Here is a 49,713-nt window from a genome sequence, read left to right on the forward strand (position 1 = left end):
CTTGCGGCAGTCAGATGAAAGCCACCTGGAGCTATCTATGCCGTGCCGTTCTGAAGAATAGCCCCTTCCTCAGCTTCCTTTACCGTTACATCTGATAAACCGTTTAATCTGCTTGCCAGCGATTTCGTAAATCCGGCAGGCATATGCTGTACAACCAGGACCGGTGCACTAAGATTTCCAGGAAGGTCACTCAGCACTCTTTGAAGAGCACGCGGTCCGCCTGTCGAAGTACCTATGCAAACTAGCTTTCTGAGATTTGAGTTTGAGTTCGGTATGGAAGCAGATCGGCTGATCTGTATAGATTGACATGGTTCTATTTTACTATAATTTTGCTGAAGTACGGCAGATTTTTTTCCAATAGCTGAAAATTTAACCAGCCCTTTCAAATTAGCATTGCTCGCCTGTACTATTTTTTCAGTTAATTCAGTTTTTATTTTATGCAGGTCCAGTGAGATTGGACCTGATGGCTTCGCAATAAAATCTACTGCACCATATTCCATAGCTGTGAGGGTGTTTTCAGCTCCTGCCTTCGTGGTGCTTGAAAGCATTACTACAGGGACCGGCATGGTCTTCATGATAATTTTGAGAGCTTCCAGGCCATTTAAAACCGGCATTTCAACATCCATGGTTACTGCGTCAGGATTTAATTCTTTTATCTTCCTTAGTCCCTCTTCCCCATTTCTGGCTGTACCGACAACTTGAATTCTGACATCTTCAGAAAGGAAATCCGCTATCAGTTTTCTCATAAAGGCTGAATCATCTACTACAAGCACTCTGACTATCTTCATGCTGATTCACCCCCTATTAAAAAGAAATTTTTTCAGTTTTGTAATAAATTGGGCAGAATGGAGTTCACCAGTATGGCCGATAGGCCTTCCGCCAACTTTCTCAGTCATATTCCGAATTGCTTTCGAAGCCGCTGAATTCCCATGATGCAAAATGAAAGGGACTTGCCGTTTAACAGCCTGCTGTAAGCTGCGATCATCCGGAATGATTCCTAAGAGGTCAGCTTTCCTCCCTAAAAATCTTGAGACGACAGCAGAAATCCTCTTATACGTTTCCTGCCCTTCTCTCTCTCCTTCAGATCGATTAATGACCAAATGAAATGGAATATTATCATCCAAAAGATGTATATGCTTCATTACTGAGTATGCATCAGTGATTGACGTTGGTTCGGGTGTAGTAATAACCGCAATTTCCTGGACTGAGAGTATGAACTTCGCCGATTCTTCTGTAATGCCAGCACCCATATCAAAGATGATATAATCATAATTTTGAATGAGATCAGCAAGTTCTCCTGTGAATCTGGAAATTTGCTCATCATCCAGTTTCACAAAATGCGAAAGGCCAGACCCTCCGCCAATATAGTCAAGTCCCTGAGGTCCCTCAGAAATAATATTTTTCAGTGGGATATTTTTTTCTAAAAAGTCAGCAATTGAATATTTAGCCGACCTTCCCATTAGAATCTCAATATTTCCCATACCAATATCCAAATCGAATAACAATACCCTGTGCCCGTTTTTGCATAGGGAAATGGAAAAATTCAATGAAAAATTAGATTTCCCTACTCCCCCTTTTCCGCTTACAACTGCTATTGTTTTAAATTGATGATTTCGGCTGTCTACTTCTTTCAGCCTGGCTCTTAGCCTTTCTGCCTGATCGTTCATTTCTTATTCCCCATTAGTTGAGTAACAATAACCTCTGGCCCTGCCATCAGGATATCATCAGGAACATCCTGTCCATTTGTAATATAAGCAGCACCTTTTTTATATTTGTGAATTATGTTATACATGGAACCATAAGTTGAGGTTTCATCTGCCTTTGTGAAGATAAGCTTATCAATGTCTATAATGGAAAACTGGTTATAGATATCTTCCATATCCTTTTGTTTCGCGGTAAGCGAAAGCACTAAAAAGGTTTCCATATCATTCTCAAAATCAATGACATTCTTTAAATCTTCTACATACTGTTTGTTTCTGAAATTCCGCCCTGCTGTATCAATTAAAACCAAGTCATATTCTTTCAGTTTATCGGCTGCATGTCTGAAATCTTCTATTGTGTAGCAAACTTCCAAAGGTACATTCAGAATACTTGCATAGGTTTTTAATTGATCGATTGCTGCTATCCTGTATGTGTCTGCTGTGATAAATGCAGCCTTTTTTTTATGTTTAATTACACACTCTGCTGCCATTTTTGCCAATGTAGTAGTTTTTCCTACACCTGTTGGACCTGCTACATTAATATATTTTTTGCTGAAAGAAATCCCGCTGAATGGAATATCCTCAATTTGCTTTATTAGTTCATCGTGCAGCCAGGCCATTATTTCAGAATCCTTAGCGTTCCCTTTGCACAGATACCACTTTTCCATTAGCCCTTGAAGCACCAGATCCTGTACGGACTTTTCAATTTCCTGCTCATCAAGAATGAACAGGACTTCTCTTATCGCTTCAGGGTAAACAGTACTTGCCTGCTTTGTACTGGTCAAAGATGACATCATCTTTTTCAGGCTGCTTATCTCCCTAATCAGCTCATCTGAAGTTTTCGAACTGGAAAATTGAGCTTCTCTTTCATTCCACTTGTTATGGTCTAAAGGAGACGGAACCGCAGCAGGCTTTACTGCTGGCTTTTGCTCTAATTCCTGATTCGAGTCTACCGCGGCCATCACTTCAATATTCCTCTTCTTAAAAAAACCTAGGACTCCGCCGGTAAATACTATTCTTGAATTTAGAATTACAGCATCCTTGCCTAGCTCCGCACGGATTTGTTTCATCGCATCAGGCATCGATGCTGCCATAAACTTTTTTACCTTCAATCAATATTCACCACCCCGACACTTTGAACTTCCGCATTTGCTTCCAGTTCGTTATAGGAAAGAATCGGTATTTGCGGAAAATACCTTTCTGTTAATTGCCTTACATACATTCTGACTGCAGGAGAACAAAGGACAATTGGCGTCTGCTCCATCAGTGAGAGCTGTTCTACCTGCGATGCAATGGATTCCAGGATATTCTGCGATACCGTTGGGTCCATGGATAAATAATTGCCATGCTCTGTCTGCTGAACGCCTTCTGCAACCATTTTCTCGACTTTCCCTGATAGGGTTACGACTTTTATGGAGTCACCCTGCTGTGAAAACTGGTTAGTAATTTGTCTGGCCAATGCCTGGCGGGCATACTCGGTAAGAAGGTCAGTATCACTGGTAGCCTTTGCAAAATCAGCAAGTGTTTCAAAAATAACCGGTAAATTCCGGATGGAAACATTTTCTCTTAATAATTTTGCAAGTACCTTTTGAACTTCACCCACTGCCAATGGATTTGGGGTCACCTCGTCAACAAGGATTGGATAGCTTTCCTTGACATGGTCAATCAGCTGTTTTGTTTCCTGGCGGCCTAATAACTCATGGGCATTGCTTTTAATTACTTCTGTAATATGAGTAGACACAACAGATGGCGGGTCAACGACTGTATAGCCAAATATTTCTGCCTGCTCTTTCATTTCTTCTGTTATCCATTTAGCTGGCAGACCAAATGATGGCTCAATCGTATCAATACCTTCGATGCTATCATCTTCTATACCAGGACTCATGGCTAAATAATGATCTAGCAGAAGCTCGCCGCGTGCCATTTCATTTCCTTTTATCTTCAATCTATATTCATTCGGCTGCAGCTGAATATTGTCACGGATCCTTACCACAGGTATGACAAGCCCTAACTCGATTGCCAGCTGCCTTCTGATCATAACAATCCTGTCCAGAAGGTCGCCGCCCTGATTTGTATCAGCAAGTGGAATTAGCCCATAGCCAAACTCGAATTCAATTGGATCTACATTTAAAAGGTTAACCACACTTTCAGGACTTTTCATTTCGTCGGTTTCAATTTCTTCTTCCATCTCCAGCAATTGTTCCTTATCAGGCTGAGGAGTCCTTGCAATCGTGTAACCTCCGAAAATCATTAAACCGCCAATCGGCAAGGTTAGTACGAGCCCGATTGGAGTCAGTAAGCCTAAAAGAATAATAGTACCGCCAGTAACATATAACATTTTCGGATAAGCAAACAGCTGGGATGTAATATCTTTACCAATATTTCCATCAGATGCTGCCCTTGTTACCACAATACCCGTTGCAGTGGATATTAACAGTGCCGGGATTTGGCTGACAATTCCGTCACCAACCGTTAGCGTCGAGTATTTCATGGCTGCCTCTCCAAACGGAAGTCCGAGCTGCATCATCCCAATGACCACACCGAATAGAAGGTTAATTAGAGTTATAATGATCCCGGCAATCGCGTCACCTTTTACAAATTTGCTGGCACCATCCATCGAACCGTAAAAATCAGATTCACGGCTGATTTTTTCGCGGCGTTCCCTGGCTTCATGCTCAGAAATCATACCTGCATTCAAATCTGCGTCGATACTCATTTGTTTACCTGGCATCGCGTCAAGTGTAAAACGCGCTGCTACTTCGGAAACCCTCTCAGATCCCTTAGTAATGACGATAAACTGGATAATGATGAGTATTAAGAATACAACGAGACCGACAATGACGTTTCCCCCTGTTACGAAAGAGCCAAATGTTTCAACAACTTTCCCTGCTTCCCCTTCTGATAGAATGGATCTGGTCGTAGAAACATTTAACCCAAGCCTGAATAAAGTCATTAACAATATTAATGAAGGAAAAATGGAAAATTCGAGCGCTTCCTTCATATTCATGGCTGTCAGCAAAACCATAAGTGCAAGCGCAATATTAATAATGATCAGTACACTTAAAAGCCAAGGCGGAAAAGGAATAATAAGCATGGCTACTATTAGAATTACACTCATCAATACTGATAAGTCTCTTACTTGCATCGAAACTCTCTCCTTACAAGAAAAGCGCAAGTGCCTTGCTCACCTCCGACACCTCGAGGGGGTAGGCGCTGGAGCTAGACAGTTATCACAGTTCAAAGATCAATACTCTTTTTATTTCACAAATAGCGAAAACGCCTTGGCAGCCATTCAACAGCCCCCTAAGACCAGCTATTTCTAATAAATATTTCTCTGGTTAAATTTTGTTTTTGGTTCTATACACATAAGCTAAAATCTCTGCGACAGCTTTGAAAAATTCCTCAGGGATGGCCTGCCCTATTTCCGCCTGGCTGTATAGTGCCCTGGCAAGCGGCCTGTTTTCAACAGCAATCACATCATGTTCCTTGGCAATTAATTTAATTTTCTGGGCAACAAAGTCAACGCCTTTCGCTACCACAATGGGGGCATTACTTTTGGATTCATCATAGCTCAGGGCAATGGCAAAATGAGTTGGATTGGTGATGACCACATCCGCTTTAGGGACTTCCTGCATCATCCTTCTCATCGCCATTTCCCGCTGCCTCTGTTTAATCTTGGATTTAATTAATGGATCCCCTTCAATATTTTTGTGCTCATCTTTAATATCCTGTTTTGACATTCGAATGTTCTTTTCAAAATCATATTTTTGATATAGATAATCCAGCACGGATAAAAACAAGAGTGCCGCTGAAGCAATCAAACCCATTTGAACGGTCAGGCTGGCAAGAGTGGCAATCGCCGTTCCAACCGATTTTTGCGAGAGAATTAATATTTCGTCTATTCTTAGCCATAAAACAGCAAATGCAGCGACACCCACAAAAGCTATTTTGAGCATCGACTTCAACAGCTCCACAATTGCTCTCATGGAAAAAATCCGCTTGAATCCTTTTATTGGATCCAGTTTCTCCATTTTAGGCTGTATAGCTTCTGTTGAAAAAAGAGTGCCCACCTGCATGAAGTTTGCAGCAATACCCGCCAGCATAGCAACCAGCATGATTGGACCTAAAAAAAGAATCAATTCCTTTAAGACATCGAGAAAGATTACCTGTATATTCGCCTCCGTCAGCGGCATCCTCATATAATCATTAAATGAGTGCGTAAAAATATATAGGATGATATTCTTCAAATACGATCCGGCAAACAGCAGAAACAGAAACACCGCAATTAGGACGATGGCTGTATTTACATCCTGGCTTTTTGCTACCTGCCCCTTTTTTCTGGAATCCTGCCTCTTTTTCGGAGTGGCTTTTTCTGTTTTTTCTCCGGAAAAAAGCTGAAGATCTAAAGAGAGCAAAAACTTCATTCTAAGAACCTCCCATAAGCTCCATAAGCCCTCTCATTGTCTGCAGCATCGTTTCAAACGCAAGGGATACAGCATACATTAATATGCTCATTACAATGATTAGAACAATAAAACTTACGCCAATTTTCAAAGGAAGGCCGACGACAAAAACATTTAGCTGCGGAACTGTCCTTGCAACAATCCCTAATGCGACATCTACAAGAAATAGACTGCCGACAACAGGAATGGACATCTGAAAGGCAATAACGAACATCGTATTCAGGGCTTTTATAACATATTCAGCCATATCCTCATCCCCAAAAGAAATCCATGCCTGATCCAAAGGGATAAAATGATAGCTGTAGAATACTCCATCAAGCATTAAATGGTGCCCATTGACAGTTAATAGAAAAAAGAGAGCTATCGTATACAAATACTGGCCCATTAATGGACTTTGTGCACCTGTTTGAGGATCAATCACATTTGCAATGGCAAAACCCATCTGGAAATCAATGAATCCCCCGGCAATTTGAATTGCAGAAAGAATCAAATACGCTATAAATCCGACCATCAGCCCTACTAATGATTCTTTAATTATTAAAAGAAAATAAGTGCCGTCAATTTCAATCACTGGCACGTCCATTCCCAGGAACATTATCCATGCCAGAAAGAAGCCAAGGCCGATTTTATGTGCAGCCGGAATGGATCTGTATGAAAAAAGGGGCATCATTAAAAAGAAAGATGTCACCCTAACAAAAATAAGTAAAAAGGCAGGAAAAGAAGGCAGGAAATCTAACATGTCATCAGCCAACAAACCTGGTCAAATTAGAGAAAATTTCATTTGCATAGGAGAGCATATGGCTAAGCATCCATGGCCCAAAGAAAACAACACCTACTAGGACTGCTACGATCTTAGGAATAAATGCCAGCGTCTGTTCCTGAATTTGAGTTGTTGCCTGAAAGATGCTGACAACCAAGCCGACTACTAGAGCCAGAATTAGCAAGGGACCGCAAATCATAAGTACGGTAATAATTCCTCTTTCTGCAATGGATATAACGGTTTCTGGAGTCATTCTGAATGTTCACCTGCTTAAAAGCTTTGTAAAAGGGATTTAACAACTAAATACCAGCCGTCTACAAGTACAAATAATAATATTTTAAACGGCAAAGAAATCATGACTGGTGGAAGCATCATCATCCCCATGGACATTAATACACTGGCGACAACCATGTCGATAACGAGAAATGGAATAAAAATCATAAAACCAATTTGGAAAGCTGTTTTGATTTCACTGATGGCAAACGCCGGAACAAGACTCGTAAGCGGGATATCTTCAATGGAAGATGGCGTCTCAGCCCCGGAATATTCAAGAAATAAAGCCAAATCTTTCTGTCTTGTGTGGGCACTCATAAACTCTTTAAAAGGAATTGAAGCTTTGTTATAAGCTTCTTCCAGATTTATTTCTTCATTAAATAAAGGTGTTAAAGCCTGTTCGTTCACTTCCTGCATTGTCGGTGCCATTACAAAAAATGTCAGGAACAAGGATAAGCCGATTAAAACTTGATTCGGTGGCATCTGCTGAGTAGCCAGCGCCGTTCTGACAAAGGAAAGAACGATGACAATTCTTGTGAAACACGTCATTAAAATTAGAATACTTGGCGCGAGAGAAAGTACCGTCAGCAATAAAAAAAGCTTCACAGATGCAGATACATTTTCAGGAGAACTGCTATTAAAAAACTCCATGAATTCATTCATCTTTCTTCTGGCCCTTTCTTTCTAACTCATCAAACAGTTTCTTTCTGCCCTTTTTGATCTCATCCAGCTGAATACCGAGCAGCGAGCTGAAGTTCGGGCTGCCTTGCTTGCTTCCTTCTGTTTGCTGTGTTCTTTTCATCACCTTTGTCACAATATCGCTTGGACGGATAAGCTGTTCCAGTTTGTCATTATGTTCTTTGATGATTTGACTGTATTCTTCCGAATCGTCTATTTCTTTTAACAGCTGAATATTTTCTCCTACCCCTACTACAAAAATGCGATTTCCCACTTTTATCAGCTGAACTGACCTGTTCGCACCTAAAGCTGTACCACCGAGGTTTTCAACTAACTGCGACCTGTTATATACCTTACTTTTTTTGTTAATGAACTTTAGAAGAGCATACAAAAGTCCGATAGTGAAACCTGTTGCTAAAATCATCTTTATAAAGTCCCAGAAAGTAAGACCAATTTTGCCGCTTTCATCCTGCTGAGTCTGCCCTTCGTCTGTCTTTGAATCTTTTGATTCCTTTGTTTCCTGCTTTTCGCATTCCTTGGGATTTTCCATACATTCTTTAACACTATTATTCAATTGCTCTGCCTGGGCCAGCGGCTGCACGCCCGGCAGAACAATTGAAAACAACAGCAGCAAAGAAATTACTTTCTTTACATTCAACACCATTTTGCACCCTCTAAAAAGAATTATCACTAGCCCAAAGTTTTGCCGATTGCCTCAAGTACCCTATCAGCCTGGAAAGGTTTTACGATAAAATCCTTGGCACCTGCCTGAATGGCATCAATGACCATTGCCTGCTGGCCCATAGCAGAACACATAATGACTTTTGCACTCGGATTTAATTTTTTGATTTCTTTTAGAGCTGTAATTCCATCCATTTCCGGCATGGTTATATCCATTGTGACAAGATCAGGCTGAGTTTCCTTATATTTTTCAACAGCTTGTGCACCGTCAGCAGCTTCACCCACTACCTCATAGCCATTCTTGGACAAAATATCTTTTATCATCATTCGCATAAAAGCTGCATCATCAACTATTAATATTTTATGTGCCATTTTAATAACCCCCGCTTATCATCTTAGTTTTTTTATTCTGTCGCTCTGGCTGATAATATCTGTAACCCTCACACCAAAGTTTTCATCAATGACAACCACTTCACCCTGTGCGATTAATCGGTTATTAACCAGAATGTCAACAGGTTCCCCTGCCAGTTTATCCAGTTCAATAATCGATCCGGAAGACAGTTCAAGAATTTCTTTAACGGAGCGTTTGGTCCTTCCGAGTTCGACCGTTACCTGAAGCGGTATGTCCAAAAGCATATCTAAATTCTTTGTTTCATTCTCCTGCATGTGGTATGGTTCAAAGCTCGAAAAAGCAGCCGGCTGTACATTCGGCTGCACTCCATTTGAATAAGAGCCTCCGAAATGCTGCGGACCGGATTGCTGAGCCTGGTTTTGAGCCGGTATATAGCTTTGATTGTTTGATGCCTGATTCATAACCGGCGGTGAATATGCCGTCTGCTCTCCGGAATAACCTGTTTGACTGTATGGCTGGTCAAATCTGCCTGAGTGTACTTCATTTTTCTGATCAAACGAAAGCTGGCTTTCCTGATAATCGGGCTGTACTTGAGCCGCTGTCTTCTCATCAGAAACAGCGCTATCTTCTGGAAGATCCTGACCCGGATTTAATAATTCATTAACTAGGCTTTTTCCAAATTCCAGAGGAAGCAGCTGCATAATATTCGAGTCGATCAGACTTCCTATTTTTAATCGGAATGAAATTCTTATTAGCATGTCATCAGCAGGAACTCGATCAGCACCTTCTCCCTGCGGCAAATCGAGAATATCAATTGCCGGCGGTGAAATATCAACCTTTTTTCCAAAGATGGTTGACATCGAAGTTGCTGCAGAACCCATCATCTGGTTCATTGCCTCCTGAACCGCGCTTAACTGAATTTCCCCCATTAGTTCAGCCGGATTGGTTCCATCTCCCCCAAGCATCAAGTCAGCAATGATGGCTGCATCCGACTGCTGAATTACAAGCAAGTTGCTTCCGAAAAAACCTTCTGTATAATTCACCTGAATTGCTACATAAGGATGTGGGAATTCTTCAGCTAATTTCTGACGCAAGACAACTGAAACAGCTGGAGTTGTAATATCAACTTTCTGATTCAATAACGTAGACAATGCTGTTGCAGAGCTTCCAAAAGAGATATTGCCGATTTCCCCTAACGCATCCTGCTCCATATGGGACAGATAATCTTCGGTTTGAAAAAATGCTTCATTATAACTTTCTGTTTCATCGCTGTCGTCAGCTGCTCCCCTTAACAGAGCATCAATTTCATCTTGTGAAAGCATATCATCACTCATCATCCTCATCTCCCCCTTTCACTGTGTCTAAAATTTGCACGGCCATTTTTTTGTTCAATTTTCCAGGCTGACCGATGAATTTTGGAATATTCCCGACTTTAATAGTGAGCGACTGGTCAATTCCCTGATTTAACTCAATGACATCACCAATATCTAGAGATAGGAAATCCTGAATGGCTATGTCGGAACTGCCGAGTTCACATATGACTGGAACTTCCGCTTTATGAATATTTCGTTCAAGCCGGGCAATGACCTCAGGCTCCCTTTCCTTTTTGTCAGTCTGCATCCAATAATGTACAGACAGCTTGGGAATTATGGGCTCAAGAACGACGTGAGGTATACATATATTAATCATCCCGCTCGTTTCCCCAATAGTCGTGTTTAATGAAATAACGACGACTGTTTCATTCGGTGAGACCATTTGCAGAAATTGCGGATTCACCTCAAAATCAGCCAGAAGCGGATCAATATCCGCGATTGTGCTCCAGGCTTCCCTTAGGTTTTCAAATGCCCTTTCAAATGTAGCAGACATGATTTTTGTTTCAATTTCTGTTAAGTTGTCAACTTTATTTATGCTTGTCCCCCTGCCGCCCATCAGCCTGTCCATCATGGCATAGGCTACATTTGGATTCACTTCCATAAGAATTCTTCCATCCAGAGGCGGCACTTCGATTACATTAAGTATTGTCATTTTCGGAATGGACCGGATAAATTCCTCATATGGTATCTGATCTGCAGAAGCAACCGATATCTGCACATAGGTCCTCAGTTGGGCAGAAAAAAAGGTGGTTAAGAGCCTGGCAAAATTCTCATGTATTCTTGTTAAACTGCGAATTTGATCTTTAGAGAATCTTAATGCTCTCTTAAAATCATAAACTTTTACTTTTTTCTCTGTTTGTTCTTTTTTCAGCTCATCTGCATCCATTTCTCCGGTAGAGAGAGCGGAAAGCAGTGCATCAATCTCGCTTTGCGATAAAACCTCACCTGACATGAATCCTCACCTCCATTTATTGCAGTTAGTTATTTGATTATCACTGGAGGAGAGATTCAGTAATGTACACCTGAACGATCTTTCCTTCTTGCATTAAACCGTTAATTTTGGCTTTCAAATCTTCCTGCAGCTTGATTTGACCTTCTTTCCCCTGTATATCCTCAGCTTTCATTTCAGACAATTCCTGAATGATAAGGTTTTTCACCTGAAAATCTCTTTTCTGCAATTCCTCTTTAGCTTTTTTGTTTTCAGTCTGGATTTTAAAAGAAATCCTGATATAATCATCACTCGCTAAATTGGCTGTTATTTGCGGGATATCAACAGAGGCTTCCAGTACATCATCAATGGTCGGCTCTTTTGTTTCATCATCACCCGAAAATTTCATTACAATCACCAGGGCAATAGCTCCTACAAGTGTGATCGCTACAAGCATCATTAACATTATCATTAACAGCTTATTGTTCTTCATTTTCATTTCCCTCCGCCAGCTGCCCCAGAAGATTAACAGATTGATAGAATCCTAAAATCGATTGCATTACTTGATCTTCAGATTCTTTTACAACATACTTCTTTCCATTAGTGAGCGTAATCGTCGTATCTGGAAAAGATTCTACTGTTTCTATGTACAAAGCATTTAATACAAATGATTTGCCGTTCAGGCGAGATACTTTAATCAATGTCATTTCCAGGGCTAAAGAATTCTGTGCCTTCAGCCCTGACCCTCCTTTAGATTATCGTTTTAAATTAACAAGCTCCTGCAGGATTTCATCTGATGTTGTAATGATGCGGGTATTAGCCTGGAAACCGCGCTGAGCTGTAATCATTTCAGTGAATTCTTCTGAAAGGTCTACGTTGGACATTTCCAAAGAGCCCGAAGCAATTGAGCCCCGTCCTTCACCTGCTACGTTGATATTTGCCGTACCTGAGTTAATAGATTCCTGGAAAAGATTGTTTCCAGCTTTTGTAAGACCTGAGGTGTTACTGAATTTCGCTAAGGCTAAGACACCAAGTGTCCTAACTAAACCATTTGAATAAACACCATTTATTTCACCCATTGCTCCAATGTTGAAACTCTCAAGAGAACCCTCAGTATTTCCATTAGGGTTAACTAACGCATTTGATTGATTCCCATTTTGCACAAGTTTGGATATATCCAGAGTTATTGTATCTGGATTTCCAGAACCATCTAAATCTAGTGGCCATGTTATTGGCCCAGTAGGAGGAGTGTTTTGAAAGTTAATATTTCCGGCACTCGTTCCATTAACTGAAACATTCCATTGGTTCGCAACGTTTAATTTCTTAAAAGTAACCTCCACTGTATGGGAAACACCCTTCGAATCGACTACTTTTATTTGTTGCATATACTCGTAGTCTTCAGTAGCAGTCGCACTTAGTGCCCCCTCAATAGGAATATTTGAAGTAGGTGTTGGTGACATAATAGAATTTACATTTACTGCAATATCTCCTAATTGATTTGTTACATCTCCTGTTGCTGGATTAACTCCATAAGCTTGGACTTTAAGGCCATCTGCATTTACGAGATTTCCATTATCATCTAGATAAAAGTTACCGGCCCTAGTATAAAATTGTGCATCACCCTGTCTTACAACAAAGTAACCATCACCATCAATCCCCAGATCCAATGAGCGGCCGGTGGTCTGCAAACTTGATCCAGTATGAATCGTATCAATAGTTGCAAGTGTTGTACCAAGTCCAACCTGCATCGGGTTCTTACCACCGCGATTATCCTGTGCGGCACTTGCTCCAGAAATTGTCTGGTTCATTGTATCTTTAAACGTTACGCGGCCCTTTTTATAGCCGAATGTATTTACATTCGCAATATTATTCCCAATGACATCAAGCTTCGTCTGAAAATTTTTCATTCCGCTTATTCCTGAGTACATCGAACGTAGCATATCTTAAATGGCTCCTCTCTTTATTGGCTGCTTCTGTCAGTCCGCAGCCCAGGCTTCCTTTATGAAGGTCCAGCCTTGTTTATTTAATCAAGAATAATAGTTCCATTAATGTTGGTGAATATTTGAGCACCTGCTTCTTGTCGATCCATAGCAGTAATTACAGTATTGTTTTTTGCGCTGACAACGAGTGCCGCATCCTTTAGTATTACAAGGGATTCATTTACGCCCATCTTTTTTGCTTCATGGATTTTATTTTCAATTTGCTGCCAGCGGTCGCTTGTAATTTCTATGCCTCTTTGGTTCATCCGCTGTTCAGCATGCTTGCTGACAATTAGTGTGCTGTTATTTTCCAGGGCAGTCTGTAAATGTTTTGAAAAACCATTTTGCACCTGGTATGCTGTAGGAACAGCTTTTGCCTGTTTGGTGACTACATGCTGTGTATGGATCGGACGAAACATCAATTTATCCATCCAACCACGCTCCTTTGGTTATTCGACACCTATAATTTGTGACGCTGTTATACTCTTTTCTCCATCATCTAATTGGAAAAGTGTCTTGCCGTCTCTAAAAGAAACTGACTTGATTAGGGAAGTAACCTCTTTATCATTAGCATCCAAAAAAGTAACCTTTTTGCCAATCATCAAACTCGCCTGCAGTATATGACTATCATTTGATGCTTCATTTACTTCTGAAATATTTGCTGGTTCCAGATTTGTGCCGTCTTCTAAGATAAATACAACACTATTATTCTTAAACTGAATAGAAGCTATTTTCCCTCTGCCCTCTTCAATTGTGGGAGGCTGAGTTGGATCATCTGACTCTTTAAGTTTATGCCATGTAACATCCTTCCCCACAAATTGATTGTATGAAATTAATTGATTTTGCTCATTGGCTTGAACAAACTTCTCCATCGTCTTATTCATATTAGTCATCTGCTCCAATGACGAAAAGGTTGCCATCTGTGCAATAAAGTCCTTGTCCTGCATAGGGTTCATAGGATCCTGGTTTTGCAGCTGTGTCATTAGAATCTTAAGAAAATCATCTTTGCCTAATATATCTGAGCCCGTTTTGCGGTTTTGGCTTTGGTAGTTTGATAGCATTAGGGAAGAATCTATTGTGTTTGCCAATTACTATCACTCCTATGCTTCTGTATTAAGAAGGGCTTCTTCAAAAGAGCTGTTAAATTCACTCTCAGGCTGCTGCTGATTATTTTCATTCTTGTTCTGCTGATGCTTCTGTTCCTGCTGCTGGGGGTCCCTGTTAAAGGAGCGATCCTGCTGCGTCATTTGCTGAGAGATTTCAATTCTCTCAATCTGAATGTTTTGTGAACTGAAAGCCTGCTTTAGGCCATTAATATGTGAATCAAGAATTTCTTTTGCTGAGCCAGTTGATGTAAGAATCCTGGCAATCATCGCAGAGTCCTTTTGAATAATCTCTATGCGCAGCGCTCCGAGATGGTCAGGATTCAGCTTGATAAACAACTTTTGTGTTCCTCCTGTTTTGAGAAAGCTGCTCTTGGATAATATGTTTTCAAATTGATGCATAAGCTGATCTGGACTTACTGCCCTTCCCTGCGGATTCAGCAGAGACATCTGTTCCGGTTTTGAAAATGATTGAACCTGAATAATTCCCTGCAAAGCAGTTTCCGGTCTGTTAATGATCTGAATGGCTGCCTGACCCGAATTTTCATTAGCTGAGTTATTTTGTGGCTTTGCAGAATTTAATTCGTTTGCAAGCGGGGCAAAAACTTTTTGTATAATACTGCCTTTATCAACAGAAGTACTGTTTATTAACCCATCAATTTTTACCTGGACATAATTTAGAAATTCCTTCAGATTTATTTTGCTGCTGAAAAAATCCTTCTTTGCAGACAGAATGTCATACAATTTCAAAACTTTTAGTGCTCCGCTAAAATCTTTCCCTTGCAGGATGATACCTTCTTTTTGATCAAAATTTAAAATTGCTGAAATTAATAATTGGATTTTGCTGCCATCACCTATATCTTCATTAGAATATACATCTTCAAGCTTTTCACCTGGCAGAACCTGGTCCATAAAACCCTCCAGCATCTGCACCAATTCTTCCTGTGAAAGATTCAGCTGCTCTGAAATGACCTCTATGATGCCAGATTCTGTTTGAAAGGAAATCTTCTCCAGAAGCTCGCTTCCGTTTTCTAATTCGGTGATCTCACTCACTTTAAGAAACTCCATTAATTCTGTTAACTGTTCGATCTTTTCCTCATCAGCTGATGCAGGTAAGCATTCTGCTTGCGGTTTGGCGGTTCCGGTTAAAGAAAAGAAAAGACTCCCAAAGCCAGTTCTGCTTGTATCTTGCAGAGATCTTTTAGCTTCGGATGAATATTGTGCCTGAATAAATCCTAATCCTCCGATTTGCACTTAAATTCACCTCCTCTCAAGACTTTTTGTTAATTATCCGATCCGCTTTTTTCTTTGGCAGCGGTCAGGAGTGCAGTATAACGTGCGGCATCCTCCGGGTTCATCTTCTCCATAATGGCGGCCAGCGTGTCAGAATTAACATTTGATAATATTTTTACAGCTTCCTCATCCTTCATCTCAGTTAAAATGGGTGCTGCTTTTTTAGCGGAAATATTTTCATAGGTCTTTACGATATCTTTAAATGCTCGCTTGTTTTCTTCCTTTATAGCCGTAAGCTCGCTGATTTCTTCTTCCAGCCTCTGCTTTTCGAGTCCTGCTCTTTCTAATTCCAGATCTTTGGTGTCAAGCTGGCTTTCCAGCTGAGATATCCTTGCTTCTCGATCTTTAACTTCTGCCTGCAGTCCGATGAGCTGCTCCTCCATTACCTCCTGCGAATGGGATTTATCCCCATCAATAACGGAAGCTAAAAATGGAACTTTTTGGCTATATTCTCTGGCTGTTTCAAAAATATTGTTTCCTGATAATGTAAAAACCAGCAGGGCCACTGTTATTCCGAAAAGAATCGGAATCAGGAAAGCGAATATAAACCATTGAAACCTGCTGGTTTTGGGTGTCTCTTGTTCTTCTGGCATTTTTTCCATTTAACCACCTAATTTCCCCGATTCATATACATCTGAATCGAGATATCATCCATTTGCCTTCCTTCTGCTTGCTTCATGTTTTCCAAAAAGCCAATTAAATCTTTTTCCTGCATCTTTTCATATTTCTTAACTTCAATATTCTTTTCCATTAGTTTTTCCTGCTGGAAATTCATTTGGGTTCGCGCATTGGCGACCATCTTTTGATAATGGTCAATTGTTTTCTCAAGACTGCTTACAAAATGCTGGTGATGCCTGATCTCCTGAACCGGAAGTCCTTCAGCCAGTCTTGATTGCTGATATTCCTCCAGATCTTCTTTCTTTTTCAGAAGATCGTACAGTTTATTGGCAGTTTCTTCAAATCGTTTGACAGCCTGATTGTATACATCAAACGCATGATCTTTTTCTCTTTCTTTTATCTTCAAGATTTTTTTGAACTTAAATTGATACTGCAATTTTTATTCCCCTTTTCCAGCTAATCCTTTTAATTGGCCGATGCTTTCCAAGATAGAAATTTTTTCATTCGTTTCTTGTTTCAAGAAAGAGATAATCGAAGGATACAACCGAATGGCTTCGTCTATTTCCATTGAGGACCCGCGCTTGTAGGCTCCAATATTAATCAAATCCTCTGCATTTATATATGTGCTCAGCATTTCTCTTACTTTTTCAGCTGATTTTATATGGGAGGCATCTGCAATATGGTTCATAACCCGGCTTACACTTTTCAGGACATTAATAGCCGGATATTGCCCTTTGTTCGCTAACGCCCGATCCAAAACAAAGTGTCCATCCAGTATTCCCCTGACTGTATCTGCGATTGGTTCATTCATGTCGTCACCGTCGACCAATACAGTATAAAATGCAGTTATAGAGCCATATTCGTTTGTTCCTGTTCTTTCAAGCAGTTTAGGAAGGACCGCGAAAACAGAAGGAGTATACCCTTTTGTTGTTGGCGGTTCACCGACTGCGAGGCCGACTTCCCTCTGTGCCATTGCAACCCGGGTTACTGAATCCATCATTAACATGACCTTTAAGCCTTTGTCCCTGAAATACTCAGCAATCGCTGTGGCGGTGTATGCCCCTTTAATTCTCATGAGTGCCGGCTGGTCTGACGTAGCTACCACAACAATGGACCTTTGCAGACCTTCCGGACCGAGGTCCCGCTCAATAAACTCCCTAACCTCTCTGCCCCTCTCCCCAATAAGGGCGATCACATTTAAATCTGCATTGGTATTGCGGGCTATCATTCCAAGAAGGGTACTTTTACCGACACCACTTCCCGCAAATATTCCGACCCTCTGCCCGTTTCCTACTGTCAGCAGGCTATCAATCATCCTTACTCCTACTTCAATAGGTTCTGAGATTGGCGGCCTTTTGAGCGGATTAGGAGGTGTTTGTTCAGTTAGAACCGGTGTCAAACCCTTTGGCAAATCCCCTCCATCGAGAGGCTTTCCCAGTGAGTCTATTGCCTGTCCTATAAGAGCTGGGCCAATTTTCACCTCAAGAGGTCCTGAGGTTGTCTCGACAAGAGAGCCTGGTGAAATATCCTGTACATCTGTATAAGGCATAAGTATCACATTCTCATTCTTAAAACCGACTACTTCCGCCTGGATCCTTCTTGTGCGCCCTTTGCCTATATGAATAATGCATACATCCCCAATAGAACTTTCAGGCCCTTGAGACTCAATCATCAAACCGACAACTCTTTTTACTCTGCCAAACCGCTTAAAGGTATCAATTTTTTCCACCTCGCTGATCAGCTGTTCAAGTTTCAATTTGGTTCACTCTCCAGCATCTCAAAGAGTTTTCTTTTTATTTCTTCAAGCTGGCTGTCAACACTGGCTTCAATTCGTCCATTTGCCGATTCAATTATGCAGCTTGTGTTGCTCAGTTCCTCATCGGGATAAATATATAAATCCGTCTCTTTTGGAAATACCCGGATTAGTTCTTCCTTATGGGATAGAATCAAATCATAATGCATAGGGTGTACATGGAGCTGAATCTCAGTGTAGTCTCTCGCTTCCTTTAGTGCTCTTTTTACTATGGAAAGGAATTGGTCGCTATTTTGATCTAGAACTTCTCCAAGAATTTTTCCTGCAACCTTTAATCCCAAATTTAGAATGGTTCTTTCTGATGATTCGATATGCTGCTGATAATCATGTTTGGCTGAGTTTACAACTTCTCTTGCCATATGAATCAGTTCACTGTATTCCCGGAGAGAGCTTTGTCTGCCTTCATCAGCGCCAGCAGCAAATCCTTCAGAGCGGGCTTCCTCAAGAACCATTTGTTTTTTCTGTTCCAGCGCTTCAAGCTGCTCCTCCATTTGCCGAGTCTTTTTTTCTGAATCTATTCTCGCAGCATTTACAATTCTTTCAGCTTCCTCACGGGCGCTGTTCATCATGGCTTGAAGCTCTTCATCTGTTCTATCCGTGTTTTGCTCAGATACATCTTCAATATGATTTAAATTGCTTTGCAGCAGTCTGATAGAAATGACTTTCTTTTCTTCTTTTGGCACTGCGGAAGTATATGATTTAATAAGCCTAGACAATAATATCATCCCCTCCGCCGCGAGCGACGATGATCTCTCCTGATTCTTCTAATCTTCGGATAGTGCCGACTATTCTTGATTGGGCTTCCTCAACATCTCTTAATCTCACAGGACCCATGTATTCCATCTCATCCTTAAAGGATTCAACCATTCTGGATGACATATTTTTAAAGACTATTTCTTTAACTTCATCACTGGACACTTTCAAAGAAAGCATGAGGTCCTCACTTTCACAATCGCGGATCACACGCTGTATGGCGCGGCTGTCAAGGGTAACGATATCCTCAAATACAAACATTCTTTTCTTAATTTCCTCAGCAAGCTCTGGATCCTGAATTTCCAGTGCGTCCAGAATGGTCCTTTCTGTCGCCCGGTCAACTCCATTAAGAACATCCACAACCGATTCAATGCCGCCGGTCTGAGTATAATCCTGTGTTACAGTAGATGACAGCTTTCTCTCAAGAATCTGTTCAACTTCATTGATAATTTCGGGAGATGTGCTATCCATAACGGCAATCCTTCTTGCAATATCCGCCTGCATTTCCTGCGGCAGCTCAGAAAGGATTTGCCCCGCCTGCGCTGGATCAAGATAGGACAATATCAATGAGATCGTTTGCGGATGCTCATTTTGAATAAAATTCAGGATTTGTGCCGGATCTGCCTTTCTGGCAAAATCGAATGGCCTTACCTGCAGAGAAGACGTCAGTCTGTTAATAATGGCCGATGCCTGCTCGGTACCGAGTGCTTTCTCGAGAACAGTTTTTGCATAACCAATCCCGCCCTGAGTGATATAGTCCTGTGCCAGGGCAATTTGATGGAATTCTTCAAGTATTTCTTCTTTAGCAAACGAATCAACTTTTCGGACTCCCGAGATTTCCAGGGTCAATTTCTCAATTTCTTCCTCGCTTAAATGTTTATAAACAGAGGATGCTACATCAGGACCAAGTGATATAAGAAGAATTGCCGCTTTTTGTTTACCTGTTAGTTCTCTTTGCTCTTTCTTTGGCATTTTTCATCCCCCTTAGTCTTCTGCGATCCAGGTGCGAAGCAGTTTTGCAAAGTCTTCAGGCTTTTCCTTCGCCATTTTTTCCAGCTGCTTGCGCCTCATTGTACTTTCGGTTTCATGCTCTTCATTCACATCCGGAAGATTGAATGTCTCTGCAGCTTGTTCTTCCATCTCTTCTTCCTGCTTCTGCCTCTTTCTAGCTTTAACAAAAAGGAAGATGAATAGAGCAATGATTAAGAGCAATACTCCGCCAATTGCATATATCCACCAAGGAATACTTGTGCTAGTCTCATTAGAAAACTCAACTTTTCCATTGAAAGGCTGTACTGAGACGACAATTTTGTCCTGGATTGCTTCGTCTGTTAATTCAGCATCAGCAGCATCCTTATTAATGGTTGTACGAACAACAGTCCCAAGTATTTGGGTAATATCATTAATTCTTTCCTGCGGAAGTGATGCAGGATCATCAGCTGTCGGCGGTTCCACCATAACCTGAATGCCAAGGTCCCTGACTTTATACGGACTTTCGACAATCTCCCTGCGGATTTTATTTACTTCATTATTAATTGTCTCTTCTATCCGTTCATAATCCCCATTAGAATTTCCGCTTTCCTGATAAGTAGCCGAATCAGTGCCTGCAGGTTCATCGCTGCCGCCAGCCGGAGTAAATCCTCCAGCAGCATCGCCATTGCCAGTAAACGTTTCCGTAATCTTTTGAGCACTAATAGCTATACCTTCCATATTTTCTTCATCAACAGGTGTAACGAGGTTTTCTTCTCTGTTTTCCTGGGTAAAGTCAATATCGGCGGTTACAGATACAACAACCTTATCCTGCCCCATTAAAGTGCCCAGCATATTCTGCACCTGCCGCTGTACATCGCGTTCTATCTCTTTTTTAATTTCGTGCTGAGCTGCAAAGGTGCTTTCCGGTGAAGAATTTTGTTTATTTTTTAAGTCAAAATACTCAAAAAACTGATTAGTAATGACGATATTATCTGTGGGAAGATTTGGTATACTTTTCGCCGCCAGGTGATAAAGCGCCTGGATTTGCGATTCTTCAAATTGGTAGCCTGGTTTTGTGTTAAGAACAATAGAGGCAGATGCTTCCTCAGAAGAATCATTTACAAAAATGCCTTTCTCCGGAAGGTTTATCATAACCTTGGCATCGTTTACTCCGTCGATCCCTTTCATCAAATTTGCCAGTTCAGTCTGCATTGCTTCCAGCTTTAGGACATTAAATTCGTTTTCGGTCATGCCAATGCCGGCATTTTGGCTGAAAAATGAATAATCAATACTTCCAGATTTCGGGATTCCTTCTGCTGCCAGTTCTACTTTCAGAGTATCTACTACCTCTTCAGGAACTTTAATCGTTGTTCCGCCATCTGCGATTTCAGATACAACACCCCTGGTATCGAGACTTTCTTTTATCGTCCCAGTCTCCGACGGTGTTAAGTTGCTGTATAGTGGAACGAGAGTAGTCCTGGTACTTAAGATGGCAGCAGCCGCAATCAGCAATATACATATTGCAGCAGCACCAATCATAAACGTCTTCTGTTTTTTAGTCCTGCTGCCCCAGTATTCTTTCACTTTACCTATATATCTCTGTAGCGTCTCATTCATCACAATCCTCCGGTTATTCTGTCTAAGCTAATAACCGCCTTAACTAGTTTTTAGCTTTAATCATTTTCATTCATTAAAAAATTGAAAAAACCTCACCATTCAGTGGATTCTTTCAATTTTTTAAATTTAAGAATTAGACTTGCATTCTCATCGCTTCCTGATAGGCTTCAATTACTTTATTTCTAATTTCCAGCGCAGCCTGCATCGTAATGCTTGCTTTCTGTGATGTAATCATCACCTGGTGAAGGTCTACGTTTTCTCCCTTTGCAAGCTTTTCAGTCATTACATCTGACTGAATTTGCGCATTATTTATTTTTTCAATTGATTGCTTTAAAACGGACGAAAAACTTTGCTGAGCATCGAATGCTGTATATGTATGAGTCTTTTGATTTTCAGCAGGCTTTAAAGCATTCACTGGCATAAAAGTTACAGTATTCATTTAAAGTTCTCCTTATTTGCCGATTTCCAAAGCTTTCATCATCATGCCTTTAGAGGCATTAAAAACAGTTACGTTGGCTTCATAAGATCTAGTTGCACTCATCAGATCCGTCATTTCTCTTAAAGGATCCACATTTGGCATTTCAACATATCCATTCTCATTAGCATCGACATGTGTTGGATCATAAACAATTTTAGTTGGCGTCTCCCGATCTTCTGCAATTCTTGACACCTTTACACCGTATCCTGGAGAGCTCCCGCCCTTTCGGCTCATTGCCAAATTTAAAAAAGAAGAAAATTGGCCTTCTTTCGGTTCCAATACTACTGACTTCCTTCTGTAGGGTCCATCTCCATTCACACTTCTGGTAGAGTCCGCATTGGCCATATTTGAAGAAATTACATCCATGCGGAGCCTTTGGGCAGTAAGAGCCGATGCTGTGTTATTCATACTATGAAACATAGACATTACTATTTTCCTCCCCGCAATACATTTTGCAGACTGGAAAACTTCCCGCTTACTCGTTCAATCAATGCATTATAATAAATCTGATTTGTAGCAAGATCAGCCATTTCCTTATCTACATCGACGCTATTGCCATTATGATTGTAAGAAGCATTGCGTTTTGTCACTACACCTTGTCCTGAGGATGATGCATTCTTAAAGTCATAATGCCTGAAATCACTTTTGTTTGCTTCCATTGATCCATCTAGAGCGCTCTGAAAAGCCTCTTTAAAGCTTGCATCTTTTGCTTTATAGTTTGGAGTATCTGCATTTGCAATATTTTGAGATATTACCTTTTGCTTAAGCGAAGAGTAATCCAATGCTTGTTCTAATGTTGATATAGTGCCTGAAAACAGTTTCAATCATAACACCTCATATAAAACAATTTTATCTTGGTAATTTTTGTAGAAATTTGGTGATAATGGACAAAATATGTCATCATAAACATTATTGTAATGAATATGAAATAATATGTCTATGAACATAAGGTTAATTTTAATGATTCTTTTGTCCTATTTTCGACAAATCTTTTAAATATGCTGAAAGTTATATTGGATTTTTCTAATAATTACCAAAAACCCGCCATTTCATTCTCCCATCTAATTTTATCTTACATTCCGACAATAGGTCTTTTTGACCATACAAGATTAACACCACAATCACAAATTATGTAAACTAAGACTAAAATACTTATAAAAAATGATAAAAATACATAAATTTACCAAAATTTAATGTAATCTATTTGTAATAAAAAAACCCGTCAATTAAGGACGGGTTTTTAACGGACTATATTAGTTTGATTTAAGTTTTTCTAATTCCACCAGGAACTTATCGTTAAGAACTTTGATATAAGTACCTTTCATGCCTAATGAACGGGATTCAATAACTCCTGCACTTTCCAGTTTTCTTAGGGCATTTACGATTACAGAGCGCGTAATGCCTACACGATCAGCGATTTTCGATGCTACAAGAAGCCCTTCGTTGCCGTTAAGCTCTTCAAAGATATGCTCTATCGCTTCCAGCTCACTGTATGAAAGAGAACTGATTGCCATTTGTACAACCGCCTTGCTGCGTGCTTCTTCTTCAATTTCTTCAGCTTTTTCACGAAGAATTTCCATACCAACAACAGTAGCACCATATTCAGCAAGAATTAAATCATCATCATGGAACTGTTCCTGCAATCTGGCAAGAATTAATGTGCCCAGACGCTCACCGCCGCCAATGATAGGAACAATTGTAGTCAAACCATTTGCGAAAAGATCTTTGTTTTCAACCGGGAACGCAGTATATTCACTTTCTACATCCAGATTTGATGAAGTTTCCTGGATGTTAAATAAATTTTTAGTATATTCCTCAGGGAATTGGCGATCTGCCAGCATTTGCTTCATGCGCTCATTTTCAATTTGCTGGTTTACAGCAAATCCAAGCAGTTTACCTCTGCGGCTCACTACGAAGATATTTGCTTCGATTACTTCACTTAGTGTTTCTGACATTTCCTTGAAGTTAACCGGTTTTCCGGCAGCTCTTTGGAGCATTGCATTAATTTTTCTTGTTTTTGTTAATAAATCCATTGTATTTCCTCCTATTTGCTACAACCCATAAACATATATTTTGTTAAGATTAATTATCTTATTGCTTATTGGATCATTCTTATAAAATTTTGGATACATTCCTCGTGTACCCTATGACCCGGAAAATTAAACAATGGGTCATAGAATAAACTGGCTTAGATCCTTGTTGCGGGAAATGGCTCCCAGTTTCTCCTCGACATACTGAGGGGTAATTGTGATTTTTTCCATTGTGATATCCGGTGCTTCAAACGATAAATCCTCCAGCAGTTTTTCCATGATGGTATGAAGACGCCTTGCACCGATATTATCTGTATTTTGGTTAACTTCGAATGCAAATTGTGCAATCCTACGAATAGCATCGTCAGAAAATTCAATTTGTATACCTTCAGTTACCAATAATGCTTCATATTGTTTTATTAATGCATTATCAGGCTCAACGAGTATTTTATAGAAATCTTCAACGGTAAGCTTCGTGAGCTCCACACGGATCGGAAAACGTCCCTGTAATTCAGGAATCAGGTCTGAAGGCTTAGCCATGTGGAATGCCCCGGCAGCAATAAACAATACATGGTCTGTCTTTACAGAACCGTATTTGGTTACTACTGTTGAACCTTCTACCACCGGCAAAATGTCTCTTTGAACCCCTTCCCTTGAAACATCAGCCGAAGAACCGCCGCTATTTTTGCTGGCTATTTTATCGATTTCATCAATGAAAATAATTCCTGACTGTTCAGCGCGGAATACAGCCTCCTGACTGACTTCGTCCATATCAATCAGCTTTTGGGCTTCTTCATTTGTTAAAATCTTTCTCGCTTCCCGTACAGTCAGTTTTCTTTTTTTCCTTTTCTTTGGCATAAGGCTGCTCAGAGCATCCTGCATATTCATGCCCATTTGCTCCATACCTGAGCCCTGCAGCATGTCAAACATTGAAGGCTGCTGCTCTTCTACTTCTACGGTAATAACTTCATTTTCCAATTCGCCAAGTGCAAGCTTTTCTTTTATAATCTTGCGCTTTTCCTGGAGGTTTAAATCTTCTGTCTGATACGTATCCTGCTGCTGATCATTACCTCCGCCAAATAGCATTTCAAGAGGATTTTTATAATTAGCTGCCTTTTTGGAACCCGGTACGAGCAGTTCAAGAATGCGGCGGTTGGCACTTTCTTCGGCTCTTTCCTTTACACTGATCATCTTTTCTTCTTTAACCAAACGGACGGATGTTTCCACAAGATCTCTGACCATGGATTCAACATCCCTTCCTACATATCCGACTTCCGTGAATTTGGTTGCCTCCACTTTGACAAATGGGGCACCAACCAATTTAGCCATTCTGCGTGCTATTTCAGTTTTTCCGACTCCAGTCGGGCCGATCATCAGTATATTTTTAGGATTTACTTCATCCCTCAATTTTTCTTCAAGCAAGCTGCGGCGATAGCGATTTCTAAGTGCTACAGCAACTGCTTTTTTTGCATCTTTTTGACCGATGATAAATTGATCCAAACGCTCAACAATTTGGCGGGGAGTTAAATTTGTTCCTTTACCCATACAACAGCACTCCTTTTATTAGAGTTCTTCCACAATGATGTTGTGGTTTGTATATACACATATTTCCGCAGCCATTTCAAGCGAGGCCTTCGCAATTTCTCTTGCTGATAAGTGCTCGCCTGCAAATCTCTTTAAAGATCGTCCAGCTGCAAGAGCATAGTTGCCACCTGATCCAATAGCCAGAATTCCATCATCCGGCTCAATAACTTCACCTGTACCAGAGATAAGCAGCAGACTGTCGGTATTCATAACAATAAGCATTGCTTCGAGTTTGCGCAAAACCTTATCGCTTCTCCACTCTTTTGCAAGCTCAACAGCTGCTCTCTCAAGGTTTCCATTATACTCTTCAAGCTTTCCTTCAAACATTTCGAATAACGTAAATGCATCGGCTACTGAGCCTGCAAATCCAGCCAGCACCTTACCATTAAATAGCTTTCTGACTTTTCTTGCAGTGTGTTTCATCACAACTGCGTTTCCAAAGGTAACCTGGCCGTCGCCAGACATTGCACATTCTCCATTATGATGCACAGCAAATATTGTTGTAGCATGAAATTCGGACATGAAAGACTCCTCCTTTGGAGCATATTGCCTTTGATTTTTCTGCAGACTATCGGGTAATTAAATTCTGCTGCTAAGCCCGCGGATGATGGGCCATATAAGTTTTTTTCAGGTATTCATTCGTAACATGTGTATACACCTGGGTTGAAGATAGAAATGCGTGTCCAAGTAATTCCTGAACTGTCCTCATATCAGCCCCATTTGCCATTAAATGCGTCGCAAATGTGTGACGAAGCATATGGGGATGGATTTTGCCTGATAAGGATGATCTTTCGATGATCTTATTCAGTATAGTCCTGATTCCCCTTGCTGTAAGCGGACCGCCTCGGGCATTCAGAAACAAATTATCCTGCACGTTCCCATTAGAAAGCAATTCTTTACGTCCATGGTTTATGTATGTGTCAAGTGCGTCCTGGGCAAAGCTTCCGAAAGGGACATACCTCTCTTTACTGCCCTTGCCGCGGACAAGAACCGTTGATAAATACATATCCAGGTCTTTTAAGCGAATTTGGCTGCACTCGCTGACGCGGATGCCGGTTGCATACAATAGTTCAAGAAGTGCTTTATTTCTTTGCCCTAGAGGAGTACTTGTTTCACAAGCATCGAAAAGCTGCTTCATTTCCTCCTCATAGAAAAATTCCGGCAGCTTTTTCTGCGCTTTCGGAATGGAAACAAGTGCAAAAGGATTTTCAGCCACTTTCTCTTCTCTGAGCAAAAATTTAAAAAAGCTCCTTAAGCTTGATATTTTCCTGGCAACAGACTTACGGGACATCTTTTTATCGTATAGATCAGTAAGATATATCCTGACATCCTGATACTCGACTTTTGTTATATCTGCAATGGCTTGTTCAGACATGAACATAAAAAATTCACTAATATCATGCTGGTAATGCTCAATTGTATATTGTGAATAATTTTTCTCAATTTGTAAATATTCAATAAACAACTTTAAAGAAACGTTCACATTTTCAGACATTAAATGTTCACCTCGCAAGGGCTACTAAATAGTATCACAACTAAGCAGCCCAACGCAACATAATTTACAAATTTTTCACAAAGTTCTGAATTGTTCCTAATGCTCTTTCCGCATGTTTTTCATTTCTTTCTTTTTTCCCTCTGATTTTTTCAGGAAGTTCAGGAAATAAACCAAAATTAGCGTTCATAGGCTGGAAACTTTTCGGGTTAGCTGTAGTAATATAACGCGCCATGCTTCCAATCGCAGTCTCATGAGGAAACTCTATAGGATCTTCTCCTTTAACAAGTCTTGCAGCATTGATGCCTGCCACAAGTCCGCTGGCAGCAGATTCGACATACCCTTCAACCCCTGTCATTTGCCCTGCAAAGAATAAATCATCCCGGTTCTTGAACTGATATGTTGCGCGCAGGACTTTTGGAGAGTTGATAAATGTATTCCGGTGCATAACGCCATACCTTACTATTTCAGCATTTTCGAGACCTGGAATCAAGCGGATTACTTCTTTTTGCGGCCCCCATTTCAAATGAGTTTGAAAACCTACAATATTATAAAGTGTTCCGGCGGCATCATCCTGTCGAAGCTGAACAACTGCATATGGCCTTTTTCCTGTTTTCGGATCTTCTAAACCAACCGGCTTCATCGGGCCAAAAAGCATTGTTTTCTTTCCTCTATTTGCCATCACCTCTATTGGCATACAGCCCTCGAAAAAGATTTCCTTTTCAAATTCCTTTAATGGAACTGTTTCGGCCATGGTAAGAGCCTCATAAAAACGATCAAATTCTGCTTCTGTCATAGGGCAATTCAAATATGCCGCTTCTCCCTTATCATATCGTGATTTCAAATAAACTTTATTCATATCGATTGAGTCTTTTTCTAAAATTGGAGCAGCAGCATCATAAAAATATAAATAATCTTCTCCGGACAGCTCTTTTAATTTTCCTGAAAGTGCTTCACTTGTCAGCGGTCCAGTAGCAATCACTGTTGGCCCTTCCGGAATACCTGTCACTTCTTCGTTGATTACCGTTACATTCGGATGGTTTTTGACTTGTTCCGTTACACGAGCGGCAAAATCATGGCGGTCAACCGCCAAGGCTCCGCCAGCAGGAACGGCACTGCTGTCAGCTGAATGGATGATAACAGAATTCAGCTTCCGCATTTCTTCTTTTAATACCCCTACTGCATTTGTTAAGGTATTTGCACGCAGTGAGTTGCTGCAGACAAGTTCCGCAAATTTATCTGTGTGATGGGCAGGAGTCTGCCTTACTGGCCTCATTTCATAAAGCTTTACTTTTATGCCCCTGCTGGCCAGCTGCCACGCGGCCTCACTGCCTGCCAATCCCGCTCCTATTACATTTACTGCTGTATCTCTCATTAAATGAACCTCCATATATACTTATGATGACAATGTCCTGATTAATTAGTATTTTTAAAAACAGTCTCTCTTACTTTACCCTGTTCTTATTCATTTTGCCATTTTACAATACGATTTAAAAATAAAAAAGTTTCATGAACGAATTGCAGCTGAATTACCTTGGGATATATGAAAGAAAGAAATCGGGCTGGAAGTAATCTGGATGCTCATCCCTCAATAGAAAAGAGTGAGCATTTAAGCCCACCCTTAACTTTGCTTTTCTTCCTTATAGTCGCATTCAACACACTGAACCTGGACACCTTTTTTGAGTTTTTTCTCAACTAGAAGGTTATCACATTTTGGACAGCTTCTTGGCAGCGGCTTATCCCATGAAATAAAGTCACATTCAGGGAATCTATCACAACCATAGAAAATCCGGCGTTTTTTGCTTTTTCTTTCTATTATATTTCCTTCTTTGCACTTCGGACACTTCACACCTATATCCTTTACAATCGGCTTGGTATTGCGGCAATCAGGGAAATTACTGCATGCCATGAATTTTCCATAGCGCCCCATCTTGAACACCATTGGATTTCCGCATTGCTCACAATCCTCACCTGCAGGTTCATCCTTAATTTCGACTTCCTGCATCTCTTTTTCCGCAATTTCAAGATGCTTTTCAAAATCTTTATAGAATTCATCAATGATCTGCACCCAGTTAACTTTGCCTTCTTCAACATAGTCCAGGTCTTTTTCCATCTTTGCAGTAAACTCGATATCAAGGATTTCAGGGAAAAATTCCATGATTAGCTCAAGAACAATTTCCCCCAGTTCAGTCGGAACGAAACGTTTATTGTCCAGAGCAACATAACCACGTTTTTGAATTGTATCAAGAGTCGGAGCAAAAGTGGATGGCCGCCCAATCCCCTGTTCTTCGAGTGTTTTTACGAGTCTTGCCTCAGTATACCTTGGAGGAGGCTGTGTGAAGTGCTGTTTGGGTTCGATGTCTTTTTTAAGGACTTCATCCCCTTCCTTAAGGTCTGGGAGCATATTATCTTTTTCCTCTGACTGATCATCTGTGCCTTCAACATAGACCTTCATGAATCCAGGGAACTTCACTTTTGACCCTGTTGCACGGAAAATCACTTCTCCATTCTTTAAATCCACACTCATCGTATCCATAACGGCTGGGGCCATCTGGCTTGCAACAAATCGTTCCCAAATGAGCCTGTATAATCGAAGCTGATCACGCGACAAGTATTCTTTTAAACTTGCAGGCGACCTTAATGTACTCGTCGGGCGGATGGCCTCATGAGCATCCTGAGCATTGTTGTTTTTCTTTTCTTTTTTCTTTTCACCCTGCAGGAATTCTTTCCCGTAAGAGTTTTGAATATAATCTGCTGCTTCATTTTGCGCAATTTCAGATATGCGTGTTGAATCAGTTCTCATATAGGTAATTAATCCGACAGTTCCTTCTTTGCCTAGGTCAATCCCCTCGTAAAGCTGCTGTGCAAGCATCATTGTTTTCTTGGCGCGGAAATTTAATTTCCTTGCAGCTTCCTGCTGAAGTGAGGACGTAGTAAAAGGGGCGGCGGGATTCCGCTTTCTTTCCTTCTTGGTAACCGATACCACCTTGAATTTATTGCCCTTCATTTTACTCAATATATTTTGAACATCGCTTTCAGACTTCAATTCCACTTTTTCATTCTCCAGCCCGTAAAAAGCTGCATCGAAGGCTGTTTTTCCTTTTAGGAACTCTCCATCAATGGACCAGTATTCTTCTGGTATAAAGTCCTTAATTTCCTTTTCGCGGTCGATAATCAAACGGACTGCAACAGACTGTACTCTGCCAGCACTTAATCCTTTTTTCACTTTCTTCCATAATAAGGGACTGATATTATAACCGACTAAACGGTCAAGCATCCGTCTTGCCTGCTGGGCATCAACAAGATCCATGTTGATTGGCCTTGGATGCTTAAAAGATTCTTTAATGGCGTCTTTCGTAATTTCATTAAAAACAACCCGGCAATCCGATGTAATATCCATGTCCAGGCTATGTGCCAAATGCCAGGCAATTGCTTCCCCTTCTCTGTCGGGGTCAGCCGCGAGATAAATTTTCTTGGCTTTTTTGGCCGCTGACTTAAGTTCCTTTAAAACAGGGCCCTTTCCACGAATGGTTATGTATTTTGGTTCAAAATTATTTTCCACATCTATGCCCATTTGGCTTTTAGGAAGATCCCTGACATGTCCCATGGAAGCTCTAACTTTATATTTTTTTCCTAAATAACGCTCAATCGTTTTTGCCTTTGCAGGTGACTCAACGATTACAAGAAACTCTGACATCAATAGTCCTCCTTGAGAGGGATTTTTAAACATTCAGGCAAAATCAATCTTGAAATGCAGTATTTGTTGCCATGCTATACTTGCCTGCTTTCATTTATCAATAACCAATAAAACAGCCTCTGGTTGGATATTTATATCCTGAGGAGCGGTTTAAGTGTCTTTTTAGCATACTTGAATTAATTAGAATTATTCTTCATCAGCTTGCTGTTATCATCAGCTTTACTGCCTGCGTATTGAAATATTCATTATTATTCTACATTCTATTCAAGTTTGTCAAACTTAAGAGGAATATTTCCGCAACCGTTTCCAAGAAAAAATTCTAAAATGTATAAAGAAGCAGTCTTTTTCTTTCCATAATACCTGTTGCAAAATGTATAACAGTTTTAATAGAATTTCAACCTTTTTATAAAAAATCCTTTAAATTAACACAATTATTATGGCTGATATAAGAAAAGGAGCACTTAATTAATATCAAGGCTCCTATTTCATTGACTGATCAGTAAAGGAACTCTTCTAAAATATCTTCAGCTGATTTTACCAGTTTGGCGCCTTGCTGAATTAATTCATTAGTGCCCCCTGAAAACGGGCTAAATATATTTCCGGGAACTGCAAAGACATCTCTTCCTTCCTGAACTGCATAATTAGCTGTGATAAGGGAGCCGCTTTTGCTTTTTGCCTGGATTATCAGTGTGCCTCTGCTAATGCCGCTGATGATTCGGTTTCTTATTGGAAAATGCCATCTTGAGGGTCTAGTGTCTGGCGGATATTCAGAAATAACCAGCTGATTTTTCATCATTTCATATGCCAGCTTTCGATTAGCCTGGGGATAAATATGGAACAGTCCGCCAGCTATGACACCAATTGTTTTTCCTTTATTTTTGATTGCTTCCTTATGCGCAATGGCATCAATGCCAGCCGCCAGTCCGCTTACAATAATAATCCCTTTTTCAATAAGCTTGGGAACCATGTATTGAATGGCTTTTTCTCCATACTCTGTTGCCTGTCTGGATCCGACAACGGCGAGGTTAGTTCCTCTATTCAGAAGACCGATATCACCTTTCGCATAAATAACCCATGGCGGCTGGTACGTTTCTTTTAATAGCCTTGGATATTCCTCATCAAAAATAGTTATGGTTCTAATGCCATTTGTTGAGTATTGGCGGATTTGTTTCTGGATTCGATCGGAATGAAGGTCTTGGAGTGCATTGGAAAGTGAATCTAGAGTGGTGAAAATCTGGGGCATCATTCGGCGCATTGCATCATTATACATAAATTTCAATTGGGGATCTTTCTTCAGAATGTAATAAATCATCTTCCAGCTCATTCCTCTGCAATGATGGAGATGGATGAGCCTCATATTAAATTCATTCATGGGGAGCCTCCTGAATTTTTTAAAAAGCGGGGTATGGGCGGGGATAGCCGTTTTTCACAATGCAGAAATAGCCCCTCAAAAAGAGGGACTACTCTTAAGTCAATCAATTAAGATTAATGAGTTTTACACTGATCATAAAGGCCTTTTTCTTTTAAAACCTTTATCAGGGTTTCACCCATTACGGATGGAGTATCTGCTACCTGAATACCGCATTCATTCATTACACGGATTTTTTCATCAGCTGTTCCTTTGCCTCCTGAAATAATGGCGCCGGCATGGCCCATACGCTTTCCTGGAGGTGCAGTGCGTCCGCCGATAAAGCCTACAACAGGCTTAGTCATGTTTGCTTTAACCCACTCTGCAGCTTCTTCTTCAGCTGTTCCGCCGATTTCACCAATCATGATTACAGCATACGTTTCTGGATCTTCATTAAATGCTTTTAATACATCGATGAAGTTAGTTCCGTTTACCGGGTCTCCGCCGATTCCAACAGCAGTAGACTGGCCGATTCCAGCCTGTGAAAGCTGGTGTACCGCTTCATAAGTCAATGTTCCAGAACGGGAAACAACCCCTACATGACCTTTAGTATGGATATATCCAGGCATAATGCCGATCTTACACTCATCAGGAGTAATAACACCAGGGCAGTTAGGACCTACAAGGCGAGTCTTTTTGCCTTCCATATAACGCTTAACTTTAACCATATCCAATACAGGAATATGCTCAGTGATGCAAATGGCAAGATCCAATTCTGCATCTACCGCCTCAAGAATAGCATCTGCAGCAAATGGAGCTGGAACATAGATAACGGAGGCATTGGCACCTGTCGCCTTAACGGCTTCCTCCACAGTATTGAAGACAGGAACCCCTTCTACTTCAGTACCGCCTTTACCCGGAGTTACACCGCCGACAATTTGCGTTCCGTATTCAAGCATTTGCTTTGTATGGAAAAGGGCTGTTGAACCAGTAATCCCTTGAACTATAACTTTAGTATCTTTATTAATAAATACGCTCACGTTAATTCTCCTTTCTGGTCTAAAGAGTGCCATCCTGCGCTCAAAAGGCTTCAGCATAAAACTTTCAGGCAAAATGCCATTAGGAATCCGCTAAATTACATTGGCACTGAACGGCCGCTCAATTTTGATTCTTAGCCTACTAAAGAAACGATTTTCTGTGCGCCGTCAGCCATTGATTCAGCTGCGATGATATCGATATCGGATTCAGCAAGGATCTTTTTGCCCAATTCAACATTCGTACCTTCCAAACGTACAACTAAAGGCACATTCAAGCCTACTTGCTTCGCTGCTTCCACTACACCAGTGGCGATGACGTCGCACTTCATAATTCCGCCAAAGATATTAACAAAAATACCTTTTACATTTTTATCAGAAAGGATGATTTTGAAAGCTTCAGTAACCTTCTCAGCTGTAGCTCCGCCCCCAACATCAAGGAAGTTGGCCGGGTCTCCCCCATAGTGCTTAACGATATCCATAGTAGCCATCGCCAATCCCGCACCGTTAACCATGCAGCCGATGTTGCCATCTAGAGAAATATAGCTTAAGTCGTATTTTGATGCTTCGATTTCCTTTGCATCCTCTTCTTCAAGGTCACGAAGAGCCATGATATCTTTTTGACGGTAAAGAGCATTTGAATCAAAGTTCAGCTTTGCATCCAGAGCCATTACCTTGCCGTCACCAGTTACTACTAATGGATTGATTTCAGCGATGGAGCAATCTTTTTCAATATAAGCTCTATATAAGCCCATCATGAATTTAACTGCTTGTCCGACAAGTTTTGACGGGATATTGATATTAAAAGCGATTCTGCGCGCCTGGAATGCTGTTAATCCAAGTACAGGATCGATTTCTTCCTTGAAGATTTTTTCAGGCGTCTGTTCTGCCACTTCTTCGATTTCTGTGCCGCCCTCTTCAGAAGCCATTAAAACTACGCGTGATGTTGCGCGGTCCAATACTAGACCAACATAGTATTCCTTCTTAATGTCACAGCCCTCTTCAATCAGTAAACGCTTTACTTCCTTGCCTTCCGGGCCTGTTTGATGTGTAACAAGTGTTTTCCCCAGGATTTCACCTGCATATGTACGAACTTCATCAAGATTTTTGGCAACTTTTACACCGCCAGCTTTACCGCGTCCTCCGGCGTGGATTTGTGCCTTAACCACACATACCTCAGTGCCAAGTTCTTTAGCAGCTTCAACAGCTTCTTCTACTGTAAATGCCACTTTTCCGTTCGGAACTGATACCCCGTATTGTCTGAGGACTTCTTTACCTTGATACTCATGTATATTCATTTCCCATCCTCCTATCTAACTCTTCAAAAAAATAGACTGCGCTTTCATTTTATTAAATGAAAAACCCCTTGTCTACCATTTACTCTAAAATATTATATTTCTTTAAAAATTAAAAATATTAAAAAGTGCAGAAACCCAGTCATAATACCTGTTTTGAACATTATTTATTATAAAAACATTTTTTTAAAATAAAGAAAAACCGCCTTTTCGACAGTTTTCTTTTCTATTAGACTCAAGTAAAATCCCGCTCTCTCCCCTTCGAAATGATTTGATGAGAAAGAACCATATTGGTTTACCAGAATAGATTATTTTTTAATTTCCTTATTCCCAGCTTCCTGATCAGCCCTGTAGATGAAAGCAAACACCTCAGCAACAGCCTGATAAAGTTCTTCTGGTATTCCCTCATTGATATTAAGCTTGCCCAGAAGCTCCACAAGGGCCGGATCTTCCTGAACCGGAATATCATGTTCCTTAGCTTTTGCAAGGATATTCTCAGCAACCAGTCCCTTTCCTTTTGCAGATATTTTTGGAGCAACCTGATTCACAGGATCATAGGTTAATGCTATCGCTTCTTTCCTTTGTCTATCATGATCTTTTTTCATATCCTTATATCTACTCCGCTGAATTGATTTGATTGCACAATCGATGTCATTGTTTCCCTTGCCAAAAGTGTATCTCCCGCAGACTCCGGCTTTTGGAAGGAAACTGAGGACAGCTTATAATTTATTTTCAAAAGATTTTCTTTTAAGTCAGCGGCAAATGGAGCTGTTAAGTCCTTTATTTCTTTGTTCTCATTAATAACTGAAATATTTATGATTCTATTTTGGACTTGAAGATCGACAATCGTTTCATTTAGATGTTCCAAATTCAAATAAAATATTACCCGGCAATGGCTGGGATCAATTTTTCCCATTTCCGTTTTCCTGCCGCTCCATTGCATTGTCAAATCGGTGATCTTCCCCCATAAGGAAACCGGCAGCTGAAAGATATAGTGCTGCAAGGGGCCAGATTCCTGTGAGAGAGCCTGAAAGCCGGTTAATTTATGCAGTAGCCGTTCGGCTGCATCTTTAGCTGAATGTGATGTTTCTTCATTTAAGAGGCCCATTAGGAGCGGTTTAAGGGTGTCCAGCTTTTCGGCGGCTTCCTCATCGTGATGTTTTATTAAATTTAGAACGTCATGTTCATGAGAAAGCCCCAATGTTCTGATTATTCTCTTCAATTCACTTTGAATATTCCCCTGGTCATATGTGAAATTCAACTCTGTTCGCATGATATTTTTCAGTTCATCCAGCATTGTCTTTTCCAGCAGAGTGAGAGCCGCTGCTGCCGAAGGTTTCTCACCGGCCAGTAATATCCCCGCCTGAACAGCAGCCTGCTTAAACTCAGGTTCACCTGACAATAATTGGCCCAAATCAGCGTTTAATGTGTGAGAAAGAGCTGATTTGAAAAGGGCGTTAAGCAGATTCTTTTCTGCAGGAAAAGAAATCTTTCCATTTCGAATATCATTGAATAAGGTTTCTAATGTTTGAGCTTGTCCAATGCTTTCCGATCTTTGTGAAATAATCCCATTGAGCTTGGCAAAGTTCAATATAAATTCCTGCCTGTTTTCCGATTCGTTTGCTTTCAGAAGTTCTGTCAGGACATGACTAATCGGTTTATTTTGGAGGCTTCCTTCCGTAAGCTGCTTTAGAGCCGCATCCTCATCTGCTTCACCCGGCATCAGCCCCAATACTTTCAGGAGCTGGAAAGCAGTGTGTGAACTTGCCAGGTTTTTTGTATCCAGCCACTCAGAAAACAATCGGAATATCGCCTGCTGGCCCAGTTTTTCTCTTGAAGTCGTTATCAGATCCCCAAGGAGCGAATATAATCGCTGCCCTTTGGGTGATAAATCAGCATCTCTTAACTCTTCCTGTAATTCTCCCATAAGCGAAGAAAGAGTATCACCATGCAAGACTGAGGATAGCGCTAAAAAAATATTCTTTGATAAAGGAAGCTGCCTTACAATCAGCTCTTTTACTGTCCTCAGGCCATCTTCAGCAGATTGGCTTTCCTTGATCCATTCAGATGCCATTTTTAAAGTTTCAGCTGTTATTGGAAGCTGTTCTTTAAGAAAAAATTGAATTAGCATTTTATTTTCTCTGGATAACTGCATTCCAAGCTGGCTTAGAAGGCTTTCAGCCGGAGCTGACGTACCTGGTCTGTTTGCTGATTCCATTACCTTTAAGCGCAGCATTCCTTCATCTGGCTCAACTTTAAACCAATATCTGCTGTTGGCTGACAAAGGGGTTTCAAGCTGCGCAATCACCTTATGAGACCCGATGTGCACCTCTGCCCTCTGGTTTGGAAATAGCTTAACTATTCTTCCGCTGACAATTTGCCCAGGCCTAAATGCAGCTGTTTTTACTGCATTGTTCTGGTCATTCCTTATTATTCTTTGGATAATATCAGACGGCTTCATGCCTTCACCTTCTATTCTATTTCACTAATAAGATCTTTTATTGGCGCAAAGCTCTTTCGATGATAAGAAGAAATTCCATGATTTGTTATGGCTTCAAGATGCTCTTTCGTCCCATAGCCCATATTTTTCTCGAATCCATACTGGGGAAACTCTGCACCTATTTCAGCCATCATTCTGTCTCGCGTGACTTTAGCTATGATAGAGGCCGCTGCAATCGATATGCTTTTGCCATCTCCCTTAATGATTGCTTCCATTGGGTAAGGCGTTAAAAGTTTTACGGCATCTACCAGCAGGAAGTCTGGTTTTGGGTTCAGCCCTTCAATTGCTGATAACATTGCTTTTTTAGTCGCTTCAAATATATTGATGCGGTCAATTTCTTCAGGCTCAATGATTCCAATGCTGACTGCTTCAGCCTTAGCCTTAATTGTCTCAAAAAATTCTTCTCTTCTCCTCTCAGGCACTTTTTTTGAATCATCTAAACCCGGCAGGCAGAAGTCTTCAGGCAAAATAACTGCTGCAGCTACCACTGGCCCTGCAAGAGGCCCCCTGCCTACTTCATCAATTCCGGCAATAAACTGAAAACCCTGGCTCCTGTACCGAACTTCATACCGGGTCATTTCTATATGCTTTTCAAATATCTTCTTTTGCTGCAGCTTTCGGGAATTCCATTTTGCTAAAAGCTGCTGTACGCCTTTTCTGTCATCGTGTTTTATAGAGTGAAGGAAGGGGTCATCCTCTAATTTAATTGTTTTGATCTTTTCTTCTATTTGGCGGATAGTTAACTTTTCCATGGCCTTCTCCTTTTCAATCTATGGTATGTATCGGCATTTTTTCAAAAAAATAAAGGCCTCCTGTGGACAGAAGGTCTTCATCTAAATTATTCAGCTTCACCCCGAACAGCCATTTCTTCAGGCAGTTCCAAAGTGATTGGCCCCAATTTTTCAGCACGGAATTCTCTGATTACGAGCTCTGTTACCTTATCATAATCAATTTCTGCGCCGCCCATCAGACAGCCGCGCAGCCTGCCAATTTTATCAAATACTTCAACAATATCTTCCGGGATTTCATCAAGCTGATATCGCTCATTCAGGCGATCTGGATATTTGTCGCCGAGAAAGCGGAGGGCATATACTGCAACATCCTGAAGATTTAATATAGTATCTTTTATTGCTCCAGTCAGAGCAAGCTTAAGACCTACTTCCTGATCTTCAAATTTAGGCCATAGGATTCCAGGGGTATCGAGAAGCTCCAGCTCTTTCCCTACCTTAATCCATTGCTGGGCTTTCGTAACGCCGGGAGTATTTCCTGTCCTGGCTATATTCTTTTTGGCCAGGCGATTGATAAGGGTAGACTTTCCTGCGTTTGGAATACCTACAATCATTGCCCGGATTGCTCTTGGCTTAACACCCTTCGCTTTCATTCGATCGAACTTTTCCTGAAGAATTCCCTGAGACGAGGAGACTATTTCCTTCATGCCTTGTCCCGCCTGTGAGTTTATCGCAAGCGCTTTTATGCCCTTATTTTCAAAATGTTTGATCCACTTTCTTGTCGCTTCTTTATCAGCCATGTCAGCTTTATTCAATAAAACAAGCCGGGGTTTGTGCTGAATAATTTCATCTATCATCGGATTCCGTGATGAATAAGGAATCCTTGCATCAACGAGCTCAAAGATGATATCGACCAGTTTTAATTTTTCTGTAACCTGCCTGCGGGCTTTCGCCATATGGCCGGGAAACCACTGTATCGTCACAGCTGGCCACCTCCATCCAATATGTATTTACAATAGGAAGAATCAATCAACGATTCGAATGTCCTCTATAGGCCAATATATTACTCCGGCATCGCCAAGGACTTCTTCCATAGCAACAGGGCCAATGTGACGGCTGTCCTTGCTGAAGCGGCGGTTGTCACCCATTACAAACAAGTGGCCTTCTGGCACTGTTTCCTGTCCTATCTTTTCTTTTAAAGTAAACGGCTCCGTCAGCGGACCGTCAATTACCTGCTTCTTATATTCATCCAGGTATGGCTCTTCATAAGCTTTTCCATTTACATAAAGAGTATCATCTTTATATTCAATCTTATCTCCTGGAAGACCTATTACTCTTTTGATGTAATCTTTGTTTTCCGGTGCATGGAATACAATGATGTCGAAGCGCTCCGGCTCTCCAATCTTATAGCTGAACTTATTAACAATCATCCGATCCTGATCATGCAATGTTGGCATCATGGATAAGCCGTCAACCACAATCGGCGCAAATAAAAAATATCTGATGACTGCCGCTAACAGGACTGCAATTACAAGAGCTTTTGTCCATTCCCACAATTCATTTTTCTTTTTTGCCATAGCCTTCCCCACCATTCTTCCGTCAAAAATTATGCTTATATCCCTGCATGTACCGCAGTAAGTGATTTCTATTGTTTATTGTACAAAAATTCATCTTAATAAACACGATGGGAATCTCATTTATATATTATTTAACATTTATGTAATATTATTTGCATTCTGCTTCATGAAAGAAAAAGGAGCTTGATTATCAAGCTCCTTCTTTTCTTTATTATCGAATTTCTTTGATACGAGCTTTTTTACCGCGAAGGTTACGCAGGTAGTAAAGTTTCGCACGGCGGACTTTACCGCGGCGGATAACTTCAAGCTTCGCAATCTTAGGTGTGTGTACAGGGAATGTACGCTCAACGCCTACACCGTAAGAAATCTTACGAACTGTGAAAGTTTCGCTGATTCCACCACCACGACGCTTAATCACAACACCTTCGTATACCTGAACACGCTCACGAGTTCCCTCAACAATACTTACGTGTACACGTACAGTATCACCAGGACGGAAAGACGGAAGGTCCGTACGAAGCTGTTCTTTTGTGATTTCTTCAATTAATTTTTGCATCGTTTTCAACTCCTCTCAGCAGACGCTCATGCACAACCTATATGTTTGCAGCGGAACATCTTTATCAGACGTAAACTGAACAGGTTCAGCCTAAGTCACAAAAAGTATCATACCATACTTGGACGGCAACTTCAATGTTATTTATCTTCTTTTTTTATTTCTTCCAGCCATTTTTGCTGTTCTTTTGTTAATTCAGAGTGCTCAAGAAGATCAGGACGCCTTACATACGTCCTTCTCAAGGATTCTTTGGCTCGCCACTCATCGATAAGGCGATGATTCCCTGACATGAGGACATCCGGCACTTTAATTCCCCTGAAATCCGCCGGACGGGTATAATGAGGGTGTTCAAGAAAACCTGTGCTGAAAGAGTCTTTCATATGTGATTCTTCGTTGCCCAATACTCCAGGCAGCAAACGGACCACACTGTCGATTACGACCATGGCTCCGAGCTCTCCTCCAGTAAGCACAAAATCACCAATCGAAATTTCATCGGTTACCACATGTTCCCGTATTCTTTCATCATACCCCTCATAATGGCCGCAAACAAAAATCAGGTGATCCATTTTTGCAAGCTCTTCAGCTTTCTTCTGTGTAAAGCGTTCTCCTTGAGGACACAGAAGAATAACCCTCGGAGATGCCCCGCTTTTACTGCGAAGATCATCTACAGCATCAAATATGGGCTGCGGTTTCAAAACCATTCCTGCCCCTCCGCCATATGGATAATCATCTACCGTTTTGTGTTTATTGTCGGCGTATTCCCTAAAGTTGACCACATTGTATTTCACTGCTTCATTTTCAGCTGCTTTTTTTAAAATGGAATGCCCAAAAACTCCTTCAAACATTTCAGGAAACAGCGTGAGCACATCAATATTCATCATGAAAGCAATCCTTCTATCGCATTTATTTTCACAAGTTTGTCTTCTACATTAACTTCCTTGACAACATCTGCAATATACGGAATCAGAATAACCTTCCCGCCTTTTGCTTTGATTACCCAAACATCATTTGCTCCAGGAGAAAGAATTTCCTTGATTTTACCTACTTCTTCACCATCAAGCGTTTCAACTGTACACCCTATGATTTCATGGTAGTAAAATTCATCTTCTTCCAGATTGCCTAACTGATCTTCTGAAATTTTCAGGATGCCGCCCTTCATTTTTTCAATCCCATTAATATTTTCGTATCCTTCAAAGGTAAGCAGATCGAAGGATTTATGGGTACGGTGAGATTTCACTGTCAGCTCAATTGGATCACCCTTTGTGTCAGGCATGAACAAATAAAGTTTATTTCCCGGCTTATACCTTTCTTCTGCAAAGTCTGTCTTGGAGATGACTCTTGCTTCTCCTTTAATGCCATGGGTGTTCACGATTTTTCCTACATTGAACCATTTCTGCATTAACTATCACCTCTAGCGAATTTCATCAACAATTCCATCTCTTATGATGATTGTTTTCCCTTTTTCTATGTCTTCCCAGCGGGTACCCTTTTGAACCTCAATAATCGCCTGGACTTCTTTTTCCTTTAATTCACTTCCTAATGGTAGCATATGTAATTGTTCTATTTGAAAATCGAGCAGCTGGACTTTTTCCTGCCTCATTTGAATTTCCTTTTCAAAATGCTTTTTTAGACTGGCCGGATGCAGTTTTTTGGTTTTTTCCTGTTTTTTCAGTTCAAACCTCAACTGATCACTTTCTTTTTGCAGCTGTTTTTTTTGGGCAATATAGCCTTCCAGCAGTTCGTTCTTGCTGTTTTCTGTCAGCACCTGCTTAACTGTAACCGATTGAATAATGTTCATGTACAGCGCCTCCCAAATTGATCCGATTAAAAAACGGCTTTACTGACTGCTGTCAAATTCTTAGTTGGCGATGTTTATTTTTTTAGATTGTAAAAAAAGGAGGGGAAGCCCCTCCTTTTTTGGTAATACCCTGCTCAGTGCAGGATAATTATTCGATGATCTCTAAAAAGATCTTCTTTTGTTCTGATGAACCTGCTGCATAGACAACGGTCCGTATTGCTTTCGCAACGCGCCCTTGCTTCCCAATTACTTTCCCCATGTCATTCTTGTTGACGGAAAGCTGATAGGTTACGCGCTGATCCTCTTCTTGGACATTCACTTGAACATCTTCCGGAAAATCAACAAGGGGCTTAACAATCGTTTCGATAAGCTCTTTCATCTTATAATGAATTACTTACCGTTTTTAGCGTTATGGAATTTCTCCATAATGCCTTGCTTAGAGAAAAGGTTGCGTACTGTATCTGATGGCTTAGCACCTGTCTGAAGCCATTTAAGAGCCAACTCTTCATTGATTTCAACGATCGCCGGCTGAGCAACCGGGTTGTAAGTTCCTACTGTTTCAATGAAACGTCCGTCACGAGGAGAACGAGAATCAGCTACAACAATACGATAGAAAGGGTTTTTGTGAGCACCCATACGCTTTAAACGAATTTTTACTGCCATTTTAAAAAGCACCTCCGAATAGTTTCACACAAGATAGTATAATATCAGATAGTTAATTAGTTTGTAAAGGTTTTTTTCTTTACATCTTATGAAAAGCTTTACTGACAGCTTAAAAAGGGTTAAAAGGAAGCTTAAATCCGCCTTTTTTCTTGCCTTTTTGCTGCATGCCAGCCATTTGCTTCATCATCTTTTTCATGTCTTCAAATTGCTTCAGCAGACGGTTTACTTCAGGAACGGTTCTTCCGCTTCCCTTGGCAATCCGTTTGCGGCGGCTTGAATTGATGATTTCCGGATGAGTTTTCTCTTCCTTCGTCATCGATTTAATAATCGCTTCAACATGAGTGATTTGCTTCTCATCTATTTGGATATTATTCAAGCCTTTAATTTTGTTTGCACCAGGCATCATTTTCAGCAGCTCATCGAGCGGTCCCATGCTGCGGACCTGACCAAGCTGATCCAAAAAATCATCGAATGTGAAAGAAGCCGTGCGCATCTTCTGCTCAAGCTCTTTTGCCTTTTCTTCATCCACATTGGCCTGTGCTTTTTCAATTAGGGATAGGACATCTCCCATACCTAATATACGGGACGCCATCCGTTCTGGATGGAACGCTTCAAGCGCATCCAGTTTTTCCCCAAGACCGACGAATTTAATCGGCGTGTTCGTCACGGATCTAATGGATAGAGCCGCACCGCCTCGAGTATCGCCATCCAGCTTCGTCAGGACAACCCCAGTAAGACCCAGTAGATCATTGAAGCTTTGCGCTACATTAACCGCATCTTGACCAGTCATTGCATCGACAACAAGGAATATTTCATCTGGATTGGAAAGCTCTTTGATTTGCTTTAGCTCATCCATTAAGGCTTCATCCACATGCAGCCTTCCTGCTGTATCGATCAGAACATAATCATGATGATCCTCTTTTGCCTTTGCGATTGCCTGTTTTGCAATTTCAACAGGACTGACTTGATCACCAAGGGAGAAGACCGGCATATTAAGCTGTTTGCCAAGTGTTTCGAGCTGTTTAATCGCCGCAGGGCGGTAAATATCTGCAGCAACAAGCATCGGATTGCGGTTATACTTTTTGCGGAGCAGGTTTGCAAGCTTTCCGGTTGTAGTCGTTTTACCGGCACCCTGAAGACCGACCATCATAATGACTGTCGGGGGACGATTGGAGACAGCAATTTTGCTTTGCTCTCCGCCCATCAGTTCCGTTAATTCTTCTTTAACAACCTTAATGACTTGCTGTCCTGGCGTCAGGCTCTTTAATACTTCCTGTCCGACAGCACGTTCGCTGACTTTTTTGACAAACTCTTTGACGACTTTGAAGTTTACGTCCGCTTCCAAAAGGGCGAGACGGACTTCACGCATCATTTCTTTTACATCCGCTTCATTGATTTTGCCTTTTCCGCGGATCTTCTGAATTGTATTTTGCAGTCGGTCGGCCAATCCTTCAAATGCCATATATGCCGCCTCCTAATCTAATTTCTCAAGCTCTGCCACTGCTTCTTCCAATGCTTCTCGGGAAGGGGAGCCTTCCTGAAGCATCACTTTTATTTCTGCAATCAGCTTGCTGCGCTCTTGAAATTTATGAAATAATAATAGCTTTTCTTCATACTCTTCAAGCATTGCTTCTGTTCTTTTAATGTTGTCATATACCGCTTGCCGGCTAACATCATATTCCTCGGCAATCTCTCCAAGCGAAAAATCATCCAGGTAGTACAGGGACATATAGCTTCTCTGCTTAGGAGTTAACAACGATTGATAGAAATCATATAGGTAGTTCATCCTCGTTGTTTTTTCGAGCATTCCCTATTCCCCCTTGTTAAGTGAAAAGCCTTTACAAAGTAAGTTTACATAGAAGTTCATAGCATGTCAAGAAAATATCTTTACAGGGTTAATTATTCATTTTATTTTCACTTTATAATTTAGCCCGTTGATTTCAGTACGGGGCACTTGGCTTTCCGCGGGGAGCCTCTGAGCAGGAGTCAAGTGCCCTCCGCTGCAATCAGCTCAGCGATCTATAATACTTTTCTAAATCCAGCATACGTTATTGAAAAATCCCACTTACTTTTTCCTGTTTTTTGCATCCAGCAGCCTTTTCATGCGTTCTTCTCTTTCTTTCGGCGAGGATTCTGCTGGAGGTTTTGGCCGGTTTGGTTTCTTCTTTTCTTTTGTTTTTTCCGGTGTTTCTTTTACAGAAGTTCCCCCTTGAAGTTTATCAGGCATCTGCACGGAAGGAGATTTTTTTTCCCTGGAAGCTTTAAGGTTTTGAATTTTAATAGGAGCCTCTGGCTTTTCCTTTTTATTTCTGTTTTTCTTCAAAATTCCCGCAGCGATAGCAGTTAAGCCAAAGCGCCTTAAAGCGATTTCTGAAAAAAAGATCAGGAATGCAGCGAGAAGCAGCCATTCGCTGATTGGCTGTTTGGTGCTGGCTGGTTTTTTCAGCGGTCGGAAAGCTTCTTCTCCGCTTTTCAGCTCCTTGCCGCCAGTCATTTTTGAGAGTGTCTCCAAATGCTCTTTATTTGTTCCCTTTTGCAAATACTCTTCTGAATAGGGAATAGTAAAACCAGTCTGATGAACCTGTATATTCCCATTTTGATCTGTCTGTTTAATATTTAAAAAATACATTCCTGCACTTTCAGGCATTGCCGCCTCATATTTACCTGGAGCAGTAAGCCTAATATTGGCTTCTATCTGATCGCCCGTTTCCGATACGATGGATGCCTCAATTGGCAAAGATCTGCTTGCCGCAGACTCCAGGCTGAGCACTGTATTGCCATCCTTATTCTCAACAGCAACCCTGTATGGTTCACTTTCATATTGCGGCAGGGTTTTGGTGACAAGCTGATTAATAAATGATGGCCACTTTTCCCATCTGGCCCAATCTCCTGACCATTTGCCCGAGGAGTCGGATGTAAAGGCAGCTGCCCGCCCCATTCCGTATTGCCATTCAGCAAGTACAGGATCCTCTTTTTCGCTTAACAGCGGCACCTGTGCTCGCGGCTTGGCCGTAGCAGCTATATAGGCATTCATTTCTGGAACACCTTTTTCAAAGAGTGAGGACCAGTCCGGGTAGGGCTGAACACTTGGAAAGAATGGATTGTCTTCGATATAGGTTCTCGTAGCCATTACGGTTTCACGTGATAAAATGCTCGGAATGACGGAAGAGTCTGTAACATCATAAAAACGCCCTGATCCCATTCCCGCAAGATCTTCAAGAAGCCCTCTATCAGCATCCTGACCAAGTGCAACAGTTGATAGAGTGATATTTTTCTCTTTCCCGCCTTCGATTAAAAGCTCATAGTCTCCATTTGTGGTAGATTGGCCATCTGTCAGCAAAATAATATGCTTTCTCTGAAGCTGCAATTCTTCAAGCTCACTGTAGGCTTGTTCCAGAGAAGTAAAGATTTCTGTCCCCCCGCCTGAAGTTATAGATCTGATTTTTTCAATTGCCTTCTTTTTATCCTTGAGAGGCTCGGTTTCAAGGATTTCCCATGGCCGGTCATCAAATGCAATGAATCCGAGTGTATCTTCATCACGCAGCAGTTCCACTGATCGGACAGCCGCTTCTTTTGCCAATTCAATTTTATTACCGGCCATGCTTCCAGAGCGGTCCATAACTAATACCAGGCCTAAGGAAGGCATTTCTTTCTTGCCCTTGATATCCATATCCACCGGCAGCAATTTCTCAATCGGAGTTTTAAAATAGCCCCCCAGCCCGAAGCTTTCTTCACCGCCGAACATAATAAAACCAGTGCCGAATTCCTTAACTGCCTTCTCCATCAGCGTCATTTGATGCTCTGAGATAACTGTTGCAGGAACATTATTAAAAATAATCGACTGATATTGCAAATACCCTGAGAGAACGGTTGGAAGCTTCTCTGGGAGAACCGTGTCTGTCTCCAGGCCGGAACCTTTTAACAGATTCGCAATATCACCCGCGTCCTTCCCTTGTACGATCAGGACCTTAGGAGTTCCCTTAACATTAACAACCGAGTGCAGTGTATTGTTTTCAGAGAAGGTGTCCTGGTCAGCAGCTATCTCTGCTTTATATACCGTTAACCCTGCAGTATCTGCCTTGTGAGTAAAGGTATATACATTTTTCCCTTCATTCACTTGAACGCTTTCCTTTAAAACCTCTTTATGATTTACAGATAATCTGATATCAGCTTCTTTGGCAATATTGCTGGTAACTTCTATTGTAATCGGAGCCTCTTCTCCTAAATAAAGTGATGGAGGCATCTTTAATTCTGAAATTGATACATCGTCACCTGCTGCTGTTCTTAATGGCACATGGTCAATCTGGATATTTCGATTCTTTAAAACTGAGGCAGCCTCCAGGCTTTTGCCTGCCGTTTCATTTCCGTCCGTCATCAAGACAATTCTGCCAGAAGAATCCCTCGGAATGAGTGAAGCGGCAAATTGCAGGCCTGCTTCCAGATTCGATTGAGAATCATCTGCTTTCCCGTTAAATTCGGTAATAGCTTCACGGTTCCTGCCCAAATTCTGTTCAAGCACTACATTTTTGCCAAAAGCCGCCACCGCAAATTGATCCTCACTTTTCCTGTTGCTGGCACTGTTTTCTATCCAGGCAAGTGATTCATCATTTGAACCGATGCTTGCAGAGCGGTCTGCGAGATATACGACGGTCTGCCCCTTAACCGGAAGGAGGACCTGCGGGACGGTTAGTGCAAAAATCAACAATGAGAAAATGACCAGTCTTAGACTGGCAATCCAAAATTTTTCGTTGCCTTTTCCTCTGTGATTTCGAATAAACAAAAAAACCATAATGACAGCAGGAATCAGGAACAGAAACAGGAAGGGATATTTAACCTCGATGCCCACGGCGATATACCTCCCATTCGATAGCAATCAGGATAAAAGCAATTAAAGCCAGCCAGAACCAGAGGCTTTCGTTGGGCCTTTGGATCATGCTGTTTTTTTCAGATGATTTGTCATTCACTATGAAAGATTCTTCTATTTCTGCATTTTTCTCCCTTTCATCCAGAAGGACAGAAAAATAATAAATTTGATTTCCTGATACCGCCTGGTAAGTTCCGGGAATCACAGGAGCTTTAAAGTTTTCTTGGTTTAAATCAAGGGAGTAGAGATTTTCGTCTTTATTATTGAAAATCTCCCATCTTCCATTTCCTTTGCCAATATTTATCCATCTCTCTTCTCCGGCGCTGAAATATCCAAGGAAATCTGATTGTTGGGATAACCACTGGTAAGAGTTATACAAAAAGATCGGAAAACCTGGCAGGAGCGGCCAGTCTGTGTCAGATAGATCGAAATTGACAATAATAATTGGCTGTCCATTCTGCATTCCCCTCTGTATTAAAGGAATGTCTCCACTTTTCAAAACAGTCTCCCATTCTCCTTTCAATGCAGCGGAAACGGAACTGATATACACACGCTCAAAGTCTGCATATTCAAATAAAGGATCCTCATCCCCCGAAATTGCCTCTTTTAGTTTTGTTTTTTCCTTACCTGTGTTAAAAAAGATCATTGGCAGCTCTGGAAGTTCCGATAATGTGCTTCCTTCTGCTACAACCACACCCTTCATTTCAAAACCTTTGAGAGCAGCTGGATCCGTCTGCAGCAATTCGGCTCCTATGGTTTGAAAGCCCTTCACCGCAAACGGATTTACATCCCCCATTGTGTATACCTTTGGTTTTGGGTCTGTGTAAATAGAGGCTGTGAAATTATCTGCTCTGTAGCCGTCATTAATGGAAACGGATGCCTCATAATAAGGTTTTTCAGGCAGGTTTTTAATTTGGACGGTTGTTTGTTCATTTGCTTTCAATGATAAGTTTTGTTCAAACAAGACTTCATCCTCAAATTGGACGGTAAAACCTGTTTCTATATTTTCGGAAGACTGGTTTTCTATCACCGCAATGGCTGAGATACCATCACCAGCTGCAGCTGTCCCAAACGATTGCAGCGAGACGTTCCTTGCACCCTCTCCGATATTATGTGCAACAGTGTATAGGCCAGCCAGTTCCTCCATTAAATTATTCTTTACAGCAGAATCTGAAAAAATATGAAGAGCTGTGTCTTTTCCAGAAGATAAGGAACCTGCCAAAAGAATGGCTTTATCCATATTTTCATGTTCATAAGTAAGTTTCAGCCCATCAATGGTTCTGCGAATGGCATTTGGATCATCTTCACGGCTTAATAGGATCTCATTTTTCTCTCCTGCTTTAATCAGGGTTACCTGCTGGCCATTAAGTTTGCCGGCAAGGTCAAGCATTTCCTCTTTTGCCATCTCAAAACGGCTCTTTCCTCCGTGTTCAGCCGACATAGAGGCGGATGGGTCTATAATGATGATTAAATGTTCTCCTTTTAAAGAATCTTCAAGCCAAAATGGGCGCACAAGGGCCAGCATCAATAAGATCAGAGCCAATAATTGCAGCCAAAATAATAGATTCTGCTGAAGATTTTTCAGCCAAGGGGAAGCCTGCCATTCGTTCAGCACCTGCTCCCAGAGCAGATTGGATGAAACGGTCTTTTCAGTGTACTGCTTCCGAAAGAAATAAAATAAGATAACTGCCCCTATGAAAATGGCTAATACAAAATAGATAGGATTTAAGAATTGCATTGTGTCCTCACCTGACCAGCCCCTTCGCATACAGATCCCTGAAAAGAACGGACTGAAGATCTCTTGTTTCCGGAGCAAAGATATACTGGCCGCCATACCGTTTGCATAAAATCTCAAGCTGTTCATTATGTTCTTTTAGGCGCTTTTCATATTCAGCTAATATGGAAGGGCTCATGCTGACATTTACAGCAGTCCCTATTTCACTATCAATCAACTTTATATCTCCAGAATATGCAGGAGTAAGCTCTTCATCTGCCTGCACCTGAAATAGCCAGAACTCCTGTTTTAACCCCCTGAGCTTCCTAAAAAGGCTTTCCCAATCCTGAAGGGGCTCAAAGCCATCCGCTATTATTACAGCAAGCTGCTGATATTTAGAAAGAGTTTCGTTCAGACAGCCCAGAAAGTTTGTGGACTGAGCTGCAGGTTCAATTTTTTGGATTTCCATGAACGTTCGCCTGCTGTAAACAGAGCCTTTCCTTTTAATAGGCTGTACGCCTGCAGAAGAAACTGCTGAAAAGAAAAGCCGGTCTTCACTTGAAAGCACCATAAAGCTTAAAGCTGATGCCAGCGCTTTGGCATATTCCCATTTCTGCTGGATTTTTGTCATTGAAGACGTTGCATCCAGGTAAACTGCAATAGAAAGCTCCTGCTCATCCAGGAAGCGTTTAATATAATGTTTTTGTGTTCTGCCATAGACATTCCAATCTATTTGCCGAATATCGTCACCAGGCTGATAGGCCCTGAAATCAGAGAATTCCATGGAAGATCCGAATTTATGGGATTTCCTGGACCCTGAATGAAATCCTCTTTTCCTTGTCTTTGCAGCAATCTTTCGTTTTTGAAGCTTTCCAAGAAGAGCATGATGGCTGTTCATCAGCTCTTAGTTCCCCAGGAAGTTTCGTTTAACAAAGCTTCAATAATTGAATCCGCTGAAATACCCGCTGCTTCTCCCTCAAAGTTCAAAATAAGACGATGCCG

Annotated in this window: 51 protein-coding genes and 1 pseudogene; all 52 read right to left on the minus strand. The window is 41.1% G+C overall.

Annotated elements, in window-relative coordinates:
- Nucleotides 1–38: 38 nt before the first annotated feature.
- Nucleotides 39–788, minus strand: a pseudogene (locus ACEQ1T_RS10390) (chemotaxis protein CheB); the annotation flags it as partial.
- A 6-nt stretch (nucleotides 789–794) separates the two neighbouring features.
- Nucleotides 795–1,667 carry a MinD/ParA family protein gene (locus tag ACEQ1T_RS10395; protein ID WP_370222764.1) on the minus strand — a complete coding sequence of 291 codons (873 nt, stop codon included), beginning with the start codon at nucleotides 1,665–1,667 and terminating at the stop codon, nucleotides 795–797.
- Complete coding sequence (gene flhF / locus ACEQ1T_RS10400; RefSeq protein ID WP_370222766.1) at nucleotides 1,664–2,812, minus strand: flagellar biosynthesis protein FlhF; 1,149 nt, start codon at nucleotides 2,810–2,812, stop codon at nucleotides 1,664–1,666. Before flhF ends, ACEQ1T_RS10395 begins: the two co-directional genes overlap by 4 nt.
- Nucleotides 2,809–4,845, minus strand: coding sequence for a flagellar biosynthesis protein FlhA (gene flhA / locus ACEQ1T_RS10405; protein ID WP_370222768.1), 2,037 nt, complete (start codon nucleotides 4,843–4,845; stop codon nucleotides 2,809–2,811). Before flhA ends, flhF begins: the two co-directional genes overlap by 4 nt.
- A 193-nt stretch (nucleotides 4,846–5,038) precedes the next feature.
- Nucleotides 5,039–6,124, minus strand: a complete 1,086-nt coding sequence (gene flhB / locus ACEQ1T_RS10410) for a flagellar biosynthesis protein FlhB (RefSeq protein WP_370222770.1) — start codon at nucleotides 6,122–6,124, stop codon at nucleotides 5,039–5,041.
- 1 nt (nucleotide 6,125) lies between these two features.
- A complete protein-coding gene (fliR, locus tag ACEQ1T_RS10415) occupies nucleotides 6,126–6,902 on the minus strand; it encodes a flagellar biosynthetic protein FliR (protein WP_370222772.1) in 777 nt (258 codons plus the stop codon).
- A gap of 4 nt (nucleotides 6,903–6,906) precedes the next feature.
- On the minus strand, nucleotides 6,907–7,176 hold the full coding sequence (gene fliQ / locus ACEQ1T_RS10420; RefSeq protein ID WP_009330744.1) for a flagellar biosynthesis protein FliQ: 270 nt from the start codon (nucleotides 7,174–7,176) through the stop codon (nucleotides 6,907–6,909).
- Between the two features lie 17 nt (nucleotides 7,177–7,193).
- Nucleotides 7,194–7,859 (minus strand): flagellar type III secretion system pore protein FliP, encoded by a 666-nt coding sequence (fliP, locus tag ACEQ1T_RS10425; RefSeq protein WP_370222775.1) that lies wholly within the window; start codon nucleotides 7,857–7,859, stop codon nucleotides 7,194–7,196.
- Complete coding sequence (locus tag ACEQ1T_RS10430) at nucleotides 7,852–8,538, minus strand: flagellar biosynthetic protein FliO (protein ID WP_370222776.1); 687 nt, start codon at nucleotides 8,536–8,538, stop codon at nucleotides 7,852–7,854. The genes fliP and ACEQ1T_RS10430 overlap by 8 nt, the downstream gene beginning before the upstream one ends.
- 26 nt (nucleotides 8,539–8,564) lie before the next feature.
- On the minus strand, nucleotides 8,565–8,927 hold the full coding sequence (locus ACEQ1T_RS10435) for a response regulator (protein ID WP_206836421.1): 363 nt from the start codon (nucleotides 8,925–8,927) through the stop codon (nucleotides 8,565–8,567).
- An 18-nt stretch (nucleotides 8,928–8,945) separates the two neighbouring features.
- A complete protein-coding gene (gene fliY / locus ACEQ1T_RS10440) occupies nucleotides 8,946–10,244 on the minus strand; it encodes a flagellar motor switch phosphatase FliY (protein WP_370222777.1) in 1,299 nt (432 codons plus the stop codon).
- On the minus strand, nucleotides 10,234–11,232 hold the full coding sequence (gene fliM / locus ACEQ1T_RS10445; protein WP_206836413.1) for a flagellar motor switch protein FliM: 999 nt from the start codon (nucleotides 11,230–11,232) through the stop codon (nucleotides 10,234–10,236). Before fliM ends, fliY begins: the two co-directional genes overlap by 11 nt.
- A gap of 40 nt (nucleotides 11,233–11,272) precedes the next feature.
- Complete coding sequence (gene fliL, locus ACEQ1T_RS10450) at nucleotides 11,273–11,701, minus strand: flagellar basal body-associated protein FliL (protein WP_370222778.1); 429 nt, start codon at nucleotides 11,699–11,701, stop codon at nucleotides 11,273–11,275.
- Entirely contained in the window at nucleotides 11,688–11,909 is a 222-nt protein-coding gene (locus ACEQ1T_RS10455; RefSeq protein ID WP_206836406.1) for a flagellar FlbD family protein, read from the minus strand. The genes fliL and ACEQ1T_RS10455 overlap by 14 nt, the downstream gene beginning before the upstream one ends.
- Nucleotides 11,910–11,963: 54 nt before the next feature.
- Nucleotides 11,964–13,148, minus strand: a complete 1,185-nt coding sequence (locus ACEQ1T_RS10460; RefSeq protein WP_370222779.1) for a flagellar hook protein FlgE — start codon at nucleotides 13,146–13,148, stop codon at nucleotides 11,964–11,966.
- Nucleotides 13,149–13,231: 83 nt separating this feature from the next.
- Nucleotides 13,232–13,618 (minus strand): TIGR02530 family flagellar biosynthesis protein, encoded by a 387-nt coding sequence (locus ACEQ1T_RS10465; RefSeq protein ID WP_370222780.1) that lies wholly within the window; start codon nucleotides 13,616–13,618, stop codon nucleotides 13,232–13,234.
- Nucleotides 13,619–13,636: 18 nt separating this feature from the next.
- Nucleotides 13,637–14,275 (minus strand): flagellar hook assembly protein FlgD, encoded by a 639-nt coding sequence (flgD, locus tag ACEQ1T_RS10470; RefSeq protein WP_206836397.1) that lies wholly within the window; start codon nucleotides 14,273–14,275, stop codon nucleotides 13,637–13,639.
- Between the two features lie 12 nt (nucleotides 14,276–14,287).
- Nucleotides 14,288–15,544 carry a flagellar hook-length control protein FliK gene (locus ACEQ1T_RS10475; RefSeq protein WP_370222782.1) on the minus strand — a complete coding sequence of 419 codons (1,257 nt, stop codon included), beginning with the start codon at nucleotides 15,542–15,544 and terminating at the stop codon, nucleotides 14,288–14,290.
- Nucleotides 15,545–15,573: 29 nt separating this feature from the next.
- Complete coding sequence (locus ACEQ1T_RS10480) at nucleotides 15,574–16,185, minus strand: MotE family protein (protein WP_370222783.1); 612 nt, start codon at nucleotides 16,183–16,185, stop codon at nucleotides 15,574–15,576.
- 8 nt (nucleotides 16,186–16,193) lie between these two features.
- On the minus strand, nucleotides 16,194–16,637 hold the full coding sequence (gene fliJ, locus ACEQ1T_RS10485; protein ID WP_206836386.1) for a flagellar export protein FliJ: 444 nt from the start codon (nucleotides 16,635–16,637) through the stop codon (nucleotides 16,194–16,196).
- A 3-nt stretch (nucleotides 16,638–16,640) separates the two neighbouring features.
- Nucleotides 16,641–17,957, minus strand: a complete 1,317-nt coding sequence (gene fliI / locus ACEQ1T_RS10490; protein ID WP_370222784.1) for a flagellar protein export ATPase FliI — start codon at nucleotides 17,955–17,957, stop codon at nucleotides 16,641–16,643.
- Nucleotides 17,954–18,739 (minus strand): flagellar assembly protein FliH, encoded by a 786-nt coding sequence (fliH, locus tag ACEQ1T_RS10495; RefSeq protein WP_370222786.1) that lies wholly within the window; start codon nucleotides 18,737–18,739, stop codon nucleotides 17,954–17,956. Before fliH ends, fliI begins: the two co-directional genes overlap by 4 nt.
- Nucleotides 18,723–19,739, minus strand: coding sequence for a flagellar motor switch protein FliG (fliG, locus tag ACEQ1T_RS10500; protein WP_370222787.1), 1,017 nt, complete (start codon nucleotides 19,737–19,739; stop codon nucleotides 18,723–18,725). Before fliG ends, fliH begins: the two co-directional genes overlap by 17 nt.
- A 12-nt stretch (nucleotides 19,740–19,751) precedes the next feature.
- Nucleotides 19,752–21,356 carry a flagellar basal-body MS-ring/collar protein FliF gene (fliF, locus tag ACEQ1T_RS10505; protein WP_370222789.1) on the minus strand — a complete coding sequence of 535 codons (1,605 nt, stop codon included), beginning with the start codon at nucleotides 21,354–21,356 and terminating at the stop codon, nucleotides 19,752–19,754.
- A 133-nt stretch (nucleotides 21,357–21,489) separates the two neighbouring features.
- Complete coding sequence (fliE, locus tag ACEQ1T_RS10510) at nucleotides 21,490–21,795, minus strand: flagellar hook-basal body complex protein FliE (protein WP_206836372.1); 306 nt, start codon at nucleotides 21,793–21,795, stop codon at nucleotides 21,490–21,492.
- A gap of 12 nt (nucleotides 21,796–21,807) precedes the next feature.
- The gene (gene flgC / locus ACEQ1T_RS10515; RefSeq protein WP_370222791.1) at nucleotides 21,808–22,260 is read right to left on the minus strand and encodes a flagellar basal body rod protein FlgC; all 453 of its coding nucleotides are present in this window, start codon (nucleotides 22,258–22,260) and stop codon (nucleotides 21,808–21,810) included.
- Nucleotides 22,261–22,262: 2 nt separating this feature from the next.
- Nucleotides 22,263–22,658 carry a flagellar basal body rod protein FlgB gene (flgB, locus tag ACEQ1T_RS10520; protein ID WP_206836364.1) on the minus strand — a complete coding sequence of 132 codons (396 nt, stop codon included), beginning with the start codon at nucleotides 22,656–22,658 and terminating at the stop codon, nucleotides 22,263–22,265.
- 429 nt (nucleotides 22,659–23,087) lie between these two features.
- Nucleotides 23,088–23,867 (minus strand): GTP-sensing pleiotropic transcriptional regulator CodY, encoded by a 780-nt coding sequence (gene codY, locus ACEQ1T_RS10525; RefSeq protein WP_206836360.1) that lies wholly within the window; start codon nucleotides 23,865–23,867, stop codon nucleotides 23,088–23,090.
- A gap of 138 nt (nucleotides 23,868–24,005) precedes the next feature.
- Nucleotides 24,006–25,409, minus strand: a complete 1,404-nt coding sequence (gene hslU / locus ACEQ1T_RS10530) for an HslU--HslV peptidase ATPase subunit (protein ID WP_370222794.1) — start codon at nucleotides 25,407–25,409, stop codon at nucleotides 24,006–24,008.
- A gap of 18 nt (nucleotides 25,410–25,427) precedes the next feature.
- Nucleotides 25,428–25,970: an ATP-dependent protease subunit HslV gene (gene hslV / locus ACEQ1T_RS10535; RefSeq protein ID WP_009330767.1), complete on the minus strand. Its 543-nt coding sequence runs from the start codon at nucleotides 25,968–25,970 to the stop codon at nucleotides 25,428–25,430.
- 70 nt (nucleotides 25,971–26,040) lie between these two features.
- A complete protein-coding gene (xerC, locus tag ACEQ1T_RS10540; RefSeq protein WP_370222796.1) occupies nucleotides 26,041–26,943 on the minus strand; it encodes a tyrosine recombinase XerC in 903 nt (300 codons plus the stop codon).
- 64 nt (nucleotides 26,944–27,007) lie between these two features.
- Nucleotides 27,008–28,315 carry an FADH(2)-oxidizing methylenetetrahydrofolate--tRNA-(uracil(54)-C(5))-methyltransferase TrmFO gene (trmFO, locus tag ACEQ1T_RS10545; RefSeq protein ID WP_370222798.1) on the minus strand — a complete coding sequence of 436 codons (1,308 nt, stop codon included), beginning with the start codon at nucleotides 28,313–28,315 and terminating at the stop codon, nucleotides 27,008–27,010.
- Between the two features lie 246 nt (nucleotides 28,316–28,561).
- Complete coding sequence (gene topA, locus ACEQ1T_RS10550) at nucleotides 28,562–30,637, minus strand: type I DNA topoisomerase (protein WP_206836346.1); 2,076 nt, start codon at nucleotides 30,635–30,637, stop codon at nucleotides 28,562–28,564.
- Between the two features lie 496 nt (nucleotides 30,638–31,133).
- Entirely contained in the window at nucleotides 31,134–32,009 is an 876-nt protein-coding gene (gene dprA / locus ACEQ1T_RS10555) for a DNA-processing protein DprA (protein ID WP_370222800.1), read from the minus strand.
- 113 nt (nucleotides 32,010–32,122) lie between these two features.
- Nucleotides 32,123–33,025 carry a succinate--CoA ligase subunit alpha gene (sucD, locus tag ACEQ1T_RS10560; RefSeq protein ID WP_009330772.1) on the minus strand — a complete coding sequence of 301 codons (903 nt, stop codon included), beginning with the start codon at nucleotides 33,023–33,025 and terminating at the stop codon, nucleotides 32,123–32,125.
- Nucleotides 33,026–33,156: 131 nt separating this feature from the next.
- A complete protein-coding gene (gene sucC, locus ACEQ1T_RS10565; RefSeq protein ID WP_206836341.1) occupies nucleotides 33,157–34,317 on the minus strand; it encodes an ADP-forming succinate--CoA ligase subunit beta in 1,161 nt (386 codons plus the stop codon).
- A 305-nt stretch (nucleotides 34,318–34,622) separates the two neighbouring features.
- Nucleotides 34,623–34,919 carry an EscU/YscU/HrcU family type III secretion system export apparatus switch protein gene (locus ACEQ1T_RS10570; RefSeq protein ID WP_370222801.1) on the minus strand — a complete coding sequence of 99 codons (297 nt, stop codon included), beginning with the start codon at nucleotides 34,917–34,919 and terminating at the stop codon, nucleotides 34,623–34,625.
- Nucleotides 34,916–36,775: a hypothetical protein gene (locus tag ACEQ1T_RS10575; RefSeq protein WP_370222803.1), complete on the minus strand. Its 1,860-nt coding sequence runs from the start codon at nucleotides 36,773–36,775 to the stop codon at nucleotides 34,916–34,918. Before ACEQ1T_RS10575 ends, ACEQ1T_RS10570 begins: the two co-directional genes overlap by 4 nt.
- An 11-nt stretch (nucleotides 36,776–36,786) precedes the next feature.
- Nucleotides 36,787–37,566: a ribonuclease HII gene (locus ACEQ1T_RS10580; protein ID WP_370222804.1), complete on the minus strand. Its 780-nt coding sequence runs from the start codon at nucleotides 37,564–37,566 to the stop codon at nucleotides 36,787–36,789.
- A gap of 86 nt (nucleotides 37,567–37,652) precedes the next feature.
- On the minus strand, nucleotides 37,653–38,525 hold the full coding sequence (gene ylqF / locus ACEQ1T_RS10585; RefSeq protein ID WP_370222805.1) for a ribosome biogenesis GTPase YlqF: 873 nt from the start codon (nucleotides 38,523–38,525) through the stop codon (nucleotides 37,653–37,655).
- A gap of 42 nt (nucleotides 38,526–38,567) precedes the next feature.
- Nucleotides 38,568–39,119: a signal peptidase I gene (gene lepB, locus ACEQ1T_RS10590; RefSeq protein WP_035328928.1), complete on the minus strand. Its 552-nt coding sequence runs from the start codon at nucleotides 39,117–39,119 to the stop codon at nucleotides 38,568–38,570.
- Between the two features lie 211 nt (nucleotides 39,120–39,330).
- Nucleotides 39,331–39,675, minus strand: a complete 345-nt coding sequence (gene rplS, locus ACEQ1T_RS10595; RefSeq protein ID WP_009330779.1) for a 50S ribosomal protein L19 — start codon at nucleotides 39,673–39,675, stop codon at nucleotides 39,331–39,333.
- 137 nt (nucleotides 39,676–39,812) lie between these two features.
- Nucleotides 39,813–40,550, minus strand: coding sequence for a tRNA (guanosine(37)-N1)-methyltransferase TrmD (trmD, locus tag ACEQ1T_RS10600; RefSeq protein ID WP_206837649.1), 738 nt, complete (start codon nucleotides 40,548–40,550; stop codon nucleotides 39,813–39,815).
- Nucleotides 40,550–41,071, minus strand: coding sequence for a ribosome maturation factor RimM (rimM, locus tag ACEQ1T_RS10605; protein ID WP_370222807.1), 522 nt, complete (start codon nucleotides 41,069–41,071; stop codon nucleotides 40,550–40,552). Before rimM ends, trmD begins: the two co-directional genes overlap by 1 nt.
- Before the next feature lie 12 nt (nucleotides 41,072–41,083).
- The gene (locus ACEQ1T_RS10610) at nucleotides 41,084–41,470 is read right to left on the minus strand and encodes a YlqD family protein (protein ID WP_206836325.1); all 387 of its coding nucleotides are present in this window, start codon (nucleotides 41,468–41,470) and stop codon (nucleotides 41,084–41,086) included.
- A gap of 148 nt (nucleotides 41,471–41,618) precedes the next feature.
- Nucleotides 41,619–41,849 carry a KH domain-containing protein gene (locus ACEQ1T_RS10615; RefSeq protein WP_009330783.1) on the minus strand — a complete coding sequence of 77 codons (231 nt, stop codon included), beginning with the start codon at nucleotides 41,847–41,849 and terminating at the stop codon, nucleotides 41,619–41,621.
- Between the two features lie 11 nt (nucleotides 41,850–41,860).
- A complete protein-coding gene (gene rpsP, locus ACEQ1T_RS10620) occupies nucleotides 41,861–42,133 on the minus strand; it encodes a 30S ribosomal protein S16 (RefSeq protein ID WP_009330784.1) in 273 nt (90 codons plus the stop codon).
- A 109-nt stretch (nucleotides 42,134–42,242) separates the two neighbouring features.
- Complete coding sequence (ffh, locus tag ACEQ1T_RS10625; RefSeq protein WP_206836322.1) at nucleotides 42,243–43,595, minus strand: signal recognition particle protein; 1,353 nt, start codon at nucleotides 43,593–43,595, stop codon at nucleotides 42,243–42,245.
- A 12-nt stretch (nucleotides 43,596–43,607) separates the two neighbouring features.
- Nucleotides 43,608–43,940, minus strand: coding sequence for a putative DNA-binding protein (locus ACEQ1T_RS10630; RefSeq protein WP_009330786.1), 333 nt, complete (start codon nucleotides 43,938–43,940; stop codon nucleotides 43,608–43,610).
- A gap of 258 nt (nucleotides 43,941–44,198) precedes the next feature.
- Complete coding sequence (locus ACEQ1T_RS10635) at nucleotides 44,199–46,979, minus strand: VWA domain-containing protein (RefSeq protein ID WP_370222808.1); 2,781 nt, start codon at nucleotides 46,977–46,979, stop codon at nucleotides 44,199–44,201.
- Nucleotides 46,963–48,735, minus strand: coding sequence for a VWA domain-containing protein (locus ACEQ1T_RS10640; RefSeq protein ID WP_370222810.1), 1,773 nt, complete (start codon nucleotides 48,733–48,735; stop codon nucleotides 46,963–46,965). Before ACEQ1T_RS10640 ends, ACEQ1T_RS10635 begins: the two co-directional genes overlap by 17 nt.
- A gap of 7 nt (nucleotides 48,736–48,742) precedes the next feature.
- Nucleotides 48,743–49,609: a DUF58 domain-containing protein gene (locus ACEQ1T_RS10645; RefSeq protein ID WP_370222811.1), complete on the minus strand. Its 867-nt coding sequence runs from the start codon at nucleotides 49,607–49,609 to the stop codon at nucleotides 48,743–48,745.
- Nucleotides 49,610–49,713 lie beyond the last annotated feature (104 nt).

The sequence above is a fragment of the Cytobacillus sp. genome (genome assembly GCF_964223445.1).
Taxonomy (GTDB): Bacteria; Bacillota; Bacilli; order Bacillales; family Cytobacillaceae; genus Cytobacillus.

Coding starts and splice junctions, on each gene's coding strand:
- flgC (WP_370222791.1), bottom strand. CDS start 22,260: ATGTCTATGTTTCATAGTATGAATAACACAGCATCGGCTCTTACTGCC.
- ACEQ1T_RS10580 (WP_370222804.1), bottom strand. CDS start 37,566: ATGGAAAAGTTAACTATCCGCCAAATAGAAGAAAAGATCAAAACAATT.
- ACEQ1T_RS10575 (WP_370222803.1), bottom strand. CDS start 36,775: ATGAAGCCGTCTGATATTATCCAAAGAATAATAAGGAATGACCAGAAC.
- sucC (WP_206836341.1), bottom strand. CDS start 34,317: ATGAATATACATGAGTATCAAGGTAAAGAAGTCCTCAGACAATACGGG.
- fliG (WP_370222787.1), bottom strand. CDS start 19,739: ATGCCAAAGAAAGAGCAAAGAGAACTAACAGGTAAACAAAAAGCGGCA.
- dprA (WP_370222800.1), bottom strand. CDS start 32,009: ATGAATGAATTTAATATGAGGCTCATCCATCTCCATCATTGCAGAGGA.
- flhB (WP_370222770.1), bottom strand. CDS start 6,124: ATGAAGTTTTTGCTCTCTTTAGATCTTCAGCTTTTTTCCGGAGAAAAA.
- flhA (WP_370222768.1), bottom strand. CDS start 4,845: ATGCAAGTAAGAGACTTATCAGTATTGATGAGTGTAATTCTAATAGTA.
- ACEQ1T_RS10460 (WP_370222779.1), bottom strand. CDS start 13,148: ATGCTACGTTCGATGTACTCAGGAATAAGCGGAATGAAAAATTTTCAG.
- topA (WP_206836346.1), bottom strand. CDS start 30,637: ATGTCAGAGTTTCTTGTAATCGTTGAGTCACCTGCAAAGGCAAAAACG.
- ACEQ1T_RS10395 (WP_370222764.1), bottom strand. CDS start 1,667: ATGAACGATCAGGCAGAAAGGCTAAGAGCCAGGCTGAAAGAAGTAGAC.
- fliR (WP_370222772.1), bottom strand. CDS start 6,902: ATGTTAGATTTCCTGCCTTCTTTTCCTGCCTTTTTACTTATTTTTGTT.
- ACEQ1T_RS10645 (WP_370222811.1), bottom strand. CDS start 49,609: ATGAACAGCCATCATGCTCTTCTTGGAAAGCTTCAAAAACGAAAGATT.
- ACEQ1T_RS10615 (WP_009330783.1), bottom strand. CDS start 41,849: ATGAAAGAGCTTATCGAAACGATTGTTAAGCCCCTTGTTGATTTTCCG.
- ACEQ1T_RS10480 (WP_370222783.1), bottom strand. CDS start 16,185: ATGGAAAAAATGCCAGAAGAACAAGAGACACCCAAAACCAGCAGGTTT.
- fliH (WP_370222786.1), bottom strand. CDS start 18,739: ATGATATTATTGTCTAGGCTTATTAAATCATATACTTCCGCAGTGCCA.
- ACEQ1T_RS10640 (WP_370222810.1), bottom strand. CDS start 48,735: ATGCAATTCTTAAATCCTATCTATTTTGTATTAGCCATTTTCATAGGG.
- fliY (WP_370222777.1), bottom strand. CDS start 10,244: ATGATGAGTGATGATATGCTTTCACAAGATGAAATTGATGCTCTGTTA.
- xerC (WP_370222796.1), bottom strand. CDS start 26,943: ATGTCTGAAAATGTGAACGTTTCTTTAAAGTTGTTTATTGAATATTTA.
- lepB (WP_035328928.1), bottom strand. CDS start 39,119: ATGGCAAAAAAGAAAAATGAATTGTGGGAATGGACAAAAGCTCTTGTA.
- rimM (WP_370222807.1), bottom strand. CDS start 41,071: ATGCAGAAATGGTTCAATGTAGGAAAAATCGTGAACACCCATGGCATT.
- codY (WP_206836360.1), bottom strand. CDS start 23,867: ATGGATTTATTAACAAAAACAAGAAAAATTAATGCAATGCTCCAAAGA.
- rpsP (WP_009330784.1), bottom strand. CDS start 42,133: ATGGCAGTAAAAATTCGTTTAAAGCGTATGGGTGCTCACAAAAACCCT.
- hslU (WP_370222794.1), bottom strand. CDS start 25,409: ATGGGTAAAGGAACAAATTTAACTCCCCGCCAAATTGTTGAGCGTTTG.
- ACEQ1T_RS10435 (WP_206836421.1), bottom strand. CDS start 8,927: ATGGCACATAAAATATTAATAGTTGATGATGCAGCTTTTATGCGAATG.
- ACEQ1T_RS10430 (WP_370222776.1), bottom strand. CDS start 8,538: ATGGTGTTGAATGTAAAGAAAGTAATTTCTTTGCTGCTGTTGTTTTCA.
- hslV (WP_009330767.1), bottom strand. CDS start 25,970: ATGTCCGAATTTCATGCTACAACAATATTTGCTGTGCATCATAATGGA.
- trmFO (WP_370222798.1), bottom strand. CDS start 28,315: ATGAGAGATACAGCAGTAAATGTAATAGGAGCGGGATTGGCAGGCAGT.
- fliP (WP_370222775.1), bottom strand. CDS start 7,859: ATGAATGAATTCATGGAGTTTTTTAATAGCAGTTCTCCTGAAAATGTA.
- fliE (WP_206836372.1), bottom strand. CDS start 21,795: ATGAATACTGTAACTTTTATGCCAGTGAATGCTTTAAAGCCTGCTGAA.
- fliM (WP_206836413.1), bottom strand. CDS start 11,232: ATGTCAGGTGAGGTTTTATCGCAAAGCGAGATTGATGCACTGCTTTCC.
- rplS (WP_009330779.1), bottom strand. CDS start 39,675: ATGCAAAAATTAATTGAAGAAATCACAAAAGAACAGCTTCGTACGGAC.
- ACEQ1T_RS10465 (WP_370222780.1), bottom strand. CDS start 13,618: ATGGATAAATTGATGTTTCGTCCGATCCATACACAGCATGTAGTCACC.
- trmD (WP_206837649.1), bottom strand. CDS start 40,550: ATGAATATTGATGTGCTCACGCTGTTTCCTGAAATGTTTGAAGGAGTT.
- ACEQ1T_RS10630 (WP_009330786.1), bottom strand. CDS start 43,940: ATGCTCGAAAAAACAACGAGGATGAACTACCTATATGATTTCTATCAA.
- fliF (WP_370222789.1), bottom strand. CDS start 21,356: ATGAATGAGACGCTACAGAGATATATAGGTAAAGTGAAAGAATACTGG.
- ffh (WP_206836322.1), bottom strand. CDS start 43,595: ATGGCATTTGAAGGATTGGCCGACCGACTGCAAAATACAATTCAGAAG.
- ACEQ1T_RS10610 (WP_206836325.1), bottom strand. CDS start 41,470: ATGAACATTATTCAATCGGTTACAGTTAAGCAGGTGCTGACAGAAAAC.
- fliL (WP_370222778.1), bottom strand. CDS start 11,701: ATGAAGAACAATAAGCTGTTAATGATAATGTTAATGATGCTTGTAGCG.
- fliQ (WP_009330744.1), bottom strand. CDS start 7,176: ATGACTCCAGAAACCGTTATATCCATTGCAGAAAGAGGAATTATTACC.
- ACEQ1T_RS10570 (WP_370222801.1), bottom strand. CDS start 34,919: ATGAAAAAAGATCATGATAGACAAAGGAAAGAAGCGATAGCATTAACC.